The organism is Bacillus cereus group sp. MYBK222-1, assembly GCF_051916425.1.
Taxonomy (GTDB): domain Bacteria; phylum Bacillota; class Bacilli; order Bacillales; family Bacillaceae_G; genus Bacillus_A; species Bacillus_A paranthracis.
Window position 1 is genome coordinate 56,027 of record NZ_JBQAGP010000003.1, and the last position, 56,898, is coordinate 112,924.

Here is a 56,898-nt window from a genome sequence, read left to right on the forward strand (position 1 = left end):
CCGAAAGATCATACGTGGAATCAAAAATTGCGTATTTATAAATCATTTACTGATCACGTTGAAACAATCGATATGACGCAGCAAGATAAAACGGAAACAACAACTACCATTTCCATTACACAGCATAAAGAAAGTGGTATAGCTGAAATTACGATTGTATTAGATATCGTTTTCGGTTCCCACCGGATGGATAAAGCCTTATCCACATATATTTCCGACTGGAGCCGTACACGCATTGTGGATAAAATTAAAAACGGAGATATTCAATTGAACGGACAACAAATGAAACCAAATACAATACTTTCTGAAGGCGATCATATCTCGATTTGTTTATGAATGAGAATATACAAAAAATCCTCTTACAATTGTAAGAGGATTTTTTTATTTCTTCACTTTTCGTAATACGAAGTGTGCACAACCGAAGTTACAGTACTCGTATAAATACTCCGTTAACGTACTAATTTTCGTATCATATGTCGCACGCTGGTTACTATCATCAAAGAATCCGCGCAATCTAAGTTGCTCATAACCCCAGTCCCCAACGATGTAATCATATTTATTTAAAATTTCTGCATAGCGCTCTTTAAATGCTTCTTCACTAAAACCGTCACGAAAGTTTTTAATTACTTCGTACTGAACATTATTAATGCTCACCGTAGCATGAATCTCTTGCTTTTGCTCCATCATTAACTTCCTCTCTAAGCATTCTTCTTTTTATCGTATCACAAAGCATACCAACCAACAATTTCAAATACAAAAATTTGCAAATTAGTGCATGCTATGGAGAAGGAGGTGATACATCGTGAAAAAACAAATTATACTTTCTCTCCTTACGCTTTCCTTATTTGCAGGCTGCCAAACAAATAAAGCCGAAATGGAACGTGAAGAAGGAAGTCGTGTTCTTGTTTCCAATAAAAACGACATGTATCATACGGAAAATACAAATACACGATTAACGAGAGTCGGTTATTCATCTAAACAAAAGCATGAAGTGTCTAACAAACAAGTAGGAGCCATTAACCGTGAGAAAGTCGCTGAAATGATTACAAGCATGACAGTCAAACTTCCTGACGTTACAAACGCTGCTACGCTCGTTACCGATGATGAAGTATTTGTTGTATACCGTGCAAACACAACGGATCCAAAACTCGTAGCGGATCAAGTATATAGAGCTGCTTTGTCCATCGTCCCTCGCTATTATAAAGCATATGTATCAACAGACCAAAAGTTGATTTCTCAAATTCAAGGACTTCAATCTGGCGCATTAAATGATACAGAGTATACGCAAAGCATCGATATGTTAAAACGTGAAATGAGCAAAAATCCTCATTTGAACAATACAGGGGATCAGACTTTAAATGATATGATAAAAAAATAAAGAAGGCGGAGAAAACCTCCACCTTCTTTATTTTTTACTATTTATTACGATCCGCATAAATCTCCATCGCATCACACATAAACTGCGCTAAACCTTCGCCAAACTTATCGATATTTTTCGTAAAGCGCTCATCAGCGACGTACATTTGACCAAGTCCTTTAAAAGCATCTAATGAATATTCACCGAAGTTTTGCAAGTAATCGTACCATACTCCAATTGCTTCTTGTGCCTCTTTAGAATCTGGTTCTCCGTGTCTAAGCGCCGCTAAGTTTCTGTAAATCGTATTAAACTCTTCTTGGTTTTCTTTAGACATACCTTTCGCATATTCATTCGCTTTATCTACAGCTCTGTCTCCCCATCTTTCACGCGCTTCTTCTTCGTACGGATTATGGCTGAAATCGAAGCCTTCAAATTTCTCTTTATTCGTCATTTCAATCTCTCCTTTTGTATGCTGAATTGTTTTATCAATCGTCGCAATCACTTTATCTAACCTAGCCCGCTTTTCAAGAAGCATTTTCTTATGAAGCTGCAATGCTTCTTCCCGGTCAAATGATGGACTCATGATAATTTCTTTAATTTTTTTCAAAGGGAAGCCTAATTCTTTAAAAAATAAAATTTGCTGCAGCGTCTCTAAATTTTCATTGGAATACAGACGATATCCAGACTCTGTCGTCTCATCTGGGGTTAACAACCCAATTTCATCGTAATGATGCAGTGTGCGCACACTAATTCCAACTAAATTAGCTACTTCTTTTACCTTCATTGCCATGTGTATCTCCCCCTTAATACATACGATAAAGTATGACGCAACGTTAGAGTCAATAAGTAAATTCATTTTCTTTATAAAATATTTCATGCATAATAGATATGTACATATATTAGAAAGCGGTGAAAATATGGTTTCAAATACTGTAATTGCCAGCATCATCTTTCAACTCATTGTCTCGATTCTGGTCCCAATTATTGTACTCGTTTATTTCCGTAAAAAATATAATATAAATTGGAAAGTGGTCGGCGTTGGTGTTCTTATCTTTATCGGATTTACCCAAATTCTCGAAACACCATTCCACCTATTTATGCGCGGTAATCCAGCAATCGCTCCAATTTTAGAAAATCCATTTGTTTTCGCACTTTATGGCGGACTAACTGCTGGTATATTTGAAGAATTAGGACGCTTCGTTGCCTTCTTCTTCCTACTAAAAAAATATCAAGAATATAAAGATGGCTTCGCTTACGGAATCGGTCACGGCGGAATTGAATCCATTTTAGTTGGCGGATTCTCTGCATTCCAAGCACTTATATTTGCGAATTCAATTAACAACGGTAGCTTCGCCCAGATGGTCGAAAAAATGCCAGAACTAAGCCGCCTACAAGACATGTTAATTCAGCAACCTGCCTACTTATACTTCCTTGGCAGCTTAGAAAGAATTATGGCACTCGTGCTGCAAATCGCCTTTACAATGCTTGTTTTATACGCAGTAAAACAGAAGAAGTATATCTTCCTTGTGTACGCTATACTATTCCACGCACTTGTAGACTTCTTCGCGGCACTTTACCAAACGAAAACAATTAACATCTTTGTTGCAGAAGGAATCACCCTTCTCTTTACAATTGGCGCTATCATTCTTATTCGTAAAATGAAAGAGAAATTAATGAGTGTGCCAAAGTAAAAATAACCCGCCTGTTGGTGGGTTATTTTTTATAAAGATTATCATAGCGATGATAACTTTTACCGCTTTGTAGCTCCTTCTTTGTTTCTGCATCTATAACGATGTACTTGTGTAACTCTTCTACTTCATTTTGAGAAAAGGAAGCGAAAAAATAAACTTGGCGATCAGGGTGAATAAAAGAATCTTGAAGCACTACTTCACCCCGACAACCCGCGGCTGTTTTTTGTAAAAAGGAATATTCTTCGTCGGGTACTTCTTTAAATAAAATCTTTTTTCGAACACTATACGCTGCATTATTGTATTCTTTATACATTTTCTTATCTAACTGTTCGTAAAACACATCTTCGCTCACAAATGGCTTATTTCGATTACTTGGATAATCTAACTTTTGATTGGATTGTGCATATGTTGTGGACAGTTGTGAGAGAAAACAAATCACAAATACAATACATAGCATTTTTTTCATCATTGCACCTCGATTTTCTATTATCCACATTACTTTTCCACATGATCAGATCATTATGTCCTTTCCAATAAAAAGGAATATTTTCCACATTTGTCGAAGTATATAGCGTCAACTTGAAAGATGGGGATGAATTATGAAGAAAATCATTGTAATACGACATTGTTCAGCAACTGGCCAAGAACGTGATGCCGAATTAACGACCGATGGAAAAAAACAAGCAAACACCCTTGCTACATTCCTTTTAGAAAACCAACTACAAATAGACCATATTATTTCAAGCCCATTTGTGCGAGCTATCGATTCTATTCGGCCCTATGCACTCCAAGCTAATTTGTCTATCCAAGAAGATGAACGATTAGCTGAACGCATATTAAGCGACGTTTCAATGGACGATTGGATGCAAAAACTAGAATCTACTTTTACAAATATAGATATTGCCTTTTCAGGCGGAGAGTCAACAAAACAAGCAACGGACCGTGCTATATCACTTATCGAAGACGTTTTAAAATTAAACCATACTACAATATTACTCGTTACACATGGAAACTTACTTACTCTCATTTTAAAGCACTTTGATCATACGATCGGCTTTCATGAATGGAGAACTTTAACGAATCCTGATATGTATGAAATTACAATTGATGAACAATGTAGCCTAAAACGATTATGGAAAGCACCGTCCAAGTAATATCTCTTTCCAACACATTCAGTTGACGCCACGAGAAGAAACTGTACCAATAATAGAAAGGGGTATCACTCCATATGTACGAAGATGTACTTGCTTTACTACATAAAACAAATGTTTCTTATGAAAAATTCGAACACGAACCGGTACTCGATTATGAGACAGATCGGATTGTACGCGAGAGGCTTGGCTTACAAGGTACTCCAAGTAAAAGCTTATTTTTAAAATCAAAGGCTGGAGATTATTACGTATTTTTCACGTTAGAGGGCACAAGGCTTAACCGCGGAGAGATGAAAGAACTAACAGGAGAACGCTTATCTCTCTGTTCCGCTGATGAACTGCGAGACAAAACTGGTTGTACGCCAGGATGTGTAGCTCCTTTCGGGTATGCACACGATGTAACAATTATTGTGGATAACGCTATTTATACGTACGATAAAATTTTAATTACACCTGGTGTACCTGAATTTACAATTGAATTATCCACAGAAGAATTAAAAAAGATTTTATTAACATGCCCAAATACTGTTTTGGAGTACAAACAAAAAGAGAGCTAATCATTAGCTCCCTTTTTTCATTATTTTGCTTCTGCTGTGTTTTCTTTTGCAGAACGAACTTGCTCGTCCGCATGGTAAGAAGAACGCACAAGTGGGCCAGCTTCACAGTGGCTAAAGCCTTTGCTAAGTGCAATTTCTTTTAGCTCTGCAAATTCCGCTGGTGGGTAATATTTAAGAACTGGTAAATGCTTCTTAGATGGTTGTAGGTATTGTCCAAGAGTTAAAATATCCACATTGTTTGCACGTAAGTCATCCATTGCTTCAATTAAATCTTCTCTCGTTTCCCCTAAGCCCACCATAATGCTCGATTTAGTTGGAATATCAGGCTGCATTTCTTTTGCTCGACGTAAAAACTCTAATGAACGATCATATTTTGCTCTAGCGCGAACTCGGTCAGATAATCGACGTACTGTTTCAATGTTATGGTTTAAAATATCTGGTTTTGCATCCATTAACATTTTTAAGTTTTCTTCTACTCCACCCATATCAGATGGTAATACTTCGATTGACGTAAATGGATTTTTACGACGTACAGCGCGTACTGTTTCAGCAAAAACAGCTGCTCCACCATCTTTTAAATCATCACGTGCAACCGCTGTTATAACAACGTGCTTTAAGCCCATTTGTACTACAGAATCTGCTACGCGTTCTGGCTCTTGTAAATCAAGCTCAGTTGGTAATCCTGTTTTAACCGCACAAAAACGACAAGCACGTGTACAAACCGCACCTAAAATCATAAATGTTGCTGTTTTTCTTACAGCCCAGCATTCATGAATATTCGGACATTTTGCTTCCTCACAAACTGTATGAAGATTTTTAGAACGCATCATTTTCTTTAAGCCTGTATAGTTTTCATTCGTGTTTAACTTAATTTTCAACCATTCGGGCTTGCGCTTATATTCTGTTTGTTTTGTCATGGTTATCAACTCCGCACAATATGAAATAGTTTACCGTGTTCGCTTCTTTCAATGTAACATATCTATTCTAACGTATGAAAGCGATTTGCTCAAATGAATATTCTAAGATTTTTTCCAATCGTTCCCTATAATGAAATACTCCGTATATCCCACACTAAAAAGAGTGATGATGTGAAAGGAGTCTATTTCATGCTTCGAAAAATTTCTCTTTTGCTTTCGATTTGCTTTCTTCTCCACCAAAACATCGCTTACGGTGAAGATAATCAGCAAAGCATATACGAAAAGCGCATGGCACTATATAAAGAAACCGAGCAATCTTCAGGCATTCCGTGGTATTACTTAGCTGCAATGGATCAATACGAAAGAAATATACGGAGCGTAAGAAAAGATATTCCGAAAAAACCAGATGCCATCATTTCCCTTTATTTCAAACCAGAAATATGGGCTGGACCTGTTAATGGTAACGACACTCTCCCCCACACAATTGCTCTATTTGGCGGGTTAGGTTTAGATGGTGACAAAGATGGATTTGCAAATGCAAATAACGACCGTGATCTTTTGCATACAGCAGCAACGATTTTAAAGAAACAAGGAACGTCAGAAGAACGTATTAAAATCATGCTCTGGGAATATTATAGACGTGCAAAAACAGTTGATTTAATTACCGAATACGCCCAAATTTATAAACATTACGGACGTATTAATTTAGAAGGAAATGCGTTCCCTCTTCCGATTCGCAGTGACCATAGCTACCGTAGTACTTTTGGCGCTGGAAGAAGTTTTGGGGGAAGAAGGGTTCATGAAGGAACCGATATATTCGCAGGCTATGGCGTACCAGTAAGATCCACTTGCTATGGCATTATTGAAACAAAAGGCTGGAACCGCCTTGGCGGATGGCGCATCGGTATTCGTGACCTTCATAACAATTATCATTATTACGCTCACTTAGGCGGGTTCTCAAAAGAGATACAGCTTGGACAAATTGTCGAACCCGGAAAAGTAATCGGATTTGTTGGTAGCACCGGTTACGGTCCTCCCGGCACAGCTGGAAAATTCCCGCCTCACCTACATTTCGGCATGTATAAAGACAATGGTTATACAGAATGGGCTTTCGACCCCTACATGCACTTAAGTCTTTGGGAGCGAAAAGAACGCGCAAATACAAAACGATAACCGTAGCACATTGCTACGGTTATTTTTTATTTATGGCTAACTATCCGTTTTCTTTTTATCAGGTACAACAACACTTCCGCTTCCGTAATAAGTAGGCACTTCCCCTTGAACGATGCGCGTCGCAATTGGAACATTTTGTTTCACTTTTATTTCTTTCGTATGAAATGGAATAATGACTTGCAACGTAACTTCCATCTCCATAATAATTTGAATCGCTGTCGTATTGATTCCGTGCGGCTCAATTTTTTGTTTAATATCCGTATTTACATGACCAATCGTCGTGAAATCAATTGGAATATCGGGTCCGATATTTCCAAGAAGCGCATTATTTGTTACACGACCAAACGGAACTGCCATCGTTGCCCCATTTTTTTCAGAAATACCTAGTCCCTTCAAATTCCCTTGTTCTACTTGCTGTAAATACTTTTCTATGTATGTGGTCGTTGACGTTACGATTTCATTTACTTGCTTCGTATTTAAATTAATTGTGGATACTTTCCCGTTTTTATCATTTTGTACTTTCATTAATGAATCGACATCGAATCCCTCATCAATTCTATCTTTTACCGCCTTCGTCATAACCGCTGTCGCCATTTTATGTGTCTCTACTTCTCCATATTTCATTAATGTCGGCTGAATGCTACTATTCACAATCCATAATCCTTGCACGAGTAATATGACAAAAAGAATAAACGACATAAGCAGTATGTGCCGAAAGGAAATAGGCCCCCTTCGAAACCGCGAATTTTTCGAACGAAATATACTCATAAAAAACCCTCCTTCTTATATCATTTCTATGCAAGAAGGAGGGACGATATATGCTTATCTCATTTTTAATAATGCTTCTTTTCCGATTGTGCCAGCCGTAATACCTAACGCTTCGGCTTCAATCGTTACTGATTCTAGCGGTGCTTCAAGAAGTTGTTCAATCGTTCTTACACCAACCGCGCGACCAGCAATAATACCACGATTCCCTAACTTCTCATTTAAAAGACCTACATCTAATGCACCGCACATAATATATCCTTTATCGCTCATTACAGCTAGCAAATTTGTCTTTGGAAGTTTGACGCTAACCGCAATAAACGTATAATTATCGATTATAATCGGCTCTACATTAACCATAGTTCACACTCCTCTCTTTCTTATCTGTATGACAAGAGAAAAATGAGTGTTACAAGTTAACTAGCCTATAGTTTGACAGAAGATGTATAAGTTATTAACATGTCTGCTAACACATCTCTAAGTAGTTCTGGCATATAATATTGTTTGTCAGAAAGTGTGGATAGCTCTGGGTATAAGTAGCCAAATGTAAACATATCAATCGTTCCTACCGTATATATACGTTCTAATTCCAGCGATTCCCCGTTAATTAATACATCTTCGAGTAAAATTTTATTCCCAGGAATCGTATCTGGAATGACTTCTACACCAGCGTAAATCATTTTCCCCATTACTTTCCCCCGAAATCCAAACCCTTTTACCTCAAGGTTCTCCATATTCGGCCGACGTGCTTTCAAGATCACTTCTCTTAACGTTTTCCCCGGCACTTTTAATAGGCATGGATTAATTGGATGTGGACAAATTCTGTGAATATCTCCGCGCGTCACAACGCCTTCTTCTAATCCTTCAAGAAGTACACCAGCGTTCACCATGCCAATCTCTGCATCGCACCAGTTTTTCAACGCATTTGCTAACATGTGCGAAAATGCTGTCTCATGAAACCAATCAACCGGTAATGATTCCTTTAAATGAACAACAGGTTCTTCCATAATATGTGTACTTTCTTCCTGCAGCGCTTCAATTGTGGATAACGGTTTACTATAAGCACCTAAACGGTCTGTCTTAATCGCTCTACCGTCCTTTTTCAATAGCTTCTTCGTCTCTTTATCCACAGTAAGCTGAACGTGTCCAACGTAACGTCCCCACTTCTCACAACAACAAAGTAACGTATGATTCATAAGAACACCACGCTCAAATAAATGATGCGTATGTGCCCCTAAAATAACATCTATATCATAATGCTCCGCCATATGCTCATCCATACTTTTTCCAAGGTGAGAAAGGACAACCGTTATATGAGCCTCATCTCTCACTTCTTCTAAAATAGACTCTAAATGCTCAATTGGATCTTCAATATGCCAATCTAACATTTGATAAAACTCTGGATACGCAACCGTTAATCCGATAAAAGCAATCGTAATCCCATCTGTCGTTGTATGTAATTTATAAGGCTTTGCCCACTCTGGACGTACCCCTTCTTTTTCAAATAAATTTGCGACAAGCACCTCAAATCCAGCATCATCATATAGACGATTCAAATGCTCCTTCGCTAACGTAATTCCTTCATTATTTCCGATTGTTACATAATCATATAACGCCTCATTTAAAAGCTTCGTATTGCCAAGCCCATTCGTCGCTTCCGAAATACTATGAAAACGATCCACATGATCGCCGATATCTACAGTTAAAACAGTCTCTCCCGCTTCCTGTCTTCGCTTTTTCTCTCCTTGTACAAACCGAGAAATTTGCGGCCAATTTTCAAAATGACTATGTATATCGTTTGTATGATAAAGGTGGATGATTGTTTCTTTATTTATATTCAGAGAAAAAACCTCCTCTCAGTTCCTTACTGCCATTTACGCTATGCGCACGCAATAATCCTGTAAATACTTTTCGTCTTTTCTTGCTATTTTACATTGTACTCGCATTGTGAGAAAAAGCAAAAGATTGTCCTTTTTATATGAGAAACTTTACTTTTTCCAGTGTGGGGATTTGTTGGTAGAGCGGGGATTTGTCAGAAAGTTCAACAGGAAATTCGCAGGTCTTTTTTCAATTGGATTCACCAGTGGATTTGTCAGTATCTTTGCCTTACTTCCAGTCGGTCCCCTTTCATATAAAATGTTGCAGGGTATATGAAGAATTTCTTTTGTCGTAATTTGTTGATAAGTCGATATTCCTTGTCGAATCGTCGATATATTGAAATAATCGCCGATATATTCCGAGTTGTGATCGATATATTTGAAAAATCGCTGATATATTTAGTCAGAAACCCACCTGGGTATCTCGGCTAACCCCACCCCAAGCCCAACTCACACAATAAAAAAAGCGCCCTGCACAGCAGGGCGCTTCCTTTATATATTATCCAATAGAACCTTCCATCTCAAACTTGATTAGACGGTTCATTTCAACTGCGTATTCCATTGGAAGTTCGCGAGTGAATGGCTCGATGAAGCCCATTACGATCATTTCTGTAGCTTCTTGCTCAGAAATACCGCGGCTCATTAGGTAGAATAATTGTTCTTCTGATACTTTTGATACTTTCGCTTCGTGCTCAAGTGAAACGTAATCGTTTTTGATTTCGTTGTAAGGAATTGTATCAGATGTAGATTGGTTATCCATGATTAACGTGTCACACTCGATGTTAGAGCGAGAGTTTTTCGCTTTTGGTCCGAAGTGTACGATACCACGGTAAGTTACTTTACCACCATGCTTCGCAATCGATTTAGAAACGATTGTTGAAGACGTGTTTGGTGCTAAGTGAATCATTTTCGCACCAGCATCTTGGTGTTGGCCTTTACCAGCAATCGCGATAGATAATGTTAAACCACGAGCGCCTTCGCCTTTTAAGATAACTGCTGGGTATTTCATCGTTAATTTAGATCCGATGTTACCGTCAATCCATTCCATCGTTGCGTTTTCTTCACAAACCGCACGTTTTGTAACTAGGTTGTATACGTTGTTCGCCCAGTTTTGGATTGTTGTATAACGGCAATATGCATCTTTCTTAATGATGATTTCTACTACCGCACTGTGAAGTGAGTTAGTCGTGTAAACAGGTGCTGTACAACCTTCTACGTAGTGTACGTGTGCGCCTTCGTCTACGATGATAAGCGTACGCTCGAATTGTCCCATATTTTCAGAGTTAATACGGAAATACGCTTGAAGTGGTGTATCAACTTTAACACCTTTTGGAACGTAGATGAATGATCCACCAGACCAAACTGCAGAGTTTAATGCTGCGAATTTGTTGTCTGTCGGTGGGATTACTTTTCCGAAATGCTCACGGAAAATATCTTCGTTCTCTTTTAATGCGCTATCTGTATCTTTGAAGACGATTCCTAGAGCTTCTAGGTCTTCTTTCATGTTGTGGTATACAACTTCAGATTCGTACTGTGCAGATACACCAGCTAAATACTTTTGCTCAGCTTCTGGAATACCTAATTTATCAAATGTCGCTTTAATTTCATCAGGTACTTCATCCCAAGACTTCTCAGATTTCTCAGATGGTTTTACGTAGTACGTAATTTCATCGAAATCTAAGTCGTTTAAGTCGCCGCCCCATTGTGGCATTGGCATTTCATAGAACTTATCCAGTGATTTTAAACGGAAGTCTAACATCCACTGTGGTTCTTCTTTCATACGTGAAATCTCTTCAACGATCTCTTTTGTTAAACCGCGTCCAGCACGGAAAATCGAAACGTCTTTGTCTTTGAAACCATATTTATAATCGCCGATATCTGGCAGTTGCTTCGCCATGTTGGTGTGTCCCTCCTTAGATAACCTCGTTTTTAGGAACCTTTAACATTACTTATCTTCGTTTAAGCCCTTTTCTAACGCTTTCCACGCTAATGTTGCACATTTAATACGTGCAGGGAACTTGCATACGCCTTGTAATGCTTCAATATCTCCTAAATCGATGCTGTCATCGTACTCTTTTCCTAGCATCATGTCAGAGAAAATTTTAGAAAGCTGAAGTGCCTCTTCAATTTTCTTACCTTTTACTGCTTGTGTCATCATTGAAGCTGAAGACATTGAGATAGAACATCCTTCTCCTTCAAACTTCGCTTCTTGCACAATACCTTCTTCTACTTTCATCGTAAGTTGAATACGGTCGCCGCAAGTTGGATTGTTCAAGTTAACTGTAACACTATCTTCTAACACGCCATGGTTACGAGGATTTTTGTAATGATCCATAATAACTTGACGATATAACGTATCTAAATTATTAAATGACATTTGTGAAATACTCCTTTGTCTTGATTAGCGATTCAACAAATGTATCAATTTCTTCTTTTGTATTATATAAATAGAAGCTTGCACGTGCTGTTGAAGAAGCTTTCAGCCACTTCATAAGCGGTTGTGCACAGTGATGTCCTGCGCGAACCGCAATACCTTCTACATCTAATACTGTCGCTACATCATGAGGATGTACGTCTTCAATATTAAATGTAACAAGACCAGCGCGATGCTTTGGACCATAAATTGTAACGCCATCTACTTCTGATAGTCTTTCTAAAGCGTATTGCGCTAATTCATGCTCATGCTTTTCAATATTATCAAGACCGATTTCTTCTAGGAAATCAATTGCCGCACCAAGTCCGATTGCATTACCGATAATCGGCGTACCTGCTTCGAACTTCCACGGAAGCTCTTTCCAAGTAGATTCTTGTAAATCTACGAAATCAATCATTTCACCGCCAAATTCAATTGGCTCCATATTGTTTAGCAATTCTTTCTTACCATATAATACGCCGATACCTGTAGGGCCGCACATCTTATGAGCAGATAATGCGTAGAAATCACAGTTTAAATCTTGTACATCCACTTTCATATGAGGTGTACTTTGTGCACCGTCAACGACCATAATTGCGCCATTTTCATGTGCAATTGCTCCGATTTCTTTTACAGGGTTAATCGTTCCAAGTACGTTAGAAACATACATGATAGAAACGATTTTTGTATTCGGTGTAATTGTTTGACGAGCATCTTCTATTGAAATTGTCCCATCTGGTTGAAGCGGAAGATATTTTAAAGTTGCACCAGTTTTCTTCGCAACTTGCTGCCACGGAATGATGTTACTATGGTGCTCCATGTAAGAAATAACGATTTCATCGCCTTCTTTTACATTTTCAAGACCATAGCTAGCCGCTACTGTATTTAATGCAGTTGTTGTTCCGCGCGTGAAAATAATCTCTTCCATTGATTTCGCATTAATAAACTTGCGAACTTTCTCGCGTGCACCTTCATACGCGTCGGTAGCTTTCGTACCGAGCGTATGAACACCGCGATGCACATTAGAGTTATATTCTTTATAGTAACGTTCTAACGTTTCAATGACTTGAATTGGTTTTTGAGAAGTTGCTGCACTATCGAAATAAACAAGTTGTTTGCCGTTCACTTTTTGATCAAGAATTGGAAACTGTTTGCGTATTTCATGAATATTCATTAGCGAACTTTCCTTTCAATTACCTCAACAAGCTGTGCCTTTACTCCTTCAATTGGAAGCTCATTAACTACAGGTGCTAAGAATCCATGGATGACTAAACGTTCTGCTTCGCGTTTTGGAATACCACGGCTCATTAAGTAGTATAGTTGAGTTGGATCTACGCGACCTACTGAAGCTGCGTGACCTGCCATAACATCATCTTCGTCAATTAAAAGAATTGGGTTTGCATCACCGCGTGCTTTCTCATCTAACATAAGAACGCGAGAAGATTGTTGTGCATTTGACTTAGATGCACCGTGTTCAATCTTACCAATTCCGTTAAAGATAGATGTTGCACTATCTTTTTGTACACCGTGTTTTAAAATCCAACCTTCAGATTGTTTACCGAAGTGAACAACTTTAGTTGTAAAGTTTTGTGTTTGGTTACCACGGCCAATTGTTACTGTTTTCGTATCAGCATATGAACCGTCGCCCATTAAGTTTGTAACGTTCTCTGAAATTGTGTTTCCGTCATTCATAAGGCCTAGAGCCCAATCAACGCGACCGTCGCGTCCAACAATACCGCGGCGGTTAACGTAAGTTGTTACGTCTTTTGCTAATAGATCAACCGCACCGAATTTCACTTGTGCGCCTTGTTCCACGATTACTTCTGCTACGATATTTGCAATACCTTTAGCATTTTCATTTGCAACGTAGTTTTCTACATAAGTTGCAGTACTGTTCGCATCAGCTACGAATAATACGTGGTTATATACGTTAGCTTCTTCGCCGTCTACTAAGAATACAGCTTGAAGTGGAGTTTCAAGAACAACGTTTTTCGGAACATATACGAATGCACCACCGTTGATTAATGCAGCATGAAGTGCAGTTAGACGATGCTCGTCTACCTTCACGCCGTCTTTCATTAAGTACTTTTGTACTAGTTCAGCATGCTCAGTTGCAGCTGTTACGATGTCTGTGAAAATAACACCTTTTTCTTTTGCTTCGTCTGCTAAAGAAACGAATGCAGTTGTACCAGTACGTTGCACTAATACACTGTTATTTTCATCGATTAAGTTTTTCACTGCTTCTGGAAGCTCTGTTAAAGAACTTACAGGCTCTTGCTTAGCAGCGTCGCCTTTTCCGATAAAGTCCCATTTGTCAATTTTCGTTTTATCAGGAGTTGGCATTGGAAGTTCAGTTGCTTGTGCAAGAGCTTGTAAGCGGAACTCAGTCAACCAAGCTGCTTCGTTTACTTCGCTTGCGCGTTGACGGATTGTTTCTTGATCGAAAGGTAATGTACCGATTGTCATGTTTATGCTCCTCTCTTACGCTTCTTGCTCTGTTGTTTCGTCTTCAATACCTAATTCTTTTTTAATCCAGTCGTAACCTTCAGCTTCTAGACGTTGTGCAAGCTCAGGTCCACCAGATTTAACGATACGACCGTTCATCATAACGTGAACGAAGTCTGGAGTGATGTAGTTTAATAAACGTTGGTAATGCGTAATCATTAGGCAACCGAAGTCTTCGCCGCGCATTTCGTTAATACCTTTAGATACAACTTTTAATGCATCGATATCAAGACCTGAGTCAATTTCGTCTAAGATTGCGATTTTTGGCTCAATCATCATTAATTGAAGAATTTCGTTACGTTTTTTCTCACCGCCAGAGAAACCTTCGTTTAAGTAACGTTGTGCCATTTCTGGATCCATTTCTAGGAATTCCATGTTTTTATCTAATTTACGGATAAATTTCATAAGAGAAATTTCATCGCCTTCTTCACGACGTGCGTTAATTGCAGAACGTAAGAAGTCAGCGTTTGTTACTCCGCTAATTTCACTTGGATATTGCATTGCTAGGAATAGACCTGCTTGTGCGCGCTCATCTACTTCCATTTCTAATACATCTTCACCGTCGATGATGATGCTACCTTCTGTTACTTCATATTTTGGGTGACCCATAATTGCAGAAGATAAAGTTGATTTACCTGTTCCGTTAGGTCCCATAATTGCGTGGATTTCTCCACCTTTTACTTCAAGGTTTACACCTTTTAAAATTTCTTTGCCATCAATTGATACGTGTAAGTCTTTAACCGTTAATGTAGAACCAGCCATCTCAATACCTCCATTAATCCTATATATACATTTTAAAAATTCCTAAAACGTTCATATTCTCATTTTATTCTCATTCTAATTTTATATCAAATAAAATGATATCGCAAACGACGAAAAAAAGTAACAATTTTTTCACAAATGTATATAAGTATTTCCTTCACATCTTTCTATGATACACCTTTCTTCTTATTTATATAAAGAAAAAAGGACTGGTAATTTTCCAGTCCTTTCCTTATATTTATTCACTTACCGGAAGTACAGCACCTTTATATTCTTTATTAATAAAATCTTGAATTTCTTTTGAATGCAGTACTTCTACTAGCTCTTTAATTTCTTTTTTCTTCTCGTCACCTTTACGAACTGCAATAATATTTGCATACGGAGAGTCTGATCTTTCAATCGCAATCGCATCCTTTGTTGGATTTAATTTTGCGTCAATTGCATAGTTTGAATTAATAAATAATGCATCACCTTCATTATTTTCATATAACTTTGGTGAAAGCCCAGGCTCTACATCTGTTTTAAACTTTAAGTTTTTCGGATTTTCTACAACATCTTTTACTGTTGCTTTCACAACATCTACTCCGTCTTTTAGTTTAATAACGCCGCCTTTTTGTAACAGTGCTAGCATACGGCCACGCTCCGCTACGTTATTACTCATAATCACTGTCCCGCCATCTGGTAAGTCTTTTAAGCTTTTATATTTCTTCGAATAAATACCCATTGGTTCTAAATGAATTTTTCCCGCGTTTACAATTTTATATCCTTTTTCTTGGATTTCTTTATCTAAATAAGGAATGTGTTGGAAGTAGTTCGCATCAATTTCCTTATCCGCTAACGCTTTATTTGGCAACACATAATCTTGGAATTTTTTAATTTCTAATTTAATTCCCTTTTTCTCTAATATCGGCTGTGCCTTTTCTAAAATAACAGCGTGCGGTACGTTAGAAGCTCCCACAACAAGCTTATTCTCCTCTTTCCCTCCGCAAGCAGCTAATGTAAATACAGACAACGCTGTAACAACTGACAATAGAATCTTTTTCATATGATGTCCCCTTCTCCCGTATAATTATGTAGTTATAAAAAAGCTGGCATACACCAGCCCTTTTACAGCAATTATTCTTTTACAGGAACAACTGCCCCTTTATATTCTTTATTAATGAAGTCTTCGATTTCTTTAGAATGTAATACTTCTACAAGAGCTTTAATCTCTTTCTTATCTTTATCGCCTTTACGAACAGCTACTACGTTTGCGTATGGTGAATCATTACTTTCAATTGCAATTGCATCTTTTTCTGGGTTTAACTTCGCATCAATTGCATAGTTCGAGTTAATTAAAACCGCGTCGCCTTCTTTATTGTTATACACCTGTGGTAATAAACCAGGCTCAATATCTGTTTTGAATTTCAAGTTTTTCGGGTTATCCGCAATATCTTTTGGAGTTGCTTTAACTGGATCCACCCCATCTTTAATTTTTAAAATGCCTTCTTTTTGTAAAATTGCTAAACCACGTCCATGATCAGCAACTGAATTACTCATAATAATTGTCGCTCCGTCTGGAAGTTCTTTTAAGCTCTTATATTTTTGAGAATATACACCAATCGGTTCTAAATGAATTTTTCCTGCTACTTCAAAATCATATTTTTTATCTTTCATTTCTTTTTCTAAATACGGAATGTGCTGGAAGTAGTTTGCATCTAAATCCTTATCCGCTAACGATTTATTTGGTAATACGTAGTCTTGGAATTTTTTCACTTCTAATTCAATTCCTTTTTTCTCAAGTAACGGTTTTGCCTTTTCTAAAATTTCAGCGTGCGGTACGTTAGAAGCACCAACAACTAGTTTCTTTTCATCGTTATCTTTCCCGCCACAAGCAGCTAACCCAAAAATTGAAGTTGAAATAAGTGCTGTCAGTAATAATTTTTTCATTTGAAACATCCTCCCGTTTTTTATTATCGTTTATCTATTCGAGTCGTTACACGATCACCAATCCATTGAATGAAAAATACAACTAGTAATACACAAATTGTCGCAACGATTGTTACGTCGTTATTTCCTCGTTGGAATCCTTCTAAATAAGCAAGTGTTCCAAGGCCACCAGCACCAACAACTCCCGCCATTGCTGTATAGCCTACTAAAGCAATTGTCGTAACCGTAATACCAGATACTAATGCTGGTAACGATTCTGGAATTAACACCTTCAAAATAATTGTGCTTGTTTTTGCTCCCATCGCTTTTGAAGCTTCAATTACACCTTTATCAATTTCACGAAGGGCGATTTCAACCATTCTCGCGTAAAACGGTGCCGCTCCAATAATTAAAGCTGGAAGTGCTGCACTCGCTCCAAGAATTGTTCCAAGCAGAATCTTTGTGAATGGGATTAATAAAATGATTAAAATAATGAACGGTATCGAGCGGAAAATGTTTACGAACGCTCCAATCGCCGTGTTAACCGCTTTGTTTTCCCATAAATTATCTTTCGCTGTCATAAAGAGTAACAATCCTAAAATGAGTCCTAAAACAAATGTGGCAAGAGCTGCGATTGCCGTCATATATAACGTTTCACCCGTTGCTTCTAACATTTGATTCCAATCAACATTTGTGAGTAATTTATCCATGTGCAATCACCTCCAGCTCTACTTGATCTTGATGTATTCCCTCTATTGCTTGCTGAATCGCTGTTTCCTCACCATTTAAATGAACAACTAAACTACCGTAAGAGCCGTTATTCGTTTGTGCAATATTTCCTTGCAAAATGCTAACTTCTATATCACTGCGCTGCATTAACCTTTGAAGTACTGGTCTTTCTACCGCTTCACCGATAAACTGCAAACGAATTACTTTTCCATCTGGATATTTTTCAATTAAACTTTCAATCGTTTCATTTGTATCTTCAGAATCCGTTAACTGCTGTACAAATCGTTTCGTAATGTCTTGCTGCGGATTACGGAATACATCAAGTACTGGACCTGTTTCTACAATCTTTCCTTTCTCCATTACCGCAACGCGATTACAAATCTTTCGAATTACGTGCATCTCGTGTGTAATGAGTACAATCGTTAAACCGAGACGTTTATTAATATCTAATAATAGATCTAAAATTTGATCTGTCGTTTCTGGATCAAGAGCTGACGTTGCTTCATCACATAAAAGTACTTGCGGATTGTTAGCTAACGCTCTTGCAATCCCAACGCGTTGCTTTTGTCCTCCGCTCAGCTGAGATGGGTACGCGTCTCCTCTTCCTTCTAATCCAACAAGATGAATTAGCTCATCAACGCGTTTTCTTCTCTTCGCCTTATCAACACCTGCAATTTCAAGTGGGAACTCAATATTTTCACGTACAGTTCGTGACCAAAGTAAGTTGAAGTGTTGAAAAATCATTCCGATCTCTTGTCTTGCCTTACGAAGTTCGCTTCCTGTAATCGCTGAAATGACGCGATTGGCAATTGTAATTTGACCTGAAGTTGGTTTCTCCAACTGATTGAATAATCGAATTAAAGAACTTTTTCCAGCGCCACTATATCCGATAACACCAAATATTTCACCTTTCTCTATTTTTAAATTGGCATTATCTACAGCAGTGACATCACCGCTTTTTGCTTTATATATTTTCTTTACATTCTCTAATAGAATCATGGTGTATCACCCCTTTTTTGTTTAGGTCGACTCCGCAATTTTTTATTTTTGATGCGTGTAGTCTACCGTTCTCATTACTTTTATTATTTGAATGTCCTCCACATTCAAACAACAAAAAAACCTTTCCGCTTTAGAGAAGCAGAAAGGTTTATATGCGTATATAACAACATTATCCCTCTCTCTCATCTCTCAAAGCATTTGCTTTGCAGGAATTGGCACCATTTCAACATAAGTTGACGGTTGCCGGGCTTCACAGGGCACAGTCCCTCCACCTCTCTTGATAAGAGAAATCAGATTACATTTTCGTCTGATTTGTAATTTATGAAATTGTCTATATTTTATGAATTGAATTGTATCAATATCCACACACCATGTCAACAGAAATTTTTGTAAAAAACGAAACTTCAGAATTTTAAGCGCCCACTGACATCGGTTTACATATATGAAACATCGATTCAATTAATAACATCGTTCGATACGTTCCCGAATATTGTATACGTCCATCGTTCATTAACGTTTGCAATCGTACATTGCCATTCACCAATTGTTTTACATCTTCTTCATCTACACAAACGATTTGCTCCGTTCCTCTTTCTTCTTTCAACAGTTCTATATAATCTCTTGAAATTTGTAACGAACAACTTTCATCTCCAAAGCGGAAATTAACAGTTTTTTCTCCTTGTCTTAAAAGCGGCTCTAAATGATATTGACCATTAGCGTAATTTACAAATGATTGAAGCAAAGAATATAATTCCACTCTAAATCACATCCTTCATATCACTTTCTATTACATACCATTCCCTCTCACTAAAGAGCAATCCTGTTACTTTCGCTCGACAAATACTGTAACCACCCTGCATCTCGACATATTTCCCAAGAAATATGTCGAGGCGGCAAAAACTTTGCCGCCTACTTTAATTCCGTATATAAATATTCAACCGAATGAAATGCATATATCTTCTTCATGAGTGTCCCATTTTCAAAAACAAGTAAACACGGTACACTTTCAATTCCATACTCTTTCGCGAAATGCGGAGCATAATTTAAATCTAACATCCCAATTTTCAAATCTTCAATTGTCATCTCAACGACTGTTAACATCTTTTTTGCTAATTGGCATGTTCCACACATTGGAGTATATACATATAACACTGTTTTTTCTTCGTTCTCTATTAGGGCTGTAGCTTCGGCTCCTGTCCAATCAATCACTTCTATCATTCCTTACCGTAAATATTCTGTATAAACGTCAATGTCAGCTCCCCATAATACATTTGCTAAGTGTGAAGATGGCGCTGTTGCCACTTCCCGGTACGAGCGATCAATATAAATATGCTCTGCTTGCGGAAATTCTTTTCGAAACTGTTTCCTTAACTTTTCTCCAGCATCATCAGCATCCACTAGGACATACACTTCCTTATCAAAAAACTGATCAACGAGCTCATCCATTTTCGACAAACCAATTGTACCATTTGTACAAACAATTTCCACCGGTTCCCGAATAATAGATTCAATCTTTCTTCTATCTGATGTACCTTCTACAATAATGACTTTTTCTACATAAATCATATGTCATCACCCGATCACCATATACTATACAACCTTTAACTTAGTATATAGTATATTCGTTATTTTCATGTTGTTTCCTGTTTATTTTTGCAAAAGAAAAGCGCAAGCGGCTCGTTCAGATTGTGAGGGGGATGGAGCTTCTGACGTAAAGGCGCTTTTTGCCTTGCAGGAAGAAGCGAAGCCACCGAACAATCTAGCCGCTGAAGCTGGATCATAGTGAAAAGCGGAACCGACTGTTTAGCCCTGTTGGCTAAGGTTCTTTCACACAGAAGACGCTTTTTGTCTTCTCGTGCGGAAGGTTCTTAGACATGAAGGGCTAGGAGGTGGAGCTAGACAATGAAAAGCGCAAGCGGCTCGTTTAGAACAGGAGGACACCCGAACTCCTGAACTAGAGGCGCCTTTTGCCTCAAGTGAAGGAGTGAAATGACCGACTGTTCTAGCCGCTGGAGCTGGATCATAATGAAAAGCGCAAGCGGCTCGTTCAGATTACAAAGCCCCATGAAACCTTATCGAAAAACATTCATTCCCATAATAGCTTATTCATTTGCGCTCGTTTTTAAATGCATTATGTAACACAAAATAAAAAAGGACAGCACAAAGGCTGTCCTTCAGTCGACTATAATTAGTCTTGGTTTGTCATTTCTGCATATTTTTCAGCAGTTAATAACTTCTCAACTTGGCTTGCATCAGAAAGTTCAACTTTAACCATCCATGCACCCTCGTATGGAGATTCGTTAACAAGTTCTGGTTGGTCACTTAATTCTTCGTTTACTGCTACAACTTTACCGCTTACAGGTGCGTATAATTCAGAAACTGTTTTAACAGATTCTACGCTTCCGAATGGCTCGTCAGCTTCGATTGTTGCACCTACTTCTGGAAGTTCAACGAATACGATATCGCCTAGCTCACTTTGTGCAAAGTGAGTAATACCGATAACAACTTCATTACCTTCAGTTTTTACCCATTCGTGTTCTTCAGAGTAACGTAAATTATTTGGAATGCTCATGACTGTACCTCCAGTGAATGTATTAATTATGTAAAAATACCTTATTGGTACTTTTTCCACACACTTTCAAACTGCTCTTCGTTAAAACCAAGTGTTACCTTCGTTCCATCTGTTACAATTGGACGTTTAATCAACATGCCATCAGATGCTAAAAGCTCGTACATTTCGTCTTCACTTGCATCTTTTAACTTATCTTTCAGACCAAGTTCACGGTAACGCATTCCACTTGTATTAAAGAATTTTTTTAATGGTAATTCACTTTTTTCATGTAAATTACGTAAATCTTCTTTTGATGGTGGATTTTCAACAATATGAATCATCTCATATGCTACATCGTTTGCCTCAAACCATTTCTTTGCTTTTTGACATGTGCCACACTTTGGATATGAATAAAATGTTACTGTCATAAATTCACCTACTTTTTTACTAACCTTTACCTTTATCATATAGAAAACGTTTTATTATTTCAAACGATTATTCGCTAAACTTTTACTTATTTCGTGATAATTTTTAATAATCCTGCAAATTTTTCTTATTTTTCCGCCATTTGTTAAGGAAAAATAAATATATAAATTTTTTTAGATTCTTCTCTTATCACTCTCCGAACATATATCTTAAACAAACGTTTGATTAACTCCCCTTTTTTCTTTGTTAACCCTTGAGCTGTATCGCTTTCTTCCTACCGAACATACATCTTAAACAAACGTTTGATTAATTTCCTTTTTTCTTTATTAACCCTTGAGCTGCATCGTTTTCTTCCTGCCGAACATACATCTTAAACAAACGTTTATTTAACCAGTTCAGCCTATAGTCACAAAACCCGGAAACACTTTACATGACAAAGGCGTACAGATGAAAGGAACTAACGATTTTGACCGTAGTAGTGAGCCCATAAAAAAGTTATTAAGCCTATCATCAATAAAGCAAAAGTAACTGCTCCTGAGAATATGAAATTCAAATTACTGACTGAAATATAAAAAGAAGTGCCCTTGCTTAGAAACAGGAGCACTTCTTTTTTATCATCAATCTAAAGGTAAACGTATCCTTTATTAAAGCAGAAATGTATACTTTTCTACTTTTTCGTAGTTTATTTAAACTCTTTGCGGAATCGCCACTAGCTTATTTACATCATTATCGTTAGCTGAGGTTAATTATATTTTTCTACGTACTACATAAAAAGCTAAGGAACCCATAATAATAGGTGCAACTAAACTAGAAGCATATGCACTAGTAATAGTAAAAAGAGAGAGTATAAATATATAGATAAGAGATAGTCCAATAAATACAGGAATTCCAACTCGAAACTTCCTACATTGTTTTATGTTCCTGTATAACACTTCTCCAATTAGGCAAGCTACAAGATCTAATACACTACCAAATATGATGAGAATTACAATAAATCCAACTATGTTAGGTAAACCATTCTCGTTAGAATAACTAGGATCCGAAATATACGGTATTAAGAACCATATAATAGTAAAAGTAAGCAGGCTTGCAGCATAACTAATTAAAAATTCCCTCAACGTAATCATCCCCATAAATTTCTAATATTATCTTCATTGTATGGCATAATGCTCTATCATTGATAGCAAGACTACCATCCACAAAATTGCTAATTGCATGAAATAAAAAAGACGCATTTAAATAGATGCGTCTTTTGGCGATGTTTCTTTTGTGAAATCATATAAAGCAATTGCGCCTAAAATAACCAATATACTTTCAGGGGCATCTAACAAAATAGTTCTCCAAGTTTCTGATACTGCCCATTTAATACCTGCCGCTGATTCAAGATATGTTTGAAAATAACTGATTGTAAAATCAATTACAAATAAACATACAAGTAATGTTAGACCGAATCGAATTAATTTCTTATTTTTAAACATGTAACACCTCTCAAAATTCATTGGATATTTCTAATTTTAGTTCATTACATATAAAAATCTCTATATTTAATTTTAACATAAAAAAATTCCAAATAAATACAATATGCATATTTGCATATTTCGTGTATATTGAGGAATTACTGTTAATAAAAAAGCCCTACTAGTAACCTCATAAAAATGGAATCATTTGGACCATTATATAACCAATTCCTGAATGCAAAATAAAGGAGAAACCTTGTTTACAGGCTTCTTCCTCATCTATTCAAATAATCTGCAATTGTTTGAAATACGACGATATACATATTATGAATACTTTCTTCTGTATTTCCGCCATTAGATAAACCAACTGCCCATTGTTGTCCTTCACCACTTCCGATATTTGCAAACCCTTGCGTATACATCGCATTTACATCTTTTCGGGCACTGTTATACTCTATCCCTTTTGTAATAAAAATCGAATATGATTTATCTTGTAAACCGATAAAAAATACTGGTTTCTTTAGTGATGAAAATACATTTTTATATTGCTCTGTTGAGGCTTCTTGAAAGTGATCTTTCATTATTAGAAAACCATCTACTTCCTTAGATTTCTTTTCCAGTTCCTCTAACTTTATTTCCTCAAACTTTACATTCCTAAACGTATCTTTCGGTTTTTCTCCAACAACTCCAATTACGAGTGCTCTTCCGTTATATTCTAATTTCTCTCCTTCTTTATCCTTTGCACACCCAGCACCGACTAGGCATATGAATATAAAAACTAAGAAATACGATAAACGCTTCATTTAGCACCCTCCTCTTCTTTTCAGTCAAGTGACAAAAACGTAAGGTTCATTCAAGAAAATGTAAGTAAAATCGATAGCCCAAATTGCGTTTCTATATTATAATCAATTGAATTTACTTACATTACTAAACATAGGAGATTATCATGAAGAAATTTAAACTTTCATCTTTTCTTCCGTTAAGTTATATACTTCTACTCGTACTCGTAAGTCCCCTTTACGATGTATTAAATAAATCGACTGTACACGCAGTAGATGTCACAACTGTAGTAGATGATTGGATTCCATTTGTGAAAGCATTTATTATTCCTTATTTAATTTGGTTTCCTTACTTATACGGCGCACTTATTTATTACTGCTTTGCAGATCGAAAACAATATTATGTCACTTTAAGTAGTATCATTCTTGGAAAACTTGCTTGTTTTTCTATTTATTATTTTTGGCAAACAACTGTACCACGTCCAACCGTCGTTGGAACAGACGTATTTTCCGAACTAGTCCGCTATATTTATAGTATCGATCAACCGGTGAACTGTTTCCCTAGCATTCACGTTCTTACTACCTTTATCATTATGTTAGCTGCCTTTAGACGTAGAGAACAACATGCTTTTGAATATTACATTCTTACCTTCTTCGGTACGCTTATTATTTTATCAACGCTATTTACGAAGCAACACGCATTTGTAGACGCCATTTCTGGAATGACGCTTGCAAGCATACTCTACTTCGGCGTTCAGCTTTTATTAGCAAAAGAAACCGTACGTGTTCCAGTAAAACAAAATCATAAAATGTAAAAAGCAGACTGTGGCTTCTCAGTCTGCTTTTCTCTATATAAAAGGAGATTTTCAAGTTAAGATTGCGGTACAGTCATATCACCAGAGTGAATACGACCTGCTTTTTTAAGAGCAATGTAAAGTATATAAGAAACAGCTACTGGAATGACGATATAAGTGATTACCATCGCTGGGACAACTTCCCATCCTTCGCTGGAAATTAAATTAATTGGTGCGATAAGAGAACTTAATCCAAGACCTGCAATTTCTTTTCCTGCTTCCAGTTGGAAAATTAATGCGGATACTGGACCAACTATCGCACTGGCGACGACAGTTGGGACGAGAATCATTGGATTTTTAGTGATATTTGGCAACTGTACTTTCGGAGTACAAAGTGCTTGAGCTAATATGCCACCTAAATTATTTTCTTTCGCTGAGATGACAGAGAATCCGATAAACTGAGCAACGCAGCCTGCAAGAGCAGCACCACCTGCAACACCATCTAAGCTAAGTGCGATCGCTAACGCAGCTGATGAAGCTGGAGAGATAAGTAATAGTCCCCAAACGACTGCAATGACGATAGAAGCGATAAACGGGCTACCAGCTGAACTATCTTTAATGAATGCTCCAACTGCATTTAAAACAGGAGTAATATTATGAGATAACCAAATACCGACTAAACCAGAACCTAATATTGCCGCAAATGGAACGAGCATCATATCTAACGCAGTTTTTCCACTTAAACGTTTACCAATATATACAGCTAAAGTCGCTGTTAATAATGCACCGATTGGCTCACCTGTTTTAATAATTAGACCTGCTTCAGTAATTGAAATGGATCCGGCACCAATTGCTCCAGCTACCATAGCTGAGAAGATTACAAGACCGTTTGCACCGAGCATAAAAGCAATTCCAGCACCAATGGCTGGTGCCATAAGTGATTTTGCAACAACTCCGATTGTAATAAGCAACGGAATATCAACAATTCTTCCTATATTTTCGATTAGTAAACCAATTCCAAGGGATACGAAAATACCTTGTGCGATTCCAGCTGATGCTTTAAATACACGAGACATTATATATTCCTTCATTTGTTTCACCTTCTTCTATAAGTTAGTAACCAATTGTTTTCATATAATCACGTAAAATGTCGTTTGATTTTGCGAATCGAGATTCTTCATCCTCTGTTAAATTTAGTTCTACAATTTCTCTTATACCATCTCTAGTAATAATAGCTGGCACTCCTGTACAAATATCATATTCACCATACTCACCATCTAAAATAGCTGATACAGCAATGACACGGTGATCATCGTTAAAGATTGAGTTTGCAATATATGCTAGAGAATTTCCGATTCCGTAATAAGTAGTACCTTTTCGTTTATAAATTTCCCATCCGGCTTTTGCAGTCTTCTCAACGATTTCATCTAAATCTATTTCACCAAATCGTTCTTTTTGTTCTTCTAATATTTGCAGAATTGGTTTTCCACCAACAGTTACGTGTGACCAAGCAACCATTTGAGAATCACCATGTTCTCCTAATGAATACCCATGAATACTACGAGGATCTACATGTAACATTTCAGATAAAATTGTTCGTAAGCGAGAAGAATCTAGTGATGTACCAGTACCGATCACACGATTTCTAGGTAATCCAGATAATTTCCACACTTGATATGTAATAATATCAACTGGGTTTGATGCAAGTAAGAAAATACCATCAAATCCACTTTCCATTACGCCGCCAACAACACTTTCCATAATCTTTGCACTCGCTCCTAAAGTATCTAAGCGACTTTGTCCTGGCTTTGGTGCTGGTCCTGCTGTAATAATAACGATGTCCATATCTTTGCAGTCTTCATAGCTTCCTGCATATACTTTTGTTCTTGTATTTGTAAAGTTAATGCAGTGTGATAAATCCATTGCTTCCCCAACTGCACGTTCATGATTTATATCAATTAATAATAGCTCTTCGCAAATGCCTTGATTGACAATGGAATATGCACAACTTGATCCAACTAATCCAGTACCGATAATTGCAATTTTTCTTGTATGTCTTTTCATAGCAATCTCTCCTAATTGATCATATAATCTATTTCTTTTGTTCCTTACACTCCTAATTATAGAGGTTCCCACGATAGAAACCATGGATACTTTGCGAAATATTGAGCAAAGTTTTTGTCCTTTTTGTGAATTGTTATATTCCATTTTCGTCATATTTGTTACAACTGGAAAAATATTTATTATGTATTTATTGACATATACAAAAAGAAAACGAGCGAATAGATTCGCTCGTTTTCTTTTTCCTGTTATTCCGCACTTAATTGGCTTTTTAATTGCTGTACAATCATCGGATTTGCAGGTGCTGCCGGTTTGTAATAACTCTTTTGCTTTGCATACTCATACATATTACGTTGGCGCATTTCATCTTGATTACGAATTTGGATTAACGTTTGGTGTAACTGTTCATTATCAGACTGAGCAATATAATTTGCATAACTTGTTAAACTTGCATTTAATCCTGCTAAATAATCATTTACCATATCTTTTTCATTCATCTTTCGCTTCCTCCTATCCTAAGAAAGTCATTAATTGTTGTTTCGTATTTCGTGCATCTTGCGCATCTTTTTGTAGCATTTGTTTCAGTTGTGGATCCGTACACGTCTGTGCATACTGCTCCAACTTGTTAATAATTGTTGCGTGTCCACCAATTAAATGACGTAAGTTTTCTACTTCAAGCTCTGTTAAGTTTTGCATAGGATACTCCTACCTTTCTTCTTTCATTCTTCTTTAGTATTCTGTTCTTTTTAAATCGTATTCATGAAAAAGCCTTCTTACATTTCACATCTATTTATAAATACAGAAAAATGTTATAATTACAGAAAAATACAAATTTTCAAAAGGTCACCTTACACTAACGATAGTATCTCAAAACAAATCATAGTAGGTAGGTGTGCTTATGCAAAAATATTTTAAAATTATCTTCTTAATGGTTTATGCAATTCTGTATATAAAATTGTTGATTGATATATTAACTTTAAAGCCATTACTCACTTCTATTCCTTTACATATGTTATTTCTCATTTGCTTTCTATTTATAGCACTTAACAATTACAAAAATCGTAACACTACATTTTTCCTATTGTTTATTAGTGCAACTCTATTAGTAAGTATTAGTTTCATTAAAAGTATTCTTATATAAAGGAGCAATAAACATGAAAACACACGACTTCCTTACAGGAATCCAAAAGGGCTCTGAGCCTAGTCCCTATCAAGATCCCATCGCATTCAGTTTCGTTTGCTTTTTCTTAGCGATATTTACATTTTTCAAACCAGCTAAATAATATCATTTAACAAAAAAGAGCCTCTAAACCACTAGAGGCTCTTTCTCATCTAATATCTTCTTTTCAAAACTACGATAGTTAAAGCATACGAACAAAGCACTCCAGCTAATAAAAATGCATTTGCCAATTTATACTGTTCGCCTGTTAACGAATATAGATTCCCGATTAAAAAGATAACTAAATATAGAAATAAAAATACAAATAATGAAATTTTAGCGGCATTCCCTGTAATATGCTCGCCTCTTTCATCTTCCCCCTCATTCTTCTGAAAACGTGTGGAATATAAAACACCTATTAGTCCCGCTACTGAGATTATGATCCCTATTACAACGCTCATTCCGTTTCCCCCTCTATTTTATATTGAAAAACTTCATGAAACTCCTTACCTAAAATATGTGCAATTTCAAAAGCTAAAATTAAAGATGGATTGTAACGATTCGCTTCAATTGAGGCGATCGTTTGTCTACTTACCCCTGCTTTGTTCGCTAAATCAGTTTGTGACCAGCGTTTTTCTGCTCTAAGTACAACGAGATTATTTTGTAAAATTCCACTCTGTTTCATAACCTCTCCTTTTTACATTATTTTCTATATTTTAATTGTAATTTATTTTTAACATGATGTAAACTATTTTTAACAATGACGAACTAAATCTTTAATCTTCCAATTTCACCTACCATTATTCAGGAATCATACGCACTAAAAAACCTTAGAATCGCTTCTAAGGTTTTTAATTATCCCGCTTCCTATTCACTTTCGCATAACATGTAATCCTTTAATAAACGTTTCCAACAATACATGTAAACTCGTATCCAGATCTAACGGCAAACCAAATCCACCCTGCTGTTCAATCGACGCAAATCCGTGACAAATGCTTCTAAATCCACGTGTCGCATGAAGTGCATTCTCCCCTTCTAAGCCATACTGTTGTAAAACTTGAAGACAAAGCTTTACAATTCCGTCGCCTGCTTTTCTTACTTCTTCATCTCGTAAAAAGGTTGCTTCATATAGTCCAGGATGTTTGCGTACGAATGCTACATACGCTTCTCCTAAAGCATGAATTGCTTCATCCATCCGTTTACCCTCGGCCGCTTCTTCCAGTTTGTTATACAGCTGTTTGATTCCGTAAATACCAAGATGTTTCCGTACATCTTGTAACCCTTTTACATGATTATATAGTGAGGGAGAACGTATCCCTAACCTTTGCGCTAATGAAGCTAACGTTACTTCTTGTATTCCATTTGCATCTGCTATTTCTGCTGCTGTTTCTACAATTTTCGGTAATGTAAGTCCGATTCTCGGTGACATAAATTACCCCTCTTTTCTACTTTCTATATTTCGCTTCGCTTCCTTAATAGCAAGCTCTATGACAGCCCCTGGATCGTTTATCATTTTCCCATGCCCTGCCGCAAGCAAGGACGGCTCATATTCTCTTAACTTCTCTGCACTTTGTAATGATATTTCTTTACTCCACGTTGCCATCGCAGGAAACGGAAACCAAAATTTCATTTGTCCCGAAACAGCCGTACCTCCTCTTGTTTGAAATGCATCCCCAACAATAAGAGCTTTATTTCTTATATCAAGAAACGACATGGAGCCCGGTGTATGTCCCGGTGTCATAATAGCAAGCAGCGATCCAACTCGGTCACCATCTTCTAATAAAATATCAGGTACCGTTTTTATCTTTTTAGGTACACCGCCTTTTATTGGCGTATTTGGTTCATCCTTTTGTAACGTCGTATCTCCTTCTAACAGCTTTGCGTCCCGCTTAGAAATGTAGACTGGAACATAAGGAAGTACTTCCTTTAATGCGTCTAATGCACCGATGTGATCATCATGCGCATGTGTTAATACAATATTCGTAATTGGTTTTCCTATTTTCTCAGCCGCCTGTAAAATTCCTTTTGCGCTATATGGTAAAGCAGCATCAATTAAAGTTAAACCATCTTCTTCCTCCACAAAGTAACAATTCACAGGAAACACTCTTGGCAAAAATGACAATTGATATACCGTTTTTTCATGCATCATTCTCATATTCCCATCTCCCTCTTCACGAAAACTAACACTATTAGTTTTATTATACTAATGGTATTAGTTTTATGTCACTAAAAATTTCATTTTTTCAGAAAAAAGAACAGTAGCCGTATAAACGACTACTGTTCTTTAAAGGTATTAAACTGTATAACGCTCATCTTCTAAAATTTTCGCAGCGATTTCACGTTTCTTCGGAATTACGTTAAGTGGTGTGTGGCGAGTTAATTTACGTAATGATGATAACATCATGCGCAGCATGTCGCCGTTTTCAACTGCGATAAGTGTTTCTTTCGCATGTGCTTCAATTTCGTTGAATGCTTCTTGGCAGAATACTTCAGTGTATAACACTTTTTGTTTATTCTTTTCAAGACCAGTTGTTTTAATTGCTTTTTCTGTACGAAGAACAGCTGATTCCATTGCGTATAAGTTGCTTACGATGTCAGCGATATTCACAAGAATTTCTTGCTCTTTATCTAATGCTTTACCGTATTTTTGAGCAGCTAATCCAGCTACCATTAAGCCGATTTTCTTCGCGTTATTTACTAAATATTTTTGAAGTGCTAATGGCTCATCGCCTACTTCTTCTGGCATCATCATCATTAACTCTTCTTGTAATTTTTGTGCTTTTTGAAGAAGTGGTAATTCACCTTTCATCGCTTTACGTAAGAACGTACCTGGTACGATTAGGCGGTTAATTTCATTCGTTCCTTCGAAAATACGGTTAATACGAGAATCGCGATACATTCTTTCAATCTCGTACTCTGCCATAAATCCGTAACCACCGTGAATTTGAACACCTTCATCTACTGTATAGTCTAGTACTTCAGAACCGAATACTTTGTTTAAAGAGCACTCGATTGCATATTCAGCGATAGAAGCTGCTACTGCTTTACCGTCTTTTACTTCTTCTTCAGATAATGTGCTCATTCGGCTTTCGAATAAGCCTACTGTACGATATACAGAGCTTTCAGCTGCATATGTTTTTGCTGCCATATTCGCAAGTTTCTCTTGAATTAATGGGAAACGAGCGATTGGTTGCTTGAACTGTTGACGTTGGTTTGCATATTGTGCTGAAATTTCTACTGCACGTTTCGCAGACCCAACTGTACCAACACCTAATTTATAACGACCAATATTTAAAATGTTGAATGCGATAATATGACCTTTACCGATTTCACCAAGTAAGTTTTCTTTCGGTACTAACGCATCTTCTAAAATTAACGTACGAGTTGAAGAACATTTAATACCCATTTTCTTTTCTTCTGGGCTTGTAGATACACCAGCGTAGTCTTTCTCTACGATAAATGCTGAGAAGTGCTCTCCATCAATTTTTGCGTATACGATAAATACGTCAGCGAATGCAGAGTTTGTAATCCACTGTTTTTCACCATTTAATACGTAATGTGTACCTTCTGCATTTAAACGTGCCGTTGTTTTTGCACCTAATGCGTCAGATCCTGAACCTGGCTCTGTTAATGCGTATGCAGCTAATTTTTCACCAGTTGCAAGTAATGGTAAATACTTTTTCTTTTGCTCTTCGTTACCGAATAATACGATTGGTAAAGATCCGATACCTACGTGAGCACCGTGAGTAATTGCAAAGCCACCAGCGCGAGAGAATTTCTCTGCGATTAACGCTGAGCTTACTTTATCAAGACCAATTCCGCCGTACTCTTCTGGTACGTCAGCGCCTAATAAACCAAGTTCCCCAGCTTCTTTTAAAAGACGAACAGAACGATCAAACTCATGTTGCTCTAAATATTCAAGCTCTGGAAGAACTTCATTTACGATAAAGTCCTCTGTCGTTTTTGCAATCATTTTATGCTCAGATGAAAAATCTTCTGGCGTAAACACTTGATCAATCGTAATCTCATCTACTAAAAAGCTACCGCCTTTAACCGCACTTCCTACTGTTTTTTCCATGAAAATTTCCTCCTTCATATTTTCATAAGCCGCTTCTCTCATTTTGAAAGAAGCTGGCTCTCCCGTTTATTTTTTATAAACCTTTGTTGCTTCCATTCTTTGCATTGGTGACGTCTCGTTCTGAGCGAGCCGCTTCCACTTTTTTTATAATCCAGTTCCGGTGGCTAGAACAGTCGGTCGTTTCACCCCTTCCTGTGAGGCAAAAAGCGCCTCTTCGTCAGGGCTTCCAACGCCCTCCTGTTCTGAGCAAGCCACCTGCACTTTTTATCTAATCCAGTTCCAGCGGCTAGAATGTTCGGTGGCTTCGCTTCTTCCTGCGAGGCAAAGAGCGCCTCTACGTCTGAAGCTCCATCCCCCTCACATTCTGAACGAGCCGCTTCCACTTTTTTTATAGTAATTCAAATACTCCCGCTGCTCCCATTCCGCCGCCGATACACATTGTTACGATACCGAATTGTTCGTTGCGGCGTTTCATTTCGTGAATAAGAGATAGTGTTAGTTTTGCTCCTGTACAGCCAAGTGGATGTCCAAGTGCGATTGCACCGCCGTTTACGTTTACTTTTTCTTCATCTAAACCAAGTTCACGAATAACTTGGATCGATTGTGAAGCGAATGCTTCATTTAGTTCAAATAGGCCGATATCAGATAGCTCTAAGCCAGCTAGTTTTAACGCTTTTGGAATTGCTGCGATTGGGCCGATTCCCATTACTTCTGGTGGTACACCCGCTACTGCAAATGAACGGAATTTCGCAAGTGGCTTCATGCCATCGCTCACTGCTTTTTCACGATCCATCAATAGTACAGATGCTGCACCGTCACTCATTTGTGAAGAATTACCAGCTGTTACAGAACCGCGAACGTTAAATGCTGGACGTAATTTACCTAAAATATCTAGCGTCGTTTCAGCTCTTACACCTTCGTCTTGCGTGAAAGTGATTGTTTCTTCTTGCAGTTTGTTATTTGCTCCAACAGTACGTAACGTTACATCTACAGGTACTGTTTCATCAGCAAAGTTCCCTGCAGCTAATGCTTTCGCAGCGCGTTGATGACTTCTTACTGCAAATGCATCTTGCTCTTCACGAGAAATTCCATATTTCACAGCAACTTGCTCTGCTGTATGTCCCATACCCATATAATATTCTGGAGCTGCTTCTACAAGGCGACTATTCGGACGAACAACGTGCCCCATCATGGGAACTAAACTCATTGATTCCGCTCCGCCTGATAATACCGCTTCCGAGTGACCAAGCATAATGCGCTCTGCTCCGTAAGCGATACTTTGTAAACCTGAAGAACAGTAACGGTTAATTGTAATAGCTGGAACATCGTAAGAAAGTCCTGCTAATCCGCCGATATTACGAGCCATATTTAAACCTTGCTCTGCTTCTGGCATCGCACAACCGAAAATTAAATCATCGATTGGCCCTTCATAATTCGCACGCTTTAACGTTTCCTTTACTACTAACGCCCCTAAATCGTCAGGACGAACTGTTTTTAATGAACCCCTCTTTGCTTTTCCAATTGGTGTTCTTGCTCCCGCAACAATGACAGCTTCTCTCATGAACGATATCTCCCCTCGTTATTAGTTACGTAATGGCTTTCCTTTTACAAGCATGTGCTGCATTCTTGCTTGTGATTTCATCTCACTTACTAAGCTAATAAATGCTTCACGTTCTACATCTAATAAATACTGCTCATCAACTTCTGTTCCGTACGGCACTTTTCCGCCTGCGATGACATATGCAAGTTTCTTCGCAATATGAAGGTCGTACTCTGAAATGTAACCAGATAAATGCATTGCTTCTGCACCAAGTGCAAGAGTTGCATATCCTGTTTCACCAACAACCGGTATCTTTTTACGAATCGGTGCTTTATAACCAGCTTCATATAAAGCAAGTGCTTTCTGTTTCGCATCGTATAGTAAGTGATCACCATTCACACTAATACCGTCTTTATCACCTAAGAAGTTATGAGAAACCGCTTCTTGTCCTGAAGTTGAAACTTTCGCCATTGCGACTGTTTCGAACACTTTATTTGCAACTTTTTGTAGATCGAACTCTACGCCATTTGCCATTTTATTTAAGTGTTTAATGTATAGCTCTTTATTACCGCCTCCGCCAGGGATTAAGCCAACACCAACTTCTACTAAGCCCATATACGTTTCACTAGAAGCTTGAATGCTCGCTGCTGGTAAGCAAACTTCTGTACCTCCGCCAAGCGTCATACCATATGGCGCTGCTACAACTGGCTTAGAAGAGTATTTAATTTTCATCATTGCATCTTGGAAGTTTTTCACAACTAACTCAATTTCAAAGTAGTTGTCGTCTTGTGCTTCCATTAAGATCATTGCTAAGTTCGCACCAACGCAGAAGTTCTTCGATTGGTTACCGATAACAAGACCTTTATAATTCTTTTCTACTTCATCAACAGCGTAGTTAATCATTTGCGTAATATCCATACCGATTGCATTGCTCTTCGAATGGAATTCTAAGCAAAGGATGCCGTCGCCTAAATCAATTAAGCTCGCTCCGCTATTTTTCTTTAATACGCCATTTTTCGCTTTTAATTGCTTAAGAGAAATTGCTTTTTTATTACGTTCGATTAGCTTATATTCGCCATTATCGTAATAGTAGCTATCTCCGTTATCATGTTTGTAGAAAGTAGTGAAACCTTTCTCTAACATTTCTTTCACCCAAGCCGGAACAACTACGCCGTTTTCTTCCATCTTTTGAACGGACTTTTCAACGCCGATTGCATCCCAAACTTCAAACGGTCCTTGCTCCCAGCCGAAGCCCCACTTCATCGCTTGGTCAATTGCAACGATATCGTCAGCAATTTCTTTATGAAGTTTTGCAGAGTATAAAAGAGTTGGTGTAATGATGTTCCATAACAACTCTCCTGCGCGGTCTTTCGCGTATACAAGCGCTTTCAATTTATTCGATAAACCTTTTTCTTGTTTACTTAACTCGATCGATGCAGCTTTTAATTTTTTGCGAGCTTCGTACTCCATTGTTTCTGGATTTAATTCTAGAATTTCTTTTCCTTGTTTTAAGAAGAAGCCTTGACCTGTTTTGCTTCCAAGCCATTTTTTATCAAGCATGTCATGCATGAAAGCTGGTACTTTAAATACATCGCGCTCTTCTTCTTGTACGTTTTCATATACGTTATTTGCAACGTGTACAAATGTATCTAAACCGACAACATCTAATGTACGGAACGTTGCGCTCTTCGGACGACCAATAAGTGGGCCTGTTACAGAATCAACTTCCCCAATGCTATAGCCGCGTTTTACCATCTCTTGAAGAGTTACTAATAAACCGTACGTACCGATGCGGTTTCCAATAAAGTTTGGTGTGTCTTTCGCGATAACAACGCCTTTTCCAAGAACGTCTTCGCCAAATAGTTTCATGAAGCTTAATACTTGTGGATCAGTTTCTTTCGTCGGTATTACCTCTAGAAGTTTTAAATATCGTGGTGGGTTAAAAAAGTGTGTGCCTAAGAAGTGTTTCTGGAAGTCGTCTGAACGACCTTCTGCCATTTTTTCAACTGAAATGCCTGACGTATTCGAGCTTACGATAGAACCCGGTTTACGAACAGCATCTACTTTTTCAAATAGTTTCTTTTTAATATCTAAGTTTTCAACTACTACTTCAATAATCCAATCTACATCAGCTAGACGCTCAAGGTCATCTTCTAAGTTACCTGCTTCAATCAGTGCTAAATTTCCTTTCACTGTCAGAGGAGCTGGTTTTTGCTTTAATAGTTTTTGTAGTGCCGTATTACTAAAACGATTTCTCACACTTTTATGTTCTAATGTAAGTCCCTTCGCTTCTTCTTCTTGCGTAAGCGCAGGTGGTACAATATCAAGCAATAATGTCGGAATACCAATATTAGCTAAGTGTGCCGCAATTCCTGAACCCATTACGCCTGAACCTAGAACAGCAGCCTTTTTAATTTGGAACATCCAATTCTCCCCCTATTCTTGAATGAATGCTCATTCAATTTTTCGACATAAGTCGCAATCAATGAGTGAGCCTCTACTAATAAATATATGATACTGTTTAAATTTTCGCAATATATTTATTGATAAAATTTTCTGAAATAAATATTTTTCTTTTATTTGCCCATGCTATATATGTATTTTCTTCACTAAAATACACTTTCCCTTTTTATAATCTGACGAAACTGGAGGAATATATATGGCAAAACTTAAGAAGAACCCTTCAAAGGCTGGAATTAGCGCAGCAAGTGTGACAGGAAACGCTGGACCAACTGATCGAGGCGTGGAAAAAGGACGTCAAGGTAATAACCAACAATATAAGAAGCATAATATGGGCGAAAAATAACGCTATATTTTTGGGCAGAGAACGTGGCATAATGGGTAATGGCTGCTTTTTCTGCCCAATTTATTTGTAACAAATGAGGGAATTATAATGAAACGAACAATAGTTATGATTGTAATGATTGCCACACTATTTACAGGGATGATTTTCTTCTCTTACGCACAAAGACAACAAGCTGTAAGAGCCGATCAACCTAGCATCACTGGGCAATACGGGATTACAATCGATGCAGACACAGGTGAAATTTTGTATGGCAAACGAGAAGACGAACGCTCTTATCCGGCTAGTATAGCCAAAATGATGACAACGCTTCTTTTACTAGAGAATGTAAAAGAGGATGAGGAAATTACAGTTACAGAGAACGCAATTAAAACAGAAAGTCAAAGTAAGAAAATTAAACTTCGTGCTGGGGAAAAGTTAAAACGTGATGAGGCATTAAAACTGATGCTTATCATTAGTGCAGATCCAATAGCTGAATCCATCGCAGAACATATCGCAGGATCAAAAAATGAATTTGTAAAAATGATGAATGCTAGAGCGAAGGAACTTGGTACAAAGCATGCGACTTTCAAAAACGCAAGTGGTGCTGATGCACTAGGAAACAAAGTATCACCATATGACATTGCTATAATTACGAAAGAAGCATTAAAGTACCCAGTTGTTTTAGAATATATGAATTCAACGCGTACAACTCTACATACTTCAGAACGCTCTCCAAAGATTGCAAACTATGGACGAGAAGAACTATATGACGATCCATATGCAATTGGAAGTAAAAGCGGTCTATCAGCACTCGGAAAATATACTGTCGTAACAGTGGATGAGAAAGACGGTAAACGCGTCATTAATGTTGTATTATCTTCTACTCGCAAGCAACTGTATCCTGATACGAAGAAAATGGCACATTACGCATTTCAGCAATTAAAATAACCAAGGAGTATTTTCTCCTTGGTTATTTTTTAACCATACCTTTTAATACGAACGCAACGTTTGCTGGACGCTCTGCTAGACGACGCATGAAGTAGCCATACCAGTCGTTTCCATAAGGTACGTAAACACGCATTTTGTAACCTTCTTTTACTAGCTCAAGTTGACGCTCATTGCGAATACCATATAACATCTGGAATTCAAATTGATCCCTTGGAATATTGTGTTCTTCGGCAAGTTTTTTCGTATATTCAATAATCGCTTCGTCATGTGAAGCAATTGCAGTATAATTTCCATTTAATAAGTGCATTTTAATAATCTTTTTATAATTTTCATCTACATCTTTCTTGTCTGGGAATGCCACTTCTTCAGGTTCTTTATAAGCCCCTTTTACAAGACGTAAATTAGGATTATAAGCATTTAAATCCTCAATATCTTTTTCTGTACGATATAGGTAAGCTTGAATAACAGTACCGATATTATCGTACTCAGATTTTAATTGTTTAAAGATATCGATTGTCTTTCCGCAACGTGTATAATCTTCCATATCAATTGTAACGAATACACCATTTTCTTTTGCAGCTTCTAAAATGCGGCGCATATTGTTCATTACAATTTCATCAGAGATATCTAATCCCATAGAAGTCATCTTTAAAGAAAGTTGCGAATCCAAACCTTCTCTTCCAATAGCACGGATTGCTTCAATCGATTGGTTAGCCATTTCATTTGCTTCCGCTTCATTATCAACGAACTCCCCTAAATAATCGATTGTTACACAAAGTCCTTGCTTGTTTAATTGTTTAATAGCTGCTGTCGCTAATTCAATTGTCTCCCCTGCGACAAAGCGACCTGCACCAAAGCGTAAACCGTACTTTTTAGCCAGTTTTGTTAGCGCTTTATTTTTAGATAAGAAAAGAAACGAATTTCGCATTAATTGTTCCATGTAATTCACCCCTATGACTTAATTTATCTGTTTTTTACCCCTCTTCGAAATTATATCATTGTTTAAAATTATTGGATACAAATAATTATTTAGATAATTTATAAAATACTATAAAAACATTTAAAAACCTATATTCTCGCTTATAAATATGCCTGAAATATTTTTCGACATTTAGAAAAATAGAGTTTAATAGGCACAAAATAAGCATGCCGAAAATATTCGACATGCTTATAAAATCCTTTATATTCCATGTAAATTATATGAGGATATTAATACAGAAAACTTGAGATTATATTTATCCCAAGTTTTTTTTATTGTTCATTTCTCTTCTCTTCATTCAGCCTTTTAATATGTGTAATTAACTGCACCATCTCTTCTTTCGCATCGGGATACGTCTCATTCCAGTGCTTCACTAAAGCTGGCATCGTCTTCGCTATGTAAGAATACAGTGCCCACTTCTGTACCTGTTCTTTTCTCTCTTCATTGCTCTCTCCAAGTAATAGTTCCGTGTATTTCTCTAACAACCCGTCAAACTGTTCGTTAAACTTTTCGCTCATCTTATTACCTCCTATATGAAAAAAGCAGCGAAAATCGCTGCTTTTCTTTATAATTTTGATCGAACAGAGTTTAATTTCTTCTCCATTGTGCTTACTTTATCACGACGATCATCGATACGAATTGTTGTTGCAACGCGCTGTGCACCTTTCGTATATGGAACTTCATGCATTTGTTGAATAACTTCTAGAATGACAGGAAGATCTCCTTCAATAATTGTATTCATTGGTGTTAATTGATACTTCACGCGATCTGCATTTTTCTCTAGCACCTTTTGTACTTCTGCTACATATTCACTAACACTTGGATTACCTGTTCCTACTGGAATAATCGATACGTCAACAATTGCCATAGTAGTCTTCCTCCTATAATTGCTTCTTATATATCCATTATCTATTTTACCGAAATACGCATCATTTTACTAATTTGTTATTCCTCTATTTTAAATTGCTCAACCAATCTTTCCAAGTCTCTCATATGCTCCGTCAAGCTTTCCATCGTATGAGCTACCTTTTCTAGATGATTCACTTGTGATTCAGTTGCAGCATTTACTTCTTCCGAAACAGCTGCGCTTTCTTGACTCGTACCAGCAATTGTATGCATGACCGCTGTAATTTCTCCTTGTTCATGACCAATGTTATGTACCTCTTCTACAATTTGTTCCACTGAAGTACTGATGGTATTAACAACTGACATAATTGTGCGGAACTCCGCCTCTGCTTCTGTCGTAACATTATTTTGTATATCCGCAATATCTTTTAATTTACTTACAACTTCTACAACTCGTCTTACCTCTACTTGCACATCACCAATCATCGTCGCAATTTCTACTGTTGCTTCTTTTGATTGTTCTGCTAATTTTCGAACCTCTTCAGCAACAACAGCAAAGCCCTTACCTTGTTCACCCGCACGTGCCGCCTCGATTGAAGCATTTAAAGCAAGTAAATTCGTTTGATCCGAAATACCTTTTATAAGCTCTACAACATTTTGAATCGATCCAACTCTTTGCTCTAACTTTCCAGATGCTTCCTCTGTATGAACGACAATTGAAGAGGATTGTTCTCTCGTACGAACTAAATTTCGCATCGTATTTAATCCTTGCTTAGATGCCTCTTCTGCTTTACCAGCTACTCCTTTTATTTCACCAACAGAGTTATTCATTTGTTCCACTGACTGCGCCATATTCTCGAGCTGCTCTGAAACTTCGTCTACACTATTAGCGAGCGTAGAAGCTCCTCCGCTCACGTCATCCATTGCACCTGACACTTCTTTACTAGCTGCTACAGTTTCATTCGTTAAATAATGTAGATTATTCGTTGATTGTTGCACGGTTGATACACTATTTTTAATTTTGCTTACCATTTCATTCATTTGTTCAACCATATGATTAAAATGGTTCGTCAGTTCTCCAACTTCATCCTTACTTGTCACTTTCATTTGCAACGTTAAATCACCTTCTGCTACTTTTTGAACGTGATTCGTTAATAATTGCAGTGGTCTTGCTAATCTTCGTGAAAACAAGTATGAAGCTACGATTCCAACGAATAAGCTAATACATGCCATTATAATGACTGTATTTCTCGTACTATGTAATAGCCCATCAATTGTTTCTTTCGGATAAAAAATTCCTATCTTCCATTTCATCAAATCAAATGACTGACTATATGCAACTACCTCTTCACCTTTTAATGTAGTGACAGCATATTTTGTTACATCTTTATTTAAACTCTGCACAAGTGGCTCTTTCGAAACATCTTTCCCTATCTTTTCCGGGTAAACAAGAGCCATATTTTTATCATTTATAATAAACATTTCTCCGCCGTTATTGTATTGAATATTATGAAGTAATTTCTGAATTGTTCCGAGCGATACATCCATCGCCACAACACCTAATACAGATCCATCGTGAGCTGTAATTGCTTTAGAAACTCCCACGCTTAACTTACCTGTTGCAATTTCATACATAGGTTGTCCCCAGTGAACCGTTTTCACATCAGCTTCTGAGTCTTTATACCAAGGTCTTGTCGTTGGATCATACCCCTCTGGCACTTTTCCACCTTCAGCAAGATTGGCACTTAATGTTTTTTTATCTTTCGTACCAATATATAAGTCTAAAATGCCTGGATGATTCTTTTTATACTCCGAAAACTCTTTCGTCAAAAATGCTTCCTCTTCTGGAGTAACTCCGTCTTGAAGCATATTACGAATCATCTCACTGTTCGCATAATACCCCATATCTTCATCCGTTCTTTGAACAAATGTCGTCAGTTGCTCTGTCACAAGATCCATCGTATTTTGAGAATACTGGTCTAAGGAGCGCACTTCCTTCTCTTTCTGTAATTCATACATAGCTGTACCTAATATTACGAACATCATAGAAATAAGTACCGAAAATACTACCGCAATTTTTAAACGTAAACTTCTTAACATCTTCCCCCAAGCATCCCGATACGATAAACTTAACTAAATCTATACAATTCAATCAAATTTACACGAGTTAGTGCTTCATCGTGTTCTCGCAACCCCGAAGGGACGAGGGGTATAACACTCCACACGAGGCAGTATCGTTACCTCCTATTATCAAGCATTTATTTTACCCATCTTGATAAATTTATCGCAGCATTTACATCCCTATCGTGATGGCTATTGCATGAAACACAACACCACTCACGTATTTTTAAACTCCATTGTCCTTCTGGTTGAACTGAATGGTCGTATTTTATGCCGCAACATGAACAAATCTTGCTTGAGGCGAACCATTTATCAGCTTTTTCATACGCAATGCCGTACTTCTCGCACTTGTATGATAAACATTGAAAGAAGAAGTTTAATTTTTGAAAGGAAAGTGCCTTCGATAGTTTTTTGTTTTTTAACAGGTTCGAAATAGATAAGTCTTCCACAACAATCCTCATTGGTTTGGTTTTCACCAATTTAGCTGTTGCTTGATGGATATGGTTATTTCGGATATTCATAATTTTCCTAGATAACCGCAGGTGCTCCGCTTTCGCTTTTTCATATCCAGCAGATTGAATTTTCACACCTTTTTTAAATCTCCTAGACATATCTCTTTGTGCTGACTTTTTCCTTTTCAAAAGCTTTTTAACCTTGGCATCTTTGTTTATATTTCGTTCTTTCATACCATTAGAAGCTACAAACAACTCTTTTAACCCAACATCCACACCAATCGACTCATTCGTTAGTTCTTGTGATTCAAAGTCTTCTTGGAATCCTACACTAATCCACCAGTGACGACCATCAAAGGTAACTCTTGGATTGGATGGTTTTTTGTTTCTTGGTAGTTGTTGGCTTGTTTTCACTTCTCCAATAGACTGAATATGAACGACTTTCTTTCCTATAATCAGTCTTTCATAATTGGCATAAAATCCTTGGATTACATCTTTTTTGGATTTATAAGAAGTGTGAGAACCATTTTTGTACTTTTTGAACGAATGTTTTCTCGCCGTATCAAAATCTTTTGAAGCCTGTTTGGGAACTTGTGCATTAATGTCTTTTAACCACTCATATCTCTTTCGCTTCTTGATCTTTGTAAATCGTTTCTGTAAAGCTAACTGTGAAACAGATTTTCCAAATAGCTTATAGTATCTATCACTCATTCTTTTACAATAGTTATAAGCAAATCTTGCAGCACCAGCATGATTTCTAAGCACTTTCTCTTGTTCAGGCGTTGGAATCAGTCTGACTTTCTTCGCTAATATCATCAGAATGTAACTCCTTTAATGAAAGATTTGTTCTTCTGAATCGTAGCGTGTTCCACCAGCATTCTCCTTAGACTACTCGGATGCAAACCTGTTAATTCTGATACTTGACTAACTCGTGAAAATTTCATTATTATTCTCACCTCATTAAACCTAACATAGCACGTATGTTCGATACTTTCAATGAAGTTTGATAGATTTAATTAAATGTATCTTGTTCAACTAAGGGCGCAATTCCTTAGCCAGTTCTCTTATGAACTTCTCATGTTTTCACATGAGCGCAGACTATATGTTTATCTACTTAAAGATAGAGGATTTTTCCACCACCATAGGCTTGTGATGTACTCTCGTCAGTTATACGAGATAGTCGTTGAACGTTCACCTTATCCATTTTGACTTAGATGATTCGAGGCGGAAGACCCATTGTTCTAGTGTTTAGGATTTAACCTTGCACCATCTGATTGATTTTTTCTGCTTTCGCGACATTCACGCTCGCTATTTCTAGCCACGTTGTAGTTCAATCAGCTTTAGGGATTGCCCGCAGTTAACCCTCACTACTAGCCAATCACTTGACTAGCAGGGCTTACTGATATATTTAATTAACTTTCGTTATAATTGGTTAAATAAATCGTAACAGTTAATTACCCTTCTTGTTGTATTGTAATCATATTAATCATTATATTAAGTATAATAGATAAAATTAAAAAATTGAAATTAATTCTCACCTTAATACAATTAGAAAACTGACTACCACTTGTGCAAAAACAAATAGTTCATTATCCTTAAACTATAATCTCATTCGTTCGGAGGGAACTATGTTACAAAAATTCGGTTTCTCACAATATGAAAGCCAAGCTTACGAAGTTGTCGTATCAAGCAACGAACCATTAGATGCTACAACGATTGTGAAGCATTCTGGCGTGCCAAAAGCAAAAATATATGAAGTGCTTGCACGTCTAATCGATAAAGGAATGGTAATGGATTCTGTTTCGGAGAAGAAAAAGATGTATACAGCATTACCACTCAAGCTAGCAATTGAAAAATTAACGACAGAATTTCAATCCAATATTAAAGAATTAGAGACAACTATATCGAAAAAATCATTTACAGATGATCGTGTATGGAGCTTAAAAATGCAATCTTCTATTCGCGTTCAAAGTAAAGAGCTCATCGAAAGTGCAAAAGAATCAATTCGCATTTCAGCTTGGAACGATACCCTTTTAGAATATCTTCCGTTATTAGAAGAAAAAGCAAAACAAGGCGTCAAAACCGAAGCCCTTATAGTTGGAAAAGTAAAAACAGACTTAGAAAACATGCATTTTCTAATCCCAGCGGAAGAGCCTAACGCGCTAGAGCGATACTTACTGCTCATCGTTGACGACCGTGAAATTTTATTTGCTGGTGTAGAGCAAGAGTCATGGCAAGCGATGAAAACAATGTCACAACCTTTCGTAAAGTTCTTTACAGAATTTTTCTACCATGACGTTGCACTTGCAAAGATTACCCAGAAACACCATGATCTCTTTATGGAAGATGAGGAAATTAAGAGTTTGTTGATGAAGTTGAGATACTAAAAAAACGCCTCTATTACAAGGCGTTTTTTTCTACATTTCTTTTCTATTTTTCATCTTTAACACATAAGCTCCTGCAATAATAAAACCAAGTCCTAGAACAAATAAAACCGTAAATTCATTGCCGATGCCACCTGTAGCTGGTAATCGCACTTCATTATGAGTACTAGGTTGTTGCATTGGCTTCACATCAGCAGAAGGTTTCACTTCTCCATTCGGTGTTGGCTTATTTGGCTTAGAAGGAAACGATGCCTTTTCTTCTTTCTTATTTTTCACAATATGTTTAATAATTTCTCCATCCTCTTTTATTTCAAATCCGAATGTCTCTTCATTTATTACATATCCATTTGGTGCTATTGTTTCTTTATACGTGTACTTTCCGTATGGTAGTTTGAATTTCGCTATACCTTGCTCATTTGTTTTTCCTTTTACTACTTCTTTCCCTTGTTCGTTGTAGATTGTAAATTCTGCGTTCGGCAGTTTCGTATTCCCATCCGCTATATCTACTTTCGTTATTTCTAACTCGCCTTCTACTTTCTTATCTTGAACGATATGTTTAATAATTTCTCCATTCTCTTTTATTTCAAATGCGAACGTCTCTTCATTTATTACATATCCATTTGGTGCTATTGTTTCTTTATACGTATACTTTCCGTATGGTAGTTTGAATTTCGCTACACCTTTTTCATCTGTTTTTCCTTTTACTACTTCTTTCCCTTGTTCGTTGTAGATTGTAAACTCTGCATTTGGTAATTTCGTATTCCCATCCGCTATATCTACTTTCGTTATTTCTAACTCACCTTCTACTTTCTTATCTTGAACAATATGTTTAATAATTTGTCCATTCTCTTTTATTTCAAATGCGAATGTCTCTTCATTTATTACATATCCATTTGGCGCTATTGTTTCTTTATACGTGTACTTTCCGTATGGTAGTTTGAATTTCGCTACACCTTTTTCATCCGTTTTTCCTTTTACTACTTCTTTCCCTTGTTCGTTGTAGATTGTAAATTCTGCGTTCGGCAGTTTCGTATTCCCATCCGCTATATCTACTTTCGTTATTTCTAATTCACCTTTTACATTTTCATTTTTAAGCTCTAATACAGCAGTTTCACCAGTTTTCACTTCAATTTTTTTAACACTTCCGTCTAACACATATCCAGCTGGCGCTTGAATTTCTTTGACGCTATATATACCGATTGGAAGATTACCTAACTCCGCAATCCCCTTATCATTAGTCGTAACATTTTGTTTAAAGTTTTCATTAGAAACTTCAAACACCGCTCCTTTTAATACTTCCTTTTTTTCTCCTAATTTCATAATCTTTAAAGAACCTACTGATTCCCAATTTACAACTAAATCTGTACTGATTTTCTCACTATTTCTTTGTAACAATACCGTTGTATTTTGAACTTTTTCCGATCCTTTAAAAGCTATTGCTTGTAAATTTGTTAAAGTAGACTTCACTTTCATTTTAAAGTTACCACTACTCGTATTTTTTGGTATTAATATTTTGAATTTTTCGTTAATTGATAACGTACTTTTCTCTTCACCATTTTCATTTACAATGCGAAACCCTTTAGGAGCATTTTCAGGAAGAATTGTATAAGAGCCAGAAACCGCATTTGTTTGCACTGCATAAAATCCTGTTTCTAAATAATCACCTTTTTTTGTAGCAGTTTGTGAATCTACAGGATTAACTTTAAAGAATACATTTTGTGATCCAGTTTCTTTCTTTGAAACCTCTACTAAACGCTTCATAAGATTATGTACACGTTCATTTTTTGCAACTAAATCTTCTTCCGTTAATTCATTTGCTGCAATCCATACTGCTAATTGTGTAGCATAATGCGCTTCTTCCGTTGTCGCTACACCTAATTCAGATGGGCTTTTTTGAGGATATCCATTTAATAAAATACGATATACAGCATCGGATGTTTTCCCCATCTCAGGCAAATCATCCCCATTGGGCGAACGTAAATCAGGCGTTAAACAATACGCAATACTACCCGAAGCCGTTTTAATTATTTCTGTCTTTATTTCACGCTGTTTCGAATTACTATAGCTCCAATCCATTTTATATGTTTCTCTGTTCATTACTTCTGCCTTTACTTGTGGCATCGCAATTCCTAATAAAATAATAAGAGCACTTAAAAAACTAAACCATTTTCCTACCATCTTTCGTTTCATTCTCTCCACCACCATATATAAATTTCTACATGAAGCAATCTTACTGTTTCATTGTACTTATAGTGAAAAAAAGAGAATAGGTGGTTTTTTTGTAGTATCTTGTCGAATTGTTGAGAAAGTTTCACAGTAATAAGCCATTTTAAAACGTTTTGTTGTCATGCTGCTATTGACAAATAAACATTACATGTTTCCAATTTTCAAACATAATAAAAAAGGCACTTTATAAGTGCCTTCATATCTTACGAGAAACAAATTTCAAATGAATACATATTACTTATCTTTTTCCTTTATCTCCATCAACAGCTCAATAATCTTCTCATTTTGCTCCACTTGTTTCTCTGAATTTTGATAGATGAAACGAACCCATCTAAAAATAAACGCGACCACAAATATTGGTATAAGGCTAAGTATCACTCCGACTAAATCATATGCCATTTTCTATCACCTCGCTACATACAAATTCTCTACCTTTCTACTAAAACCTGCAATTTTTTACAAATAAAAAAGAACCTATCAAACGATAGATTCTTCCTTCGCAAACTGAGTAGAACGTCCTCTCGTAATCGAGAAAATCGCACAAAGCAGCGCTAATATAATAAAGCCGCCTCCTACCCAAGCATTATATATAACAGACGATTTCTCAATAACAACTCCGCCTACTGTTGAACCGAGCGCAATTCCTAAGTGAAGGGCAGAGTTATTTAAACTTTGCTGAATACCAGCTGATTCCGGTGCAATTTCAATTAAATAATTTTGTTGTGCTGGCGAAATAGCCCAGCTCAGCATACTCCAAAGTCCCATCATAATAATGAACAGCGGGAATGAGAATGTCATCATCGGCAATAGGAAGATCGCACACGCAAATACGATAATAATTGAAATAATACTTTTCTTCGATCCCCATTTATCAGCAAGCCAACCTCCGAAGCCGCCCCCAATTACTGCTGCGATTCCGAAGATGAAGTAAAATACACTAATCCAATTCGCTTCCACATGCATAACATCTTTTAAAAATGGTGTTAAATATGCATATAGTGTTAAATGACCCGTTAAAAATAAGAATGACGTTAACTGTGCACTGACGATTTTTTTATCTTTTAACGTAGCAATCTGCTCTCTTATTGATAATACCGATGTCGGTGGTACTTTCGTTAAGAATAATGAAATACAAGCGATTGCTATAACTGTTAAGATCGAAATGAGTACAAATGGTGCACGCCATCCGTATGCATTTCCGAGTACAAGGCCAAGCGGTACTCCAAGTACAAGTGACCCACTAATCCCCATGAAAATGATTCCAATTGCACGCGCACGAAAATGCGGTTCTACAACGCTAGAAGCAAGTGTTACTGACAGTGCAATAATAAGCGAACCACTCGCCGCACAAATCACCCTTGAGAACATTAACATCCCGTAATTCACACTAAATGCTGAAATAATATTTCCGATTAAGAAAATTGATAATGCCCCAACATACAATGTTTTTCTTTCAAATTTCCCTGTTAAAGCTAGTAAAACAGGACCTGATAAAGCAAATACTACTGAAAATATTGTGATAAGCTGACCAGCTGCACTAATAGATACACCTAAATCGTTGGCAACTAAATCGAGCGTTCCTCCTATAATTAGCTCAACCGTTCCGACTACGAAAGCCGCGATAGCTAAAATATACACACGAAAATTCAAGTCTTTCCCCACGCTTTCTTTTTTGGTTACTACGATTATAGTAACCAAAAAAGAAAACGGAAGCAAGTACAATTTTTTATCATAAGAAACTCCCCTCTTATGATATATCTCCAACATTTAAATAAAGATCCTTATCTGAAAAATTATCACTACTTCTATCCAATTTGTAATCAAACTAAGAAATATTAATAAAAAACAACATTTATTATTAAATTTATATATATAAATTCAATTTATAATAAACTTGATTAAATTTCCTATTATTTACAAACGAATTGTACCAAATAAGATTTTTCTTTACTAGACTTGTATTAAAATTACAGAAAAATTATTATTTTCTTGTAGAGTAAATACTATACTTTACAAACACACAATAGTTTGGAATATCAAAAAACTTAGGGGGAAAAGAAATGAAAAAATTAACTGCACTAACTTTGACAGCAAGTATTTTAGCTTCAGCTGGGCTTGTGCCTACATCATCTTTCGCAGCAAGTAACGAACTTCCGTATTTAAATGAGATTAAGAAATTGCAGCCAGACGTAAGTACAGAAGAGTTAATTTCAGATATTATTGAAGTTGCAAAAAATACGGGCAATACAAAAGAAGCTTTAGCAGAACAAATTTATAAAGAATTAAAAGCAAATCATGAACAAGGAGAACGAGAAGCTACTCAACGAAATAATAAAGATACTACTAATGTTCAATATGGTGCTAGCGGCGGAAATGTAAAAGTAGGAAATTCTAATATGGGCGACTTTTATTATACTGGATCTACAACTGCTTATATGAATCACGGACATGTCGGTATGTACTATAGTAAAGACTTGATTGTTGAATCTGTACCAGACAAAGGTGTGCGCACAATTGCTACTAATAAACGCTTAGTTGATAAAGGTGATGCAGTTGTCAAATCTGTAAATACTTCTTGGCAAAATAAAAATGACGCAGCTTGGTGGGCGAAAGATCGTGTAGGAAAGGATGACTATTCTTATAATTTCGCAAACAATAGAAATACTAGCCATTATGGCGCGAAGAATTGTTCTAAATTGATATGGTCTGCTTATAAATTACATGGTGGTTTAGATTTAGATAAAGATGGTGGAGCAGGTGTATATCCTCGAGATGTTAGAGATGCGCAAAAAAACATCGTTAATTCGTAATATATAATTTTAAAACTGAAAGTGAAACAATTTATTTGTTTCACTTTTTGGTTATTTGAGGAGCAGAAGTGAAAATGAAAAATCACCGGAAAATAATTCTATTTTTTACGATTATTATAACGATTGCAGTATTAGCTTACTATTTATGTATAAAAGATAAGAATGCAAACTTAATATCAGATAAAGAAATACAAAATAAAAATTTTTTAGATGATAAAAAGGCTGTGCTTTACTTCTCATCCACTGCCGATCAAGATTTAGATGGTAAAGGCATTAGTTATGCCATATTTATAAATAAACAAGGCGTTGCTAGCGGATATAAAATGGGTGGTCTAGAGCTCGGCGGTATTGGTGTATCCGACGATAAAAAACAAGTTCTATTAGAGAGTAAAAATACTATAACATTTCTAGGAGAAAATCCTACTACTCATAAAATAAAATACCAACATACCGGTGATTTTAATGGATATTTAGCAAACCAAAAGATATTTGTTACTATTTACAATTCAGGAATGGACAAAGAGAACGGGAACTATAATTCAAATGTTTTATTCGGAAATGAAAAAGTTATTCATAAAAGCAATATCCCTCATTTCATTATTAGCTCTGGATTAGATGGGGAAAATATTTTAGTAGCCACTCAAGAATTAGTTACTAATAAATACGAATTAAAAAAATTAACGTTTAATGATGCAACAATGAATATAGAGAATATTACAGCGCTTAATATAAATGGAAAAGAGGACCATGCTAATCTTTCACCTATTTTAGTAGATTCAGAGAATTACTACATGGTTATGAGTACAATTGATAAGGATGATCCGCTAAAAGGGGAAACATTCTTGTTACGTACTAATAAAGCCACTTTAGAACAAAATACAATATTTATGTATAAAGAAGAAAACTCAACTGCAACCAGCCCATTTTCATTAGATAATTCCGCATATATATATAACAACGAATTATATTTTTTAAACGGTCTTGGTGATATATATACATATAACCCTAAAAATAATACGATGAGCCATAAATTCACCATAGATTACCATGTTAAAGATGGCGTTAGATATAATGAACAAACTTATTTCGAAAACGACTCATTATATGTTCTACGTTATGATGCAAAGCGCAATAATAAATACTATATAGAAAGATACAACTTAACAAACGGAAGAAAAGTATCCGAACAAGAAATACAAGGTATAGAATCTATACTCGCCACCGTGAAAGGCGGAAAGAAAGTTTATGCTTATGACTTTAAAATGTTACTACCCAAAACAGGTAATTAACTATACTTAATTACCTGTTTCTAGGTTATAAAATAGGGTAATGTAATTCCCCATAATTCTAATTTTATACTTTCAAATTTTTTCACATAAAAAACAGGCGTATGATACGCCTGTTTTCTAATTATTAAACAGCAGTTTTATTCTTCTTATTTAAATACCAATATACCGGCAGTCCCGTAAAGACAATTCCAATTGATAAGAAACAACTTAGTGGATCGTTAATAATCGCACTACCGATTACAAAGAGTGAGCCCAAAATCGCAACGATTGGGACGATTGGGAATAACGGTACACTGTATGCACGCTCTTTATTTTTATTACGTTTTCTTAAAATGAAGACACCGATAAACGTCATTACATAGAAAATATAAATAATGAATACGGAAATCTCAGATAGCTTATTCGGATCGCTAATAATCATTAAAATAATTCCTAAAATGATTTCAACAGTAATCGCATTTGCTGGTGTTTTAAATCTTGGACTTTCCTTCGCAATAAACTTAGCAAATGGAAGTTGTCCACGTTCTGCCATCGACATCGGGATACGTGGGAACGTTAAAATCTTTCCATTTAAACAACCGAAAATAGAAACGATAATACCGATACTAATAATTTTCCCACCATATTCTCCAAGTAGCATTCCTGCAGCTGTCGCTGTTGCATTTTCTCCAAGTTCTACAATTTGCGTTGCTGGTAATACATTCAATAACGCCAAATTAATTAATACGTAAGCAGCTGTTACAATTAAAATCCCAACTGTCATTGCTTTCGGTAATAGCTTTGTTGGATTCTTCATTTCTCCACCAATCGAAGCAAGTAAAATCCAACCGTCATAAGCAAATAACGTTGCTAAAATTGCCATCCCGATACTTTGATTTTCTGATATCGGCACAACTACGTTAAAGATATCGCTATTCCCTTTCCAAAAACCTAACACAACAATTAATACGATTGGAATCATCTTCCCGATTGTCGTGATCGTTTGAACGATACCTCCGTATTTTGTTCCCATACTATTTACAACGCCAAGGAACACAACTGTTCCAATTGCGATTGGTAAATTCCATACTTTATCTAAATAGAAAAAATTAATCATTAAAGAACTAAAGTATAACCCTAATGTTCCAATAATAGCTGGCCCATAAACAATTGTTTGCATCCAGCCTGATAAATATCCCCAAAAACTTCCGTAAATCTCCTCTAAGTACGTATACAACCCACCATTTTTCGGGATTTGCGCTCCTATTTCAGCTACTGTTAAACCACTTGCTAGCGTCAACAGACCACCAATTACCCAAGCAAGAATCGCCATATTAGAACTCCCTGAGTAATCTAATACGCTGCCTGGTTTCATAAACACACCAGACCCAATAATCGTTCCTACTACGATAGAAAGTGCTACCGTTAAACCAATTTTGTTCTTCTCATCATGATGCATGCTGCGTATCCTCCTTCCAATCCTAGTGTGATGCAAAAATGAAATAAAAAAACACTCCTCCCTAAAAAAGGGACGAGTGTTATATTCGTGGTTCCACCCTTGTTTCAATTCGCAAAGTAACACACTTCACCAATTTCTCAAGTCTAAAATAACGGTTTTTGCCGGCAAGCAATTACTAGATGTTCGTTCACTGCTGCAGTTCAGAGGTGGTAATCTATTTTTTCGTATTAGGAAGCTCACAGCCAAAGGCTTCCCTCTCTGAGAATCGTAAAAAATTGATCGTGTCCTCATCATCACTTCTTGATGTCGAATTTTGTAGTTATTGTTCATTATATTGAATTGTTAGAAAAAATCAATATATTTTTTATATAACATACGAAATTTTTCTCTTCTTATATTATAACAGAAGTTACGCCACTTCTCTAATTACCTAAAAATGGTATAATCCATACAGGAGGTGTATCAATAATGATTGCTGTTTTTTGTATCATCGCTACATTTCTTTCTGTTCTATTCGCTATCATGCATCGGCACAAATATCCTGGTTATAGCATTTTAGCGGTAGCTATTATACCGGCTGTTTCCTTCTATGTATTAGGTAAATATCAATATACAGAAGTATTTATCGGTTTTGCAATCTTCTACTGTGTCTTTGGATACATACTAACTATGAAAAAAATTTTATTAAATCATTAAAAGGGACCGATTTCTGCTGACAGAAATCGGTCCTCGCACGTACCTTCCGGTTGCCCACACGAAAGATACATAATTCGATTATTTATTTTCTTTGTTCATAAAAAACTTATGGTGCGGTAAATCAACATTCAATGCCTCTAATTGTTTCTTTTCATTGTCTAAAATCTCTTTTGCCTTTGTTTTTGTTGCCTCATCTAATCCCGCAAAGATATCTTCATGCTTCTCTTTCTCTGGGAGTTTCACGCCTAACTTCGTTAATTCTTCTTTTGCTTGCTCATGCGTTAATTTGCCGGACTTTTCTTGTTCAAAAATTGACTTCACTTTTTCTTTCGCCTGTTCATCTAAGTTAGCAAGCATGTCTTTACGCTTACCCTTCTCCGGCATTTTCACGCCTAATTTCGTTAATTCTTCTTGCGCTTGTTCACGTGTTAATTTACCGGATTTCTCTTGCTCTAAAATGGATTTCGCTTTTTCTTTTGTTGCTTCGTCTAATCCCGCAAACATTTCTTTGTGTTTACCCTTTTCCGGCAACTTCACGCCTAATTTTGTTAACTCCTCTTGTGCTTGTTCACGTGTTAATTTACCAGACTTTTCTTGCTCTAAAATTGATTTCGCTTTTTCTTTCGTTTGATCATCTAATCCCGCAAACATTTCTTTACGTTTTTCTTTCTCTGGAAGCTTTACACCTAACTCCTCCAACTGTTTCTTTGTATCGTCCATAATTGTTTTTACTTTTTGTTTTGTAGCATCATCTAAATCTTTTTTCGCCGTTTTTGCAGACTGATCCACTGCTTGAGTATTCGTTGCCGCGAATGCCGGAATACCGACTCCTCCAATGATTCCGAATGATAAAGCACCTGCAATCGCTAAATACCCAACTGTTTTCTTCTTCATAGGAAATTTCCTCCTTCATATTTCTAATGCATGTACACTTTCGTATACAACGCCTATAGTAATGTTGGTTTCTTAACATTTCCTTAACGACTTAACAAAAAAAACACCGCTCATCCCGAGCGGTGTTTTTCTAAGCTTTTTGTAATTGTAATTCTTCACGTTCCATTATTTTTCTTAATACGATTGTTTGTGTCATTGTAAATAAGTTACCTGTTATCCAGTACAACACAAGTCCTGATGGTGCCGCAAATCCCATAAATAAAATCATTGCGGGCATCATAATTTGCTGCATTTTTAGCATTTGTACTTGTTCTCCAGGTGTAATATTCGATTGGAAAACCTTCATTTGAATAAATGTCGTTAATGCTGCAATAATCGGTAATATATGATAAGGATCTGCATGTCCTAAGTTCACCCATAAAAACGAAGATGTGCGAATCTCTTCTGTTCGGCTAATCGCATAATACAAAGCAGAAAAAATCGGCATTTGTATTAATAGAGGCCAGCAACCAGCAAGTGGATTCCAACCGCCTGATTTCATTAGTTCTGACATTTCTTTTTGATACTGTTTTTGTTTTTCTAGATCTTTGCTTACATCACCGTATTTCTGCTTTAACTTCTGCAATTCAGGTTGCATTTTCTTCATTTTCGCTTGGCTACGATATTGCGAAACAGCTAATGGAATCATTGCTGAACGAATAACGAGCGTCATAATAATGATAGCAATCCCAAAGCTAGCTCCCGGTATATGATGAGCAACAAATTGAATCATAAACGAGATTGGATATACAAAATAATGATCCCAAATTCCCGTACTATGTGCATCAATTGGTGCTGCATTACTGCAACCAGATAAAACAAAAACAAGTAATAATGATAAACTAACGAGCACAGCTCGGTATGATTTTAACATGTTCATTCCTCCAATGTTTCGTAATTATTTAGCGAAACATTGGTGTATACGGACCGACCTCGTCATTCTCTTCACTTGATTCTTGTCTGCGTACAGAACGAATCATTCCATATTTATAAAAAATAGAAAATAGTGGTACATTCCCCGCACTATCTTCACATGTATCAACTAACGCAAATGCTCTTTGTCTACCGCTCGATGCTTGCTGACGCACAAAGCGAGAAACGTTAGCAAGGAAGAAAACTTCTAATAAACAAAGTGCTGTCGTTACAAACGATATATATAGAATTGCATCCTGCAATAAAAATTCCATCGCTTCACATCCTTAATAAGGTCATTTTAGCACATTCGGCAAACATTCTCTATTTCCTTTTATCGTCAAAAAAAGTATTTTGCATATTTTCTCAAGAAAATAATAATTGAGAAACATTGTATTCGCTTTCTTTAGTATATTCACACACATCAATGAATAGGCTTGATTTATTAGAAATTTATAAAATTTTTGCATTATAATAAAACTATTGCCAGTTTTTGAAAAAACCTTTATTCTCTTCTTGTAATCAAAAATGAATATGGAGATGAAACATACTATGGGTCAACTAGGAGACGCCGATTACGTTCCCGACACCGCCTTTTTATCCTTCCCAGCAGCTAAAACATTTCACTTAGAATTTATCATACAGTTGGTTGTTATTTTCGTAGCTTCTATTTTGTATGCAATTTCTATGAATATGTTCTTTATCCCGCATAACATGATTAGCGGTGGATTCGCTGGAGTAGGGATGATTATCGGTTATTTAATGCACTACAATATCGGTGCACTTATCTTTTTACTAAACATTCCTCTTCTTATTTTAAGTCACTTTTACTTAGGCAAGAAGACAACCTTTTTAACAGCGTACTTTGTAGCTGTATCATCGTTAGCGATGAACATTATCCCTGTACACCAAGTTTCAGACGATATTTTACTATCTTCTGTATTCGGCGGTGTAATCTGCGGAGCAGCCTCAGGAATCATATTCCGATTTGCTTCTTCAACAGGTGGTTTTGATGTTGTTGGATTGATTGTAGCGAAATATCGAGATGTTTCAATTGGAGCAATCATATTTGTATTCAACTTAATCTTACTTGTTGTAGCAGGATTTATTTTCGGATGGGATATTACACTTTATACGTTAATTAGTCGATTTGTAGTCAGCAAAGTGATCGATGCTGTGCATACGAAACATATTAAATTAACGATAATGACAATTACAGAAAAAGGCGAGGAAATAAAAAGCGCCCTACTACATCACGGCATACGTGGCGTGACAATGGTAGATGCTGTCGGCGGCTATACAAACCATAAGAAAAAAATGATTTACACTGTCGTGACTCGCTATGAGTTAGGCGAAATGAAACGCATTATCCGTCAAGTGGATAATAAAGCATTTATGAACATTACTGAAACAGTTGAAATTGTCGGCCGTTTCAAACGCATATAAAAAAGGTCAATACATGAAAGGGCATCACATATTATATGTGATGCCCTTTGTTATTCAACTCACGCACCTTTTAGCATAATACAATCACTACGTTTATTACTACAAATCGGAGGATAGCATTCCATATACAATACTGTCTGTCCATTCATCTTTATTCCAGAAATCTTGTATGAAATGTGCTTCCTTTCTCATGCCTATTCGTTCACACAATTTTTGTGAAGCTGTATTTCGTGCATCAAGATTAGCTTGTATACGGTGTACATTACATTCATGAAATAATTTAAATACCAAACGACTTACTGCTTCTGTTGCCAAACCTCTCCCAGTTACTTCATTTGAAAAACTATAACCAATCTCAACAGTGTCTTTCATATTTGTGTACCATACGGATAAATCACCAACTACCTTAGTTTTGTATATAACCGCCAAACTTAATATTGAGTCTTTAGTAAGTGCATTGTTTGCTAGCTTCTTATTAAATCTTTCCTGCATGTCTTCATAAGTCCACTTATTATGTAATAGGAACTTACATGTATCCTCACTATTATAAATAGCAAATACATCCTGTAAATCAGTACTCTTAAAAGGTCTAATTATTAATCTTTCTGTTGTGAACTCCAAGTTAGCTCTCCTCCCTTACATTACATGCATGCCATAAAACATTTTTTATCATATTTAAGTCTACTTAGATCTCACCTTGATTACATATTTCATCAAAATAAATGAAACTCCTTCTTCTACTAAACCGCACCGTTAATGGTATTTCCTTGCGTTTTTTATTTTTTACACTTATTACAAAATCAGATAATTCTATTATTATGTCTCTAAATGTGTTATAATGAAAACAGACTCACAAAAAAAGAGTATATAGACTTGGAAGTTTCTCATATTTTACAAACAAAAAGAAACGAGCAGTCAGGTATATTTCAGACACCATACACGTAACGGTTTAAATAACCGATCATCTTAGTTACTCTTCAATGA

General features: G+C 36.6%; 62 protein-coding genes, 1 pseudogene, 1 riboswitch and 1 other annotated feature (1 of these 65 running past the window's edge). Of the genes and pseudogenes, 14 read left to right on the forward strand and 49 right to left on the reverse strand.

The genetic code is table 11. From position 1 onward, the window contains the following. Positions 1-336 carry the 3' portion of a hypothetical protein gene (locus tag ACTFR9_RS16255; protein ID WP_001174556.1) on the forward strand. It extends 162 nt beyond the left edge of the window, so 336 of the gene's 498 nt are visible here — the last part of the coding sequence; the start codon falls outside the window, past its left edge; its stop codon occupies positions 334-336. A 45-nt stretch (positions 337-381) separates the two neighbouring features. On the opposite strand, the gene ACTFR9_RS16260 is transcribed toward ACTFR9_RS16255, so the two are convergent. Further along, a complete protein-coding gene (locus ACTFR9_RS16260) occupies positions 382-684 on the reverse strand; it encodes a YutD family protein (protein WP_000435943.1) in 303 nt (100 codons plus the stop codon). A gap of 118 nt (positions 685-802) precedes the next feature. Between ACTFR9_RS16260 and ACTFR9_RS16265 the strand changes: the two genes are divergently transcribed. Further along, the gene (locus ACTFR9_RS16265) at positions 803-1,378 is read left to right on the forward strand and encodes a YhcN/YlaJ family sporulation lipoprotein (protein WP_000744044.1); all 576 of its coding nucleotides are present in this window, start codon (positions 803-805) and stop codon (positions 1,376-1,378) included. Between the two features lie 37 nt (positions 1,379-1,415). On the opposite strand, the gene ACTFR9_RS16270 is transcribed toward ACTFR9_RS16265, so the two are convergent. Then, the gene (locus ACTFR9_RS16270) at positions 1,416-2,147 is read right to left on the reverse strand and encodes a MerR family transcriptional regulator (RefSeq protein WP_001241002.1); all 732 of its coding nucleotides are present in this window, start codon (positions 2,145-2,147) and stop codon (positions 1,416-1,418) included. Positions 2,148-2,232: 85 nt separating this feature from the next. On the opposite strand from ACTFR9_RS16270, the gene ACTFR9_RS16275 reads away from it, so the two are divergent. Continuing rightward, complete coding sequence (locus ACTFR9_RS16275) at positions 2,233-3,048, forward strand: YhfC family intramembrane metalloprotease (protein ID WP_002163480.1); 816 nt, start codon at positions 2,233-2,235, stop codon at positions 3,046-3,048. Between the two features lie 22 nt (positions 3,049-3,070). On the opposite strand, the gene ACTFR9_RS16280 is transcribed toward ACTFR9_RS16275, so the two are convergent. After that, positions 3,071-3,544, reverse strand: coding sequence for a hypothetical protein (locus ACTFR9_RS16280; protein WP_000264801.1), 474 nt, complete (start codon positions 3,542-3,544; stop codon positions 3,071-3,073). 103 nt (positions 3,545-3,647) lie between these two features. Between ACTFR9_RS16280 and ACTFR9_RS16285 the strand changes: the two genes are divergently transcribed. Together ACTFR9_RS16285 and ACTFR9_RS16290 are read left to right on the forward strand one after the other, a co-directional pair. Continuing rightward, complete coding sequence (locus tag ACTFR9_RS16285; protein ID WP_000721036.1) at positions 3,648-4,202, forward strand: histidine phosphatase family protein; 555 nt, start codon at positions 3,648-3,650, stop codon at positions 4,200-4,202. Positions 4,203-4,276: 74 nt separating this feature from the next. Further along, positions 4,277-4,756 (forward strand): YbaK/EbsC family protein, encoded by a 480-nt coding sequence (locus ACTFR9_RS16290; RefSeq protein ID WP_000272742.1) that lies wholly within the window; start codon positions 4,277-4,279, stop codon positions 4,754-4,756. 20 nt (positions 4,757-4,776) lie between these two features. Here the strand turns inward: ACTFR9_RS16290 and lipA are convergent, their stop codons facing one another. Further along, a complete protein-coding gene (gene lipA, locus ACTFR9_RS16295) occupies positions 4,777-5,673 on the reverse strand; it encodes a lipoyl synthase (RefSeq protein WP_000166370.1) in 897 nt (298 codons plus the stop codon). A gap of 189 nt (positions 5,674-5,862) precedes the next feature. Here lipA and ACTFR9_RS16300 point away from each other — a divergent pair, with 189 nt between their 5' ends. Then, a complete protein-coding gene (locus ACTFR9_RS16300; RefSeq protein WP_000944673.1) occupies positions 5,863-6,846 on the forward strand; it encodes a M23 family metallopeptidase in 984 nt (327 codons plus the stop codon). Between the two features lie 36 nt (positions 6,847-6,882). Here the strand turns inward: ACTFR9_RS16300 and yunB are convergent, their stop codons facing one another. The 20 genes from yunB to ACTFR9_RS16400 form a co-directional block, all read right to left on the reverse strand. After that, positions 6,883-7,614, reverse strand: a complete 732-nt coding sequence (gene yunB, locus ACTFR9_RS16305; RefSeq protein WP_002081169.1) for a sporulation protein YunB — start codon at positions 7,612-7,614, stop codon at positions 6,883-6,885. 54 nt (positions 7,615-7,668) lie between these two features. Further along, on the reverse strand, positions 7,669-7,971 hold the full coding sequence (locus ACTFR9_RS16310; protein ID WP_000248469.1) for a YunC family protein: 303 nt from the start codon (positions 7,969-7,971) through the stop codon (positions 7,669-7,671). Between the two features lie 65 nt (positions 7,972-8,036). Beyond that, the gene (locus ACTFR9_RS16315; RefSeq protein ID WP_227493021.1) at positions 8,037-9,452 is read right to left on the reverse strand and encodes a bifunctional metallophosphatase/5'-nucleotidase; all 1,416 of its coding nucleotides are present in this window, start codon (positions 9,450-9,452) and stop codon (positions 8,037-8,039) included. Between the two features lie 535 nt (positions 9,453-9,987). Further along, entirely contained in the window at positions 9,988-11,385 is a 1,398-nt protein-coding gene (sufB, locus tag ACTFR9_RS16320; RefSeq protein WP_001118823.1) for a Fe-S cluster assembly protein SufB, read from the reverse strand. A 48-nt stretch (positions 11,386-11,433) separates the two neighbouring features. Continuing rightward, complete coding sequence (gene sufU / locus ACTFR9_RS16325; RefSeq protein ID WP_000009523.1) at positions 11,434-11,865, reverse strand: Fe-S cluster assembly sulfur transfer protein SufU; 432 nt, start codon at positions 11,863-11,865, stop codon at positions 11,434-11,436. Then, complete coding sequence (gene sufS / locus ACTFR9_RS16330) at positions 11,855-13,075, reverse strand: cysteine desulfurase SufS (RefSeq protein ID WP_001020761.1); 1,221 nt, start codon at positions 13,073-13,075, stop codon at positions 11,855-11,857. Before sufS ends, sufU begins: the two co-directional genes overlap by 11 nt. Beyond that, on the reverse strand, positions 13,075-14,367 hold the full coding sequence (gene sufD / locus ACTFR9_RS16335; protein ID WP_000152166.1) for a Fe-S cluster assembly protein SufD: 1,293 nt from the start codon (positions 14,365-14,367) through the stop codon (positions 13,075-13,077). Before sufD ends, sufS begins: the two co-directional genes overlap by 1 nt. Before the next feature lie 15 nt (positions 14,368-14,382). Then, positions 14,383-15,168 carry a Fe-S cluster assembly ATPase SufC gene (sufC, locus tag ACTFR9_RS16340; protein WP_000929157.1) on the reverse strand — a complete coding sequence of 262 codons (786 nt, stop codon included), beginning with the start codon at positions 15,166-15,168 and terminating at the stop codon, positions 14,383-14,385. Positions 15,169-15,406: 238 nt separating this feature from the next. Then, positions 15,407-16,213, reverse strand: a complete 807-nt coding sequence (gene metQ / locus ACTFR9_RS16345; RefSeq protein ID WP_000722403.1) for a methionine ABC transporter substrate-binding lipoprotein MetQ — start codon at positions 16,211-16,213, stop codon at positions 15,407-15,409. Positions 16,214-16,284: 71 nt separating this feature from the next. Next, a complete protein-coding gene (gene metQ / locus ACTFR9_RS16350) occupies positions 16,285-17,097 on the reverse strand; it encodes a methionine ABC transporter substrate-binding lipoprotein MetQ (RefSeq protein ID WP_000735115.1) in 813 nt (270 codons plus the stop codon). 23 nt (positions 17,098-17,120) lie between these two features. Further along, on the reverse strand, positions 17,121-17,786 hold the full coding sequence (locus ACTFR9_RS16355; RefSeq protein ID WP_000359556.1) for a methionine ABC transporter permease: 666 nt from the start codon (positions 17,784-17,786) through the stop codon (positions 17,121-17,123). Then, the gene (locus ACTFR9_RS16360) at positions 17,779-18,804 is read right to left on the reverse strand and encodes a methionine ABC transporter ATP-binding protein (RefSeq protein ID WP_000601776.1); all 1,026 of its coding nucleotides are present in this window, start codon (positions 18,802-18,804) and stop codon (positions 17,779-17,781) included. Before ACTFR9_RS16360 ends, ACTFR9_RS16355 begins: the two co-directional genes overlap by 8 nt. Before the next feature lie 179 nt (positions 18,805-18,983). After that, positions 18,984-19,091, reverse strand: a riboswitch (SAM riboswitch). Between the two features lie 125 nt (positions 19,092-19,216). Beyond that, a complete protein-coding gene (locus ACTFR9_RS16365) occupies positions 19,217-19,561 on the reverse strand; it encodes a hypothetical protein (protein ID WP_000424933.1) in 345 nt (114 codons plus the stop codon). 152 nt (positions 19,562-19,713) lie between these two features. Continuing rightward, positions 19,714-20,022: a thioredoxin family protein gene (locus ACTFR9_RS16370; protein ID WP_001998544.1), complete on the reverse strand. Its 309-nt coding sequence runs from the start codon at positions 20,020-20,022 to the stop codon at positions 19,714-19,716. Positions 20,023-20,025: 3 nt separating this feature from the next. Continuing rightward, on the reverse strand, positions 20,026-20,370 hold the full coding sequence (locus ACTFR9_RS16375) for a toprim domain-containing protein (protein WP_000640869.1): 345 nt from the start codon (positions 20,368-20,370) through the stop codon (positions 20,026-20,028). A gap of 622 nt (positions 20,371-20,992) precedes the next feature. Next, positions 20,993-21,376: a glycine cleavage system protein GcvH gene (gene gcvH / locus ACTFR9_RS16380; protein ID WP_000026900.1), complete on the reverse strand. Its 384-nt coding sequence runs from the start codon at positions 21,374-21,376 to the stop codon at positions 20,993-20,995. A gap of 41 nt (positions 21,377-21,417) precedes the next feature. Next, positions 21,418-21,783 carry an arsenate reductase family protein gene (locus ACTFR9_RS16385; protein WP_000218967.1) on the reverse strand — a complete coding sequence of 122 codons (366 nt, stop codon included), beginning with the start codon at positions 21,781-21,783 and terminating at the stop codon, positions 21,418-21,420. A gap of 744 nt (positions 21,784-22,527) precedes the next feature. Then, entirely contained in the window at positions 22,528-22,899 is a 372-nt protein-coding gene (locus ACTFR9_RS16390; RefSeq protein ID WP_001206595.1) for a hypothetical protein, read from the reverse strand. Between the two features lie 117 nt (positions 22,900-23,016). Then, complete coding sequence (locus ACTFR9_RS16395; RefSeq protein ID WP_000475829.1) at positions 23,017-23,259, reverse strand: DUF3937 family protein; 243 nt, start codon at positions 23,257-23,259, stop codon at positions 23,017-23,019. A gap of 254 nt (positions 23,260-23,513) precedes the next feature. Then, positions 23,514-24,041, reverse strand: coding sequence for a hypothetical protein (locus tag ACTFR9_RS16400; protein WP_000826892.1), 528 nt, complete (start codon positions 24,039-24,041; stop codon positions 23,514-23,516). A gap of 143 nt (positions 24,042-24,184) precedes the next feature. Here ACTFR9_RS16400 and ACTFR9_RS16405 point away from each other — a divergent pair, with 143 nt between their 5' ends. Further along, positions 24,185-24,832, forward strand: a complete 648-nt coding sequence (locus tag ACTFR9_RS16405; RefSeq protein WP_000713754.1) for a phosphatase PAP2 family protein — start codon at positions 24,185-24,187, stop codon at positions 24,830-24,832. A 56-nt stretch (positions 24,833-24,888) separates the two neighbouring features. On the opposite strand, the gene ACTFR9_RS16410 is transcribed toward ACTFR9_RS16405, so the two are convergent. The 11 genes from ACTFR9_RS16410 to ACTFR9_RS16460 form a co-directional block, all read right to left on the reverse strand. Next, entirely contained in the window at positions 24,889-25,902 is a 1,014-nt protein-coding gene (locus tag ACTFR9_RS16410) for a PTS transporter subunit IIC (protein ID WP_000666170.1), read from the reverse strand. Positions 25,903-25,924: 22 nt separating this feature from the next. Beyond that, positions 25,925-26,875, reverse strand: a complete 951-nt coding sequence (locus ACTFR9_RS16415; protein WP_000820657.1) for an L-lactate dehydrogenase — start codon at positions 26,873-26,875, stop codon at positions 25,925-25,927. Between the two features lie 245 nt (positions 26,876-27,120). Further along, the gene (locus ACTFR9_RS16420; RefSeq protein ID WP_001002987.1) at positions 27,121-27,369 is read right to left on the reverse strand and encodes a spore coat protein; all 249 of its coding nucleotides are present in this window, start codon (positions 27,367-27,369) and stop codon (positions 27,121-27,123) included. 13 nt (positions 27,370-27,382) lie between these two features. Beyond that, positions 27,383-27,568, reverse strand: a complete 186-nt coding sequence (locus ACTFR9_RS16425; RefSeq protein WP_001180555.1) for a hypothetical protein — start codon at positions 27,566-27,568, stop codon at positions 27,383-27,385. Positions 27,569-28,204: 636 nt separating this feature from the next. Continuing rightward, positions 28,205-28,492, reverse strand: a complete 288-nt coding sequence (locus ACTFR9_RS16430; RefSeq protein ID WP_000117695.1) for a DUF2178 domain-containing protein — start codon at positions 28,490-28,492, stop codon at positions 28,205-28,207. Next, complete coding sequence (locus tag ACTFR9_RS16435) at positions 28,489-28,716, reverse strand: helix-turn-helix transcriptional regulator (protein WP_000813828.1); 228 nt, start codon at positions 28,714-28,716, stop codon at positions 28,489-28,491. Before ACTFR9_RS16435 ends, ACTFR9_RS16430 begins: the two co-directional genes overlap by 4 nt. A 186-nt stretch (positions 28,717-28,902) precedes the next feature. Continuing rightward, positions 28,903-29,460, reverse strand: a complete 558-nt coding sequence (locus tag ACTFR9_RS16440) for a TetR/AcrR family transcriptional regulator (protein WP_073541771.1) — start codon at positions 29,458-29,460, stop codon at positions 28,903-28,905. A gap of 3 nt (positions 29,461-29,463) precedes the next feature. Further along, a complete protein-coding gene (locus ACTFR9_RS16445) occupies positions 29,464-30,186 on the reverse strand; it encodes an MBL fold metallo-hydrolase (protein ID WP_073541770.1) in 723 nt (240 codons plus the stop codon). 138 nt (positions 30,187-30,324) lie between these two features. Next, positions 30,325-32,109 (reverse strand): acyl-CoA dehydrogenase family protein, encoded by a 1,785-nt coding sequence (locus ACTFR9_RS16450; RefSeq protein WP_000416296.1) that lies wholly within the window; start codon positions 32,107-32,109, stop codon positions 30,325-30,327. A gap of 388 nt (positions 32,110-32,497) precedes the next feature. Further along, a complete protein-coding gene (locus ACTFR9_RS16455) occupies positions 32,498-33,670 on the reverse strand; it encodes an acetyl-CoA C-acetyltransferase (protein ID WP_001206325.1) in 1,173 nt (390 codons plus the stop codon). 21 nt (positions 33,671-33,691) lie between these two features. After that, positions 33,692-36,073: a 3-hydroxyacyl-CoA dehydrogenase/enoyl-CoA hydratase family protein gene (locus ACTFR9_RS16460; protein WP_101218708.1), complete on the reverse strand. Its 2,382-nt coding sequence runs from the start codon at positions 36,071-36,073 to the stop codon at positions 33,692-33,694. Positions 36,074-36,308: 235 nt separating this feature from the next. Between ACTFR9_RS16460 and ACTFR9_RS16465 the strand changes: the two genes are divergently transcribed. Together ACTFR9_RS16465 and ACTFR9_RS16470 are read left to right on the forward strand one after the other, a co-directional pair. Further along, the gene (locus tag ACTFR9_RS16465) at positions 36,309-36,455 is read left to right on the forward strand and encodes a YuzL family protein (RefSeq protein ID WP_001096347.1); all 147 of its coding nucleotides are present in this window, start codon (positions 36,309-36,311) and stop codon (positions 36,453-36,455) included. Between the two features lie 87 nt (positions 36,456-36,542). Next, a complete protein-coding gene (locus ACTFR9_RS16470) occupies positions 36,543-37,382 on the forward strand; it encodes a D-alanyl-D-alanine carboxypeptidase family protein (protein WP_000831472.1) in 840 nt (279 codons plus the stop codon). A 22-nt stretch (positions 37,383-37,404) separates the two neighbouring features. Here ACTFR9_RS16470 and ACTFR9_RS16475 read toward each other — a convergent pair whose 3' ends face one another. From ACTFR9_RS16475 to ACTFR9_RS16500, 6 genes are all read right to left on the reverse strand, one after another. Beyond that, positions 37,405-38,322: a proline dehydrogenase family protein gene (locus tag ACTFR9_RS16475; RefSeq protein WP_000436775.1), complete on the reverse strand. Its 918-nt coding sequence runs from the start codon at positions 38,320-38,322 to the stop codon at positions 37,405-37,407. Positions 38,323-38,633: 311 nt separating this feature from the next. Continuing rightward, on the reverse strand, positions 38,634-38,879 hold the full coding sequence (locus ACTFR9_RS16480) for a YusU family protein (RefSeq protein WP_001290596.1): 246 nt from the start codon (positions 38,877-38,879) through the stop codon (positions 38,634-38,636). Between the two features lie 47 nt (positions 38,880-38,926). Beyond that, positions 38,927-39,229: an MTH1187 family thiamine-binding protein gene (locus ACTFR9_RS16485; protein ID WP_001018860.1), complete on the reverse strand. Its 303-nt coding sequence runs from the start codon at positions 39,227-39,229 to the stop codon at positions 38,927-38,929. A 77-nt stretch (positions 39,230-39,306) separates the two neighbouring features. Beyond that, positions 39,307-41,307: a methyl-accepting chemotaxis protein gene (locus tag ACTFR9_RS16490; RefSeq protein ID WP_048520110.1), complete on the reverse strand. Its 2,001-nt coding sequence runs from the start codon at positions 41,305-41,307 to the stop codon at positions 39,307-39,309. A gap of 158 nt (positions 41,308-41,465) precedes the next feature. Beyond that, complete coding sequence (locus ACTFR9_RS16495; protein WP_000599323.1) at positions 41,466-42,596, reverse strand: RNA-guided endonuclease InsQ/TnpB family protein; 1,131 nt, start codon at positions 42,594-42,596, stop codon at positions 41,466-41,468. After that, positions 42,596-42,724: a hypothetical protein gene (locus ACTFR9_RS16500; RefSeq protein WP_000672785.1), complete on the reverse strand. Its 129-nt coding sequence runs from the start codon at positions 42,722-42,724 to the stop codon at positions 42,596-42,598. The genes ACTFR9_RS16495 and ACTFR9_RS16500 overlap by 1 nt, the downstream gene beginning before the upstream one ends. Positions 42,725-43,408: 684 nt before the next feature. Between ACTFR9_RS16500 and ACTFR9_RS16505 the strand changes: the two genes are divergently transcribed. Continuing rightward, a complete protein-coding gene (locus ACTFR9_RS16505) occupies positions 43,409-44,167 on the forward strand; it encodes a TrmB family transcriptional regulator (protein ID WP_000939490.1) in 759 nt (252 codons plus the stop codon). Positions 44,168-44,197: 30 nt separating this feature from the next. Here ACTFR9_RS16505 and ACTFR9_RS16510 read toward each other — a convergent pair whose 3' ends face one another. The 3 genes from ACTFR9_RS16510 to ACTFR9_RS16520 all read right to left on the reverse strand — a co-directional run bounded on the left by ACTFR9_RS16510 (position 44,198) and on the right by ACTFR9_RS16520 (position 48,052). Beyond that, the gene (locus ACTFR9_RS16510) at positions 44,198-46,354 is read right to left on the reverse strand and encodes a SpaA isopeptide-forming pilin-related protein (RefSeq protein ID WP_101218706.1); all 2,157 of its coding nucleotides are present in this window, start codon (positions 46,352-46,354) and stop codon (positions 44,198-44,200) included. A 270-nt stretch (positions 46,355-46,624) separates the two neighbouring features. Beyond that, positions 46,625-46,789 carry a hypothetical protein gene (locus tag ACTFR9_RS16515; protein WP_000312826.1) on the reverse strand — a complete coding sequence of 55 codons (165 nt, stop codon included), beginning with the start codon at positions 46,787-46,789 and terminating at the stop codon, positions 46,625-46,627. A gap of 78 nt (positions 46,790-46,867) precedes the next feature. Continuing rightward, positions 46,868-48,052 (reverse strand): MFS transporter, encoded by a 1,185-nt coding sequence (locus ACTFR9_RS16520; RefSeq protein WP_113732894.1) that lies wholly within the window; start codon positions 48,050-48,052, stop codon positions 46,868-46,870. A 398-nt stretch (positions 48,053-48,450) separates the two neighbouring features. Here ACTFR9_RS16520 and ACTFR9_RS16525 point away from each other — a divergent pair. Beyond that, positions 48,451-49,207, forward strand: a pseudogene (locus ACTFR9_RS16525) (YiiX/YebB-like N1pC/P60 family cysteine hydrolase). A gap of 67 nt (positions 49,208-49,274) precedes the next feature. After that, complete coding sequence (locus ACTFR9_RS16530; protein WP_000788578.1) at positions 49,275-50,489, forward strand: hypothetical protein; 1,215 nt, start codon at positions 49,275-49,277, stop codon at positions 50,487-50,489. Positions 50,490-50,613: 124 nt separating this feature from the next. Here ACTFR9_RS16530 and ACTFR9_RS16535 read toward each other — a convergent pair whose 3' ends face one another. Continuing rightward, complete coding sequence (locus tag ACTFR9_RS16535; RefSeq protein WP_048557419.1) at positions 50,614-51,927, reverse strand: APC family permease; 1,314 nt, start codon at positions 51,925-51,927, stop codon at positions 50,614-50,616. 65 nt (positions 51,928-51,992) lie between these two features. Beyond that, positions 51,993-52,230 (reverse strand) — a binding site (T-box leader). A gap of 165 nt (positions 52,231-52,395) precedes the next feature. Here ACTFR9_RS16535 and ACTFR9_RS16540 point away from each other — a divergent pair. After that, entirely contained in the window at positions 52,396-52,623 is a 228-nt protein-coding gene (locus tag ACTFR9_RS16540; protein ID WP_000562238.1) for a hypothetical protein, read from the forward strand. Between the two features lie 78 nt (positions 52,624-52,701). On the opposite strand, the gene ACTFR9_RS16545 is transcribed toward ACTFR9_RS16540, so the two are convergent. The 3 genes from ACTFR9_RS16545 to ACTFR9_RS16555 all read right to left on the reverse strand — a co-directional run bounded on the left by ACTFR9_RS16545 (position 52,702) and on the right by ACTFR9_RS16555 (position 54,743). Further along, positions 52,702-53,517 (reverse strand): hypothetical protein, encoded by an 816-nt coding sequence (locus ACTFR9_RS16545; protein WP_101218690.1) that lies wholly within the window; start codon positions 53,515-53,517, stop codon positions 52,702-52,704. Between the two features lie 130 nt (positions 53,518-53,647). Continuing rightward, complete coding sequence (gene yidC, locus ACTFR9_RS16550) at positions 53,648-54,430, reverse strand: membrane protein insertase YidC (protein ID WP_074531863.1); 783 nt, start codon at positions 54,428-54,430, stop codon at positions 53,648-53,650. A gap of 28 nt (positions 54,431-54,458) precedes the next feature. Continuing rightward, positions 54,459-54,743: a hypothetical protein gene (locus ACTFR9_RS16555; protein WP_000394930.1), complete on the reverse strand. Its 285-nt coding sequence runs from the start codon at positions 54,741-54,743 to the stop codon at positions 54,459-54,461. Between the two features lie 277 nt (positions 54,744-55,020). On the opposite strand from ACTFR9_RS16555, the gene ACTFR9_RS16560 reads away from it, so the two are divergent. Next, complete coding sequence (locus ACTFR9_RS16560) at positions 55,021-55,914, forward strand: YitT family protein (RefSeq protein WP_000530037.1); 894 nt, start codon at positions 55,021-55,023, stop codon at positions 55,912-55,914. Positions 55,915-56,013: 99 nt separating this feature from the next. Here ACTFR9_RS16560 and ACTFR9_RS16565 read toward each other — a convergent pair whose 3' ends face one another. Further along, complete coding sequence (locus ACTFR9_RS16565) at positions 56,014-56,535, reverse strand: GNAT family N-acetyltransferase (RefSeq protein ID WP_000397311.1); 522 nt, start codon at positions 56,533-56,535, stop codon at positions 56,014-56,016. Between the last annotated feature and the right edge of the window lie 363 nt (positions 56,536-56,898).

Bases quoted from the DNA above. Each gene is read 5' to 3' on its own strand.
- ACTFR9_RS16260 (WP_000435943.1), bottom strand. From the start codon at position 684: ATGGAGCAAAAGCAAGAGATTCATGCTACGGTGAGCATTAATAATGTT.
- ACTFR9_RS16270 (WP_001241002.1), bottom strand. From the start codon at position 2,147: ATGGCAATGAAGGTAAAAGAAGTAGCTAATTTAGTTGGAATTAGTGTG.
- ACTFR9_RS16275 (WP_002163480.1), top strand. From the start codon at position 2,233: ATGCATAATAGATATGTACATATATTAGAAAGCGGTGAAAATATGGTT.
- ACTFR9_RS16280 (WP_000264801.1), bottom strand. From the start codon at position 3,544: ATGTGGATAATAGAAAATCGAGGTGCAATGATGAAAAAAATGCTATGT.
- ACTFR9_RS16285 (WP_000721036.1), top strand. From the start codon at position 3,648: ATGAAGAAAATCATTGTAATACGACATTGTTCAGCAACTGGCCAAGAA.
- ACTFR9_RS16290 (WP_000272742.1), top strand. From the start codon at position 4,277: ATGTACGAAGATGTACTTGCTTTACTACATAAAACAAATGTTTCTTAT.
- lipA (WP_000166370.1), bottom strand. From the start codon at position 5,673: ATGACAAAACAAACAGAATATAAGCGCAAGCCCGAATGGTTGAAAATT.
- ACTFR9_RS16300 (WP_000944673.1), top strand. From the start codon at position 5,863: ATGCTTCGAAAAATTTCTCTTTTGCTTTCGATTTGCTTTCTTCTCCAC.
- yunB (WP_002081169.1), bottom strand. From the start codon at position 7,614: ATGAGTATATTTCGTTCGAAAAATTCGCGGTTTCGAAGGGGGCCTATT.
- ACTFR9_RS16310 (WP_000248469.1), bottom strand. From the start codon at position 7,971: ATGGTTAATGTAGAGCCGATTATAATCGATAATTATACGTTTATTGCG.
- sufB (WP_001118823.1), bottom strand. From the start codon at position 11,385: ATGGCGAAGCAACTGCCAGATATCGGCGATTATAAATATGGTTTCAAA.
- sufU (WP_000009523.1), bottom strand. From the start codon at position 11,865: ATGTCATTTAATAATTTAGATACGTTATATCGTCAAGTTATTATGGAT.
- sufS (WP_001020761.1), bottom strand. From the start codon at position 13,075: ATGAATATTCATGAAATACGCAAACAGTTTCCAATTCTTGATCAAAAA.
- sufD (WP_000152166.1), bottom strand. From the start codon at position 14,367: ATGACAATCGGTACATTACCTTTCGATCAAGAAACAATCCGTCAACGC.
- sufC (WP_000929157.1), bottom strand. From the start codon at position 15,168: ATGGCTGGTTCTACATTAACGGTTAAAGACTTACACGTATCAATTGAT.
- metQ (WP_000722403.1), bottom strand. From the start codon at position 16,213: ATGAAAAAGATTCTATTGTCAGTTGTTACAGCGTTGTCTGTATTTACA.
- metQ (WP_000735115.1), bottom strand. From the start codon at position 17,097: ATGAAAAAATTATTACTGACAGCACTTATTTCAACTTCAATTTTTGGG.
- ACTFR9_RS16355 (WP_000359556.1), bottom strand. From the start codon at position 17,786: ATGGATAAATTACTCACAAATGTTGATTGGAATCAAATGTTAGAAGCA.
- ACTFR9_RS16360 (WP_000601776.1), bottom strand. From the start codon at position 18,804: ATGATTCTATTAGAGAATGTAAAGAAAATATATAAAGCAAAAAGCGGT.
- ACTFR9_RS16370 (WP_001998544.1), bottom strand. From the start codon at position 20,022: ATGATAGAAGTGATTGATTGGACAGGAGCCGAAGCTACAGCCCTAATA.
- ACTFR9_RS16375 (WP_000640869.1), bottom strand. From the start codon at position 20,370: ATGATTTATGTAGAAAAAGTCATTATTGTAGAAGGTACATCAGATAGA.
- gcvH (WP_000026900.1), bottom strand. From the start codon at position 21,376: ATGAGCATTCCAAATAATTTACGTTACTCTGAAGAACACGAATGGGTA.
- ACTFR9_RS16385 (WP_000218967.1), bottom strand. From the start codon at position 21,783: ATGACAGTAACATTTTATTCATATCCAAAGTGTGGCACATGTCAAAAA.
- ACTFR9_RS16395 (WP_000475829.1), bottom strand. From the start codon at position 23,259: ATGTTTAAAAATAAGAAATTAATTCGATTCGGTCTAACATTACTTGTA.
- ACTFR9_RS16400 (WP_000826892.1), bottom strand. From the start codon at position 24,041: ATGAAGCGTTTATCGTATTTCTTAGTTTTTATATTCATATGCCTAGTC.
- ACTFR9_RS16405 (WP_000713754.1), top strand. From the start codon at position 24,185: ATGAAGAAATTTAAACTTTCATCTTTTCTTCCGTTAAGTTATATACTT.
- ACTFR9_RS16410 (WP_000666170.1), bottom strand. From the start codon at position 25,902: ATGAAGGAATATATAATGTCTCGTGTATTTAAAGCATCAGCTGGAATC.
- ACTFR9_RS16415 (WP_000820657.1), bottom strand. From the start codon at position 26,875: ATGAAAAGACATACAAGAAAAATTGCAATTATCGGTACTGGATTAGTT.
- ACTFR9_RS16420 (WP_001002987.1), bottom strand. From the start codon at position 27,369: ATGAATGAAAAAGATATGGTAAATGATTATTTAGCAGGATTAAATGCA.
- ACTFR9_RS16425 (WP_001180555.1), bottom strand. From the start codon at position 27,568: ATGCAAAACTTAACAGAGCTTGAAGTAGAAAACTTACGTCATTTAATT.
- ACTFR9_RS16430 (WP_000117695.1), bottom strand. From the start codon at position 28,492: ATGAGCGTTGTAATAGGGATCATAATCTCAGTAGCGGGACTAATAGGT.
- ACTFR9_RS16435 (WP_000813828.1), bottom strand. From the start codon at position 28,716: ATGAAACAGAGTGGAATTTTACAAAATAATCTCGTTGTACTTAGAGCA.
- ACTFR9_RS16440 (WP_073541771.1), bottom strand. From the start codon at position 29,460: ATGTCACCGAGAATCGGACTTACATTACCGAAAATTGTAGAAACAGCA.
- ACTFR9_RS16445 (WP_073541770.1), bottom strand. From the start codon at position 30,186: ATGAGAATGATGCATGAAAAAACGGTATATCAATTGTCATTTTTGCCA.
- ACTFR9_RS16450 (WP_000416296.1), bottom strand. From the start codon at position 32,109: ATGGAAAAAACAGTAGGAAGTGCGGTTAAAGGCGGTAGCTTTTTAGTA.
- ACTFR9_RS16455 (WP_001206325.1), bottom strand. From the start codon at position 33,670: ATGAGAGAAGCTGTCATTGTTGCGGGAGCAAGAACACCAATTGGAAAA.
- ACTFR9_RS16460 (WP_101218708.1), bottom strand. From the start codon at position 36,073: ATGTTCCAAATTAAAAAGGCTGCTGTTCTAGGTTCAGGCGTAATGGGT.
- ACTFR9_RS16465 (WP_001096347.1), top strand. From the start codon at position 36,309: ATGGCAAAACTTAAGAAGAACCCTTCAAAGGCTGGAATTAGCGCAGCA.
- ACTFR9_RS16470 (WP_000831472.1), top strand. From the start codon at position 36,543: ATGAAACGAACAATAGTTATGATTGTAATGATTGCCACACTATTTACA.
- ACTFR9_RS16475 (WP_000436775.1), bottom strand. From the start codon at position 38,322: ATGGAACAATTAATGCGAAATTCGTTTCTTTTCTTATCTAAAAATAAA.
- ACTFR9_RS16480 (WP_001290596.1), bottom strand. From the start codon at position 38,879: ATGAGCGAAAAGTTTAACGAACAGTTTGACGGGTTGTTAGAGAAATAC.
- ACTFR9_RS16485 (WP_001018860.1), bottom strand. From the start codon at position 39,229: ATGGCAATTGTTGACGTATCGATTATTCCAGTAGGAACAGGTAATCCA.
- ACTFR9_RS16490 (WP_048520110.1), bottom strand. From the start codon at position 41,307: ATGTTAAGAAGTTTACGTTTAAAAATTGCGGTAGTATTTTCGGTACTT.
- ACTFR9_RS16495 (WP_000599323.1), bottom strand. From the start codon at position 42,596: ATGATATTAGCGAAGAAAGTCAGACTGATTCCAACGCCTGAACAAGAG.
- ACTFR9_RS16500 (WP_000672785.1), bottom strand. From the start codon at position 42,724: ATGAAATTTTCACGAGTTAGTCAAGTATCAGAATTAACAGGTTTGCAT.
- ACTFR9_RS16505 (WP_000939490.1), top strand. From the start codon at position 43,409: ATGTTACAAAAATTCGGTTTCTCACAATATGAAAGCCAAGCTTACGAA.
- ACTFR9_RS16510 (WP_101218706.1), bottom strand. From the start codon at position 46,354: ATGAAACGAAAGATGGTAGGAAAATGGTTTAGTTTTTTAAGTGCTCTT.
- ACTFR9_RS16515 (WP_000312826.1), bottom strand. From the start codon at position 46,789: ATGGCATATGATTTAGTCGGAGTGATACTTAGCCTTATACCAATATTT.
- ACTFR9_RS16530 (WP_000788578.1), top strand. From the start codon at position 49,275: ATGAAAAATCACCGGAAAATAATTCTATTTTTTACGATTATTATAACG.
- ACTFR9_RS16535 (WP_048557419.1), bottom strand. From the start codon at position 51,927: ATGCATCATGATGAGAAGAACAAAATTGGTTTAACGGTAGCACTTTCT.
- ACTFR9_RS16540 (WP_000562238.1), top strand. From the start codon at position 52,396: ATGATTGCTGTTTTTTGTATCATCGCTACATTTCTTTCTGTTCTATTC.
- ACTFR9_RS16545 (WP_101218690.1), bottom strand. From the start codon at position 53,517: ATGAAGAAGAAAACAGTTGGGTATTTAGCGATTGCAGGTGCTTTATCA.
- yidC (WP_074531863.1), bottom strand. From the start codon at position 54,430: ATGTTAAAATCATACCGAGCTGTGCTCGTTAGTTTATCATTATTACTT.
- ACTFR9_RS16555 (WP_000394930.1), bottom strand. From the start codon at position 54,743: ATGGAATTTTTATTGCAGGATGCAATTCTATATATATCGTTTGTAACG.
- ACTFR9_RS16560 (WP_000530037.1), top strand. From the start codon at position 55,021: ATGGGTCAACTAGGAGACGCCGATTACGTTCCCGACACCGCCTTTTTA.